The sequence below is a fragment of the Oceanicaulis sp. genome, from assembly GCF_051859625.1.
Lineage (GTDB): Bacteria > Pseudomonadota > Alphaproteobacteria > Caulobacterales > Maricaulaceae > Oceanicaulis.
In genome coordinates this window covers 331152-386093 of the sequence record NZ_JBHYFH010000003.1, presented here as the reverse complement: position 1 = coordinate 386093, position 54942 = coordinate 331152, and the positions used below count along the sequence as shown (strand labels likewise).

At 61.9% G+C, this 54942-nt stretch carries 56 protein-coding genes (2 of these 56 running past the window's edge); 25 read left to right on the top strand and 31 right to left on the bottom strand.

From position 1 onward, the window contains the following. From fliF to ACTIGF_RS15065, 5 genes are all read right to left on the bottom strand, one after another. Positions 1–693, bottom strand: partial view of a flagellar basal-body MS-ring/collar protein FliF gene (gene fliF, locus ACTIGF_RS15085; RefSeq protein ID WP_439637652.1) — the 5' portion only. Its footprint begins 948 nt before the window's first position; the window shows 693 of its 1641 coding nt (coding positions 1–693); it begins with the start codon at positions 691–693; the stop codon falls past the left edge of the window. Positions 694–877: 184 nt separating this feature from the next. Continuing rightward, positions 878–1150 carry a CtrA inhibitor SciP gene (gene sciP, locus ACTIGF_RS15080; protein ID WP_022701524.1) on the bottom strand — a complete coding sequence of 91 codons (273 nt, stop codon included), beginning with the start codon at positions 1148–1150 and terminating at the stop codon, positions 878–880. Positions 1151–1332: 182 nt separating this feature from the next. Then, complete coding sequence (locus ACTIGF_RS15075) at positions 1333–2733, bottom strand: flagellar hook protein FlgE (RefSeq protein ID WP_439637651.1); 1401 nt, start codon at positions 2731–2733, stop codon at positions 1333–1335. A gap of 101 nt (positions 2734–2834) precedes the next feature. Continuing rightward, positions 2835–3572 (bottom strand): flagellar hook assembly protein FlgD, encoded by a 738-nt coding sequence (locus ACTIGF_RS15070; protein ID WP_439637650.1) that lies wholly within the window; start codon positions 3570–3572, stop codon positions 2835–2837. Between the two features lie 16 nt (positions 3573–3588). Beyond that, the gene (locus ACTIGF_RS15065; RefSeq protein ID WP_439637649.1) at positions 3589–5532 is read right to left on the bottom strand and encodes a flagellar hook-length control protein FliK; all 1944 of its coding nucleotides are present in this window, start codon (positions 5530–5532) and stop codon (positions 3589–3591) included. A gap of 446 nt (positions 5533–5978) precedes the next feature. Between ACTIGF_RS15065 and flgK the strand changes: the two genes are divergently transcribed. Continuing rightward, positions 5979–8105 carry a flagellar hook-associated protein FlgK gene (gene flgK, locus ACTIGF_RS15060; protein WP_439637648.1) on the top strand — a complete coding sequence of 709 codons (2127 nt, stop codon included), beginning with the start codon at positions 5979–5981 and terminating at the stop codon, positions 8103–8105. A 19-nt stretch (positions 8106–8124) separates the two neighbouring features. Beyond that, complete coding sequence (locus ACTIGF_RS15055) at positions 8125–9036, top strand: flagellin (RefSeq protein ID WP_439637647.1); 912 nt, start codon at positions 8125–8127, stop codon at positions 9034–9036. A 130-nt stretch (positions 9037–9166) separates the two neighbouring features. Here the strand turns inward: ACTIGF_RS15055 and proC are convergent, their stop codons facing one another. From proC to ACTIGF_RS15040, 3 genes are all read right to left on the bottom strand, one after another. Continuing rightward, positions 9167–10015: a pyrroline-5-carboxylate reductase gene (gene proC, locus ACTIGF_RS15050; protein WP_439637646.1), complete on the bottom strand. Its 849-nt coding sequence runs from the start codon at positions 10013–10015 to the stop codon at positions 9167–9169. An 18-nt stretch (positions 10016–10033) separates the two neighbouring features. Continuing rightward, positions 10034–10531 carry a YbjN domain-containing protein gene (locus ACTIGF_RS15045; RefSeq protein ID WP_107711418.1) on the bottom strand — a complete coding sequence of 166 codons (498 nt, stop codon included), beginning with the start codon at positions 10529–10531 and terminating at the stop codon, positions 10034–10036. Positions 10532–10646: 115 nt separating this feature from the next. Next, positions 10647–10952, bottom strand: a complete 306-nt coding sequence (locus ACTIGF_RS15040) for an accessory factor UbiK family protein (protein WP_439637645.1) — start codon at positions 10950–10952, stop codon at positions 10647–10649. 128 nt (positions 10953–11080) lie between these two features. Here ACTIGF_RS15040 and lgt point away from each other — a divergent pair, with 128 nt between their 5' ends. Both lgt and ACTIGF_RS15030 read left to right on the top strand, forming a co-directional pair. Further along, positions 11081–11962, top strand: a complete 882-nt coding sequence (gene lgt, locus ACTIGF_RS15035) for a prolipoprotein diacylglyceryl transferase (RefSeq protein ID WP_439637644.1) — start codon at positions 11081–11083, stop codon at positions 11960–11962. Between the two features lie 22 nt (positions 11963–11984). Further along, positions 11985–13115: a class I SAM-dependent methyltransferase gene (locus tag ACTIGF_RS15030; RefSeq protein WP_439637643.1), complete on the top strand. Its 1131-nt coding sequence runs from the start codon at positions 11985–11987 to the stop codon at positions 13113–13115. Here ACTIGF_RS15030 and ACTIGF_RS15025 read toward each other — a convergent pair. Next, on the bottom strand, positions 13112–13498 hold the full coding sequence (locus tag ACTIGF_RS15025) for a response regulator (protein WP_439637642.1): 387 nt from the start codon (positions 13496–13498) through the stop codon (positions 13112–13114). The two genes, ACTIGF_RS15030 and ACTIGF_RS15025, sit on opposite strands and share 4 nt — an antisense overlap. Next, on the bottom strand, positions 13479–14651 hold the full coding sequence (locus ACTIGF_RS15020) for a sensor histidine kinase (RefSeq protein ID WP_439637641.1): 1173 nt from the start codon (positions 14649–14651) through the stop codon (positions 13479–13481). The genes ACTIGF_RS15025 and ACTIGF_RS15020 overlap by 20 nt, the downstream gene beginning before the upstream one ends. A gap of 213 nt (positions 14652–14864) precedes the next feature. On the opposite strand from ACTIGF_RS15020, the gene ACTIGF_RS15015 reads away from it, so the two are divergent. The 4 genes from ACTIGF_RS15015 to ACTIGF_RS15000 all read left to right on the top strand — a co-directional run bounded on the left by ACTIGF_RS15015 (position 14865) and on the right by ACTIGF_RS15000 (position 17719). Continuing rightward, positions 14865–15797 (top strand): ribose-phosphate pyrophosphokinase, encoded by a 933-nt coding sequence (locus ACTIGF_RS15015; RefSeq protein ID WP_439637640.1) that lies wholly within the window; start codon positions 14865–14867, stop codon positions 15795–15797. Positions 15798–15970: 173 nt separating this feature from the next. Continuing rightward, positions 15971–16606: a 50S ribosomal protein L25/general stress protein Ctc gene (locus tag ACTIGF_RS15010; protein WP_439637639.1), complete on the top strand. Its 636-nt coding sequence runs from the start codon at positions 15971–15973 to the stop codon at positions 16604–16606. Positions 16607–16691: 85 nt separating this feature from the next. Then, positions 16692–17276, top strand: a complete 585-nt coding sequence (gene pth / locus ACTIGF_RS15005) for an aminoacyl-tRNA hydrolase (RefSeq protein ID WP_439637638.1) — start codon at positions 16692–16694, stop codon at positions 17274–17276. 182 nt (positions 17277–17458) lie between these two features. Beyond that, positions 17459–17719, top strand: coding sequence for a hypothetical protein (locus ACTIGF_RS15000; protein WP_439637637.1), 261 nt, complete (start codon positions 17459–17461; stop codon positions 17717–17719). 295 nt (positions 17720–18014) lie between these two features. On the opposite strand, the gene ACTIGF_RS14995 is transcribed toward ACTIGF_RS15000, so the two are convergent. Then, positions 18015–19019 carry a calcium/sodium antiporter gene (locus ACTIGF_RS14995; RefSeq protein WP_439637636.1) on the bottom strand — a complete coding sequence of 335 codons (1005 nt, stop codon included), beginning with the start codon at positions 19017–19019 and terminating at the stop codon, positions 18015–18017. A gap of 292 nt (positions 19020–19311) precedes the next feature. Between ACTIGF_RS14995 and ACTIGF_RS14990 the strand changes: the two genes are divergently transcribed. The 6 genes from ACTIGF_RS14990 (at position 19312) to ACTIGF_RS14965 (ending at position 25894) form a co-directional block, all read left to right on the top strand. After that, on the top strand, positions 19312–22659 hold the full coding sequence (locus tag ACTIGF_RS14990; RefSeq protein ID WP_439637635.1) for a PAS domain-containing protein: 3348 nt from the start codon (positions 19312–19314) through the stop codon (positions 22657–22659). 60 nt (positions 22660–22719) lie between these two features. Further along, positions 22720–22851, top strand: coding sequence for a hypothetical protein (locus ACTIGF_RS14985; protein ID WP_439637634.1), 132 nt, complete (start codon positions 22720–22722; stop codon positions 22849–22851). A gap of 143 nt (positions 22852–22994) precedes the next feature. After that, positions 22995–23375, top strand: a complete 381-nt coding sequence (locus ACTIGF_RS14980) for a hypothetical protein (protein WP_439637633.1) — start codon at positions 22995–22997, stop codon at positions 23373–23375. 123 nt (positions 23376–23498) lie between these two features. Next, positions 23499–23801, top strand: coding sequence for a hypothetical protein (locus ACTIGF_RS14975; protein WP_439637632.1), 303 nt, complete (start codon positions 23499–23501; stop codon positions 23799–23801). Positions 23802–23864: 63 nt separating this feature from the next. Beyond that, the gene (locus ACTIGF_RS14970) at positions 23865–24575 is read left to right on the top strand and encodes a response regulator (RefSeq protein WP_439637631.1); all 711 of its coding nucleotides are present in this window, start codon (positions 23865–23867) and stop codon (positions 24573–24575) included. A 5-nt stretch (positions 24576–24580) separates the two neighbouring features. Beyond that, positions 24581–25894 (top strand): ATP-binding protein, encoded by a 1314-nt coding sequence (locus ACTIGF_RS14965; protein WP_439637630.1) that lies wholly within the window; start codon positions 24581–24583, stop codon positions 25892–25894. 142 nt (positions 25895–26036) lie between these two features. Here ACTIGF_RS14965 and ACTIGF_RS14960 read toward each other — a convergent pair whose 3' ends face one another. Both ACTIGF_RS14960 and ACTIGF_RS14955 read right to left on the bottom strand, forming a co-directional pair. Continuing rightward, complete coding sequence (locus ACTIGF_RS14960; protein ID WP_439637629.1) at positions 26037–26384, bottom strand: GIY-YIG nuclease family protein; 348 nt, start codon at positions 26382–26384, stop codon at positions 26037–26039. 178 nt (positions 26385–26562) lie between these two features. Then, on the bottom strand, positions 26563–27210 hold the full coding sequence (locus tag ACTIGF_RS14955; RefSeq protein ID WP_439637628.1) for a hypothetical protein: 648 nt from the start codon (positions 27208–27210) through the stop codon (positions 26563–26565). Between the two features lie 196 nt (positions 27211–27406). On the opposite strand from ACTIGF_RS14955, the gene ACTIGF_RS14950 reads away from it, so the two are divergent. Next, entirely contained in the window at positions 27407–28378 is a 972-nt protein-coding gene (locus tag ACTIGF_RS14950; protein WP_439637627.1) for a hypothetical protein, read from the top strand. 511 nt (positions 28379–28889) lie between these two features. Next, positions 28890–29495, top strand: a complete 606-nt coding sequence (locus ACTIGF_RS14945) for a sce7726 family protein (RefSeq protein WP_439637626.1) — start codon at positions 28890–28892, stop codon at positions 29493–29495. Here the strand turns inward: ACTIGF_RS14945 and ACTIGF_RS14940 are convergent. The 4 genes from ACTIGF_RS14940 to uvrB are packed head-to-tail and all read right to left on the bottom strand — an operon-like array spanning position 29452 to position 33977. Next, positions 29452–30600, bottom strand: coding sequence for a beta family protein (locus ACTIGF_RS14940; RefSeq protein ID WP_439637625.1), 1149 nt, complete (start codon positions 30598–30600; stop codon positions 29452–29454). The two genes, ACTIGF_RS14945 and ACTIGF_RS14940, sit on opposite strands and share 44 nt — an antisense overlap. Next, positions 30600–31121: an ImmA/IrrE family metallo-endopeptidase gene (locus ACTIGF_RS14935; protein ID WP_439637624.1), complete on the bottom strand. Its 522-nt coding sequence runs from the start codon at positions 31119–31121 to the stop codon at positions 30600–30602. The genes ACTIGF_RS14940 and ACTIGF_RS14935 overlap by 1 nt, the downstream gene beginning before the upstream one ends. Continuing rightward, a complete protein-coding gene (locus tag ACTIGF_RS14930) occupies positions 31114–31788 on the bottom strand; it encodes a hypothetical protein (protein WP_439637623.1) in 675 nt (224 codons plus the stop codon). The genes ACTIGF_RS14935 and ACTIGF_RS14930 overlap by 8 nt, the downstream gene beginning before the upstream one ends. Positions 31789–31793: 5 nt before the next feature. Further along, entirely contained in the window at positions 31794–33977 is a 2184-nt protein-coding gene (gene uvrB / locus ACTIGF_RS14925) for an excinuclease ABC subunit UvrB (RefSeq protein ID WP_439637622.1), read from the bottom strand. A 122-nt stretch (positions 33978–34099) separates the two neighbouring features. Here uvrB and ACTIGF_RS14920 point away from each other — a divergent pair, with 122 nt between their 5' ends. The 3 genes from ACTIGF_RS14920 (at position 34100) to ACTIGF_RS14910 (ending at position 35462) form a co-directional block, all read left to right on the top strand. Then, complete coding sequence (locus ACTIGF_RS14920) at positions 34100–34609, top strand: response regulator (protein ID WP_022701553.1); 510 nt, start codon at positions 34100–34102, stop codon at positions 34607–34609. Between the two features lie 92 nt (positions 34610–34701). Next, positions 34702–34989 carry a hypothetical protein gene (locus ACTIGF_RS14915; RefSeq protein ID WP_439637621.1) on the top strand — a complete coding sequence of 96 codons (288 nt, stop codon included), beginning with the start codon at positions 34702–34704 and terminating at the stop codon, positions 34987–34989. A gap of 182 nt (positions 34990–35171) precedes the next feature. Continuing rightward, a complete protein-coding gene (locus ACTIGF_RS14910; protein WP_439637620.1) occupies positions 35172–35462 on the top strand; it encodes a hypothetical protein in 291 nt (96 codons plus the stop codon). 75 nt (positions 35463–35537) lie between these two features. Here ACTIGF_RS14910 and ACTIGF_RS14905 read toward each other — a convergent pair whose 3' ends face one another. Genes ACTIGF_RS14905 through ACTIGF_RS14895 form a run of 3 tightly spaced genes read right to left on the bottom strand, consistent with a single transcriptional unit; the run spans position 35538 to position 38347 of the window. Further along, on the bottom strand, positions 35538–36578 hold the full coding sequence (locus ACTIGF_RS14905; protein ID WP_439637619.1) for a threonine aldolase family protein: 1041 nt from the start codon (positions 36576–36578) through the stop codon (positions 35538–35540). A gap of 33 nt (positions 36579–36611) precedes the next feature. Then, entirely contained in the window at positions 36612–37196 is a 585-nt protein-coding gene (locus tag ACTIGF_RS14900; protein ID WP_439637618.1) for a hypothetical protein, read from the bottom strand. A 5-nt stretch (positions 37197–37201) separates the two neighbouring features. After that, positions 37202–38347, bottom strand: coding sequence for a DUF418 domain-containing protein (locus ACTIGF_RS14895; RefSeq protein WP_439637617.1), 1146 nt, complete (start codon positions 38345–38347; stop codon positions 37202–37204). Between the two features lie 66 nt (positions 38348–38413). Here ACTIGF_RS14895 and ACTIGF_RS14890 point away from each other — a divergent pair, with 66 nt between their 5' ends. Further along, positions 38414–39004: a TetR family transcriptional regulator C-terminal domain-containing protein gene (locus ACTIGF_RS14890; RefSeq protein ID WP_439637616.1), complete on the top strand. Its 591-nt coding sequence runs from the start codon at positions 38414–38416 to the stop codon at positions 39002–39004. 6 nt (positions 39005–39010) lie between these two features. Here ACTIGF_RS14890 and ACTIGF_RS14885 read toward each other — a convergent pair whose 3' ends face one another. From ACTIGF_RS14885 to ACTIGF_RS14875, 3 genes are all read right to left on the bottom strand, one after another. After that, entirely contained in the window at positions 39011–41350 is a 2340-nt protein-coding gene (locus ACTIGF_RS14885; protein ID WP_439637615.1) for a methyl-accepting chemotaxis protein, read from the bottom strand. 91 nt (positions 41351–41441) lie between these two features. Then, positions 41442–42365 carry a hypothetical protein gene (locus tag ACTIGF_RS14880; RefSeq protein WP_439637614.1) on the bottom strand — a complete coding sequence of 308 codons (924 nt, stop codon included), beginning with the start codon at positions 42363–42365 and terminating at the stop codon, positions 41442–41444. An 88-nt stretch (positions 42366–42453) separates the two neighbouring features. Continuing rightward, a complete protein-coding gene (locus ACTIGF_RS14875; RefSeq protein WP_439637613.1) occupies positions 42454–42621 on the bottom strand; it encodes a hypothetical protein in 168 nt (55 codons plus the stop codon). Positions 42622–42813: 192 nt separating this feature from the next. Between ACTIGF_RS14875 and ACTIGF_RS14870 the strand changes: the two genes are divergently transcribed. The 3 genes from ACTIGF_RS14870 to ACTIGF_RS14860 all read left to right on the top strand — a co-directional run bounded on the left by ACTIGF_RS14870 (position 42814) and on the right by ACTIGF_RS14860 (position 45192). Further along, a complete protein-coding gene (locus tag ACTIGF_RS14870) occupies positions 42814–43353 on the top strand; it encodes a prephenate dehydratase domain-containing protein (protein WP_439637612.1) in 540 nt (179 codons plus the stop codon). Positions 43354–43390: 37 nt separating this feature from the next. After that, positions 43391–44629 carry a pyridoxal phosphate-dependent aminotransferase gene (locus ACTIGF_RS14865; RefSeq protein ID WP_439637611.1) on the top strand — a complete coding sequence of 413 codons (1239 nt, stop codon included), beginning with the start codon at positions 43391–43393 and terminating at the stop codon, positions 44627–44629. A 95-nt stretch (positions 44630–44724) separates the two neighbouring features. After that, entirely contained in the window at positions 44725–45192 is a 468-nt protein-coding gene (locus ACTIGF_RS14860) for a Dps family protein (protein ID WP_439637610.1), read from the top strand. Positions 45193–45580: 388 nt separating this feature from the next. On the opposite strand, the gene ACTIGF_RS14855 is transcribed toward ACTIGF_RS14860, so the two are convergent. The 6 genes from ACTIGF_RS14855 to ACTIGF_RS14830 form a co-directional block, all read right to left on the bottom strand. Further along, positions 45581–46474 carry a LysR family transcriptional regulator gene (locus ACTIGF_RS14855; protein ID WP_439637609.1) on the bottom strand — a complete coding sequence of 298 codons (894 nt, stop codon included), beginning with the start codon at positions 46472–46474 and terminating at the stop codon, positions 45581–45583. 13 nt (positions 46475–46487) lie between these two features. Beyond that, entirely contained in the window at positions 46488–47747 is a 1260-nt protein-coding gene (locus tag ACTIGF_RS14850) for an ABC transporter permease (RefSeq protein WP_439637733.1), read from the bottom strand. Then, positions 47747–48469, bottom strand: coding sequence for an ABC transporter ATP-binding protein (locus tag ACTIGF_RS14845; protein WP_439637608.1), 723 nt, complete (start codon positions 48467–48469; stop codon positions 47747–47749). Before ACTIGF_RS14845 ends, ACTIGF_RS14850 begins: the two co-directional genes overlap by 1 nt. Positions 48470–48509: 40 nt before the next feature. Then, positions 48510–49796, bottom strand: a complete 1287-nt coding sequence (locus ACTIGF_RS14840; RefSeq protein ID WP_439637607.1) for a DUF547 domain-containing protein — start codon at positions 49794–49796, stop codon at positions 48510–48512. 156 nt (positions 49797–49952) lie between these two features. Further along, positions 49953–50930 carry a thioredoxin-disulfide reductase gene (gene trxB / locus ACTIGF_RS14835; RefSeq protein WP_439637606.1) on the bottom strand — a complete coding sequence of 326 codons (978 nt, stop codon included), beginning with the start codon at positions 50928–50930 and terminating at the stop codon, positions 49953–49955. A gap of 93 nt (positions 50931–51023) precedes the next feature. Continuing rightward, positions 51024–51926 carry a mitochondrial fission ELM1 family protein gene (locus ACTIGF_RS14830; protein WP_439637605.1) on the bottom strand — a complete coding sequence of 301 codons (903 nt, stop codon included), beginning with the start codon at positions 51924–51926 and terminating at the stop codon, positions 51024–51026. A gap of 118 nt (positions 51927–52044) precedes the next feature. Here ACTIGF_RS14830 and ACTIGF_RS14825 point away from each other — a divergent pair, with 118 nt between their 5' ends. Next, positions 52045–52440 (top strand): BlaI/MecI/CopY family transcriptional regulator, encoded by a 396-nt coding sequence (locus ACTIGF_RS14825; protein WP_439637604.1) that lies wholly within the window; start codon positions 52045–52047, stop codon positions 52438–52440. Further along, entirely contained in the window at positions 52437–53861 is a 1425-nt protein-coding gene (locus ACTIGF_RS14820) for a M56 family metallopeptidase (protein WP_439637603.1), read from the top strand. Before ACTIGF_RS14825 ends, ACTIGF_RS14820 begins: the two co-directional genes overlap by 4 nt. 115 nt (positions 53862–53976) lie before the next feature. Here ACTIGF_RS14820 and greA read toward each other — a convergent pair whose 3' ends face one another. Both greA and carB read right to left on the bottom strand, forming a co-directional pair. Then, entirely contained in the window at positions 53977–54450 is a 474-nt protein-coding gene (gene greA / locus ACTIGF_RS14815) for a transcription elongation factor GreA (protein WP_022701568.1), read from the bottom strand. 47 nt (positions 54451–54497) lie between these two features. Then, a protein-coding gene (gene carB, locus ACTIGF_RS14810; RefSeq protein ID WP_439637602.1) for a carbamoyl-phosphate synthase large subunit crosses the window boundary here: on the bottom strand, positions 54498–54942 show its 3' end. 2816 nt of this gene lie beyond the right edge of the window; only the last 445 of its 3261 coding nucleotides appear in the window; its start codon lies off the right edge, out of view; the stop codon is at positions 54498–54500.

The following is a 54942-nucleotide window of genomic DNA, read 5'->3' as shown; positions in this document are numbered from 1 at the left end:
GGCGGTCTGGCGATCATCGAGCATGGCGCCGATCATGTCGCCGTCGGCGTCGCTGGGGGCGGCCAGAAGCCTGCCCTGATCGTCGGCCAGGGTGATGCGGTTGACCTGAAGGCCCGGCACGGCGGTGGCGACCAGATTGCGGATGGTGGCGATTTGTGTGCCTGACATCTCCCCGCGCACGGAGACCACGACCGATGCGGAAGGTTGCTGCTCGTCGCGTGAGAACAGGCGGCGTTCGGGCAGCACCAGATGGACGCGGGTTCCGGTGACGGAGTTCAGCGTGTTGATGGAGCGCGCCAGCTCGCCTTCCAGCGCACGCTTGGCGTTGACGTTCTGCACAAAGCTGGTGGTGCCCAGCGCGTCGGTCTCGTCAAAGATCTCATAGCCAACCGAGCCAAAGCTCAGCGCGCCGCCGGAGGCGACGCGCATGCGCGCTTCGTCGACCTGGCTGGTGCTGACATAGACCGCCGAGCCGCCCTCTTGCAGTTCATAGGAAATGCCGGCCTGGTCCAGGCGCTCGCTGACGGCGGCGGCGTCCGACGGCGCCAGCCCCGAGAACAACAGCGCCTGGCCATTGGAGTTCATGCTCATGGTGAAAAACACCAGAGCCGCCGCCGCGCCGGCCGTGAGGCCGAACATGGCGATCAATCGGCCAACACCGAATCGGGAAAGCTGTTCCAGTAACGCGTTCACGCCGGGCCGCCCTTGCTCATTTTCCGAATCAGAAAACGCCGCTCCCTGAAGCGGCTAGGCAAGTTTTTCCCACTATCCGCGTAAACGGGGTGTTAACGCGTTGAATCAAAAAACACGATCAGCGCGGCGAGCAGAGGCTCGCCGCGCTGGATTTCGGCCAGAAAAAGAGAGGGGGGCGTACCGCCTACTGGCGGTAATGCTGTATGCGCGTGGTGCGCAAACCGGCCAGTCCATGCCGGTCAATTGAGCGCTGCCAGGAGAGAAACTCCTCCACGGTCAGCCGGTATCTGTCACAGGCTTCATCCAGGCTCAGAAGTCCGCCGCGAACCGCTGCGACCACTTCCGCCTTCCGGCGAATAACCCACCGCTTGGTGTCCGGGCTCGGCAAATCGGCCACGGTTAGCGGGCTGCCATCGGGACCGATGACATAGTTTTCCTTCTTCGCTCGACGTTCCATCCGACCCATCCTTGTTAGAAAGCACGTCTTACGCGCGCCCTTAGTGAGGAGGGTTATACGGGATGGCCTCTTAAGGTGAGCCTAAAGCTCAAGGTAAAAGTACGGTAAATCAAATGTTTAGAAAAAATTCACCCCAGCGCCGAAGCGCCGGGGTGTCAGTCGGCCGGTGGGACGGCGGTGGTTTAACGCTTCATCTGGATCGCTTCGGCGAGCATTTCGTCCGCCGTGGTGATGATCCGGGAGCTGGCTGAATAGGCCCGCTGGGTGATGATGAGGTTGGCGAATTCGGTGGCGATATCCACGTTGGAGTTCTCCACCGTCTGCGCGGCGATGGTGCCTGACGCGCCCGATCCGGGGGCGTTCAGGGTGAAGGCGCCGGAGTCTTCGGTGATCTGGAAGCTCGCGCCGCCGACTGACGCCAGGCCGTTGGCGTTGAACACGGTGGCGACCGGCATCTGGTAGACCTTGCGGACCACGCCGTTGGTGAAGCGGGCCGACAGGAAGCCGTCCTCGCTCACTTCCACGCCGGCGAAGGCGCCGAAGATCGCGCCGTCCACCACGGTGGAATCAAGGTTTGAGGGCGAGTTGAACTGGGTGATGCCGCCCGGCGCGCCCGCCGTGCCCAGATCGAGCGCCAGGGTTTGCGCACCGACGCCGGTGGAGGCCGCCCAGCGCACGGCGCCGGCGCCGACGGCGCCCGCCGTGTCCGAGCTTTCAAAAGCGATCGAGGTCGGCAGGGTGGTGGGGGCGGTGGAGAGGATTTCACCATTGGTGTCGAACGCCACGATGCCCGTGGCGATCTGCCCGTCCACCAGAGGGGCGCCCGTGGTCACGTCCGACGCCGGCTGCACATGCATTTCCACATGCCATTGGTTGGCGTTGGTGGCGTGCTTGAGGAAGGACATGGTGATCGAGCGCACGCCGCCCTGGGTGTCGTAGATCTGGATGGTGCGTTCAAAGTCCGGCGTCACATTGCCTGACGCCATATTGTTCGCTGAAGTGCCGGCCGCATACGTCGCCGCCGCCGCGGAGGGCGTGGTGCTGGCCTGCAGGTTGGCGTTGATGCGGACATTGGAGGTGGCGTTGGCGGTGCCGCCGATATTGGACAGGTTCACCGCTTCAAGCTGGTCGAGATTGGACGGGTTCTGGTTCACAGAGCCGTCCGCCTGAACCGGCCAGGCGTACAGATACTGGCCCGCATCATTGCGCAGATAGCCCGCGGAATCCGTCTGGAAGCCGCCAGAGCGGGTGAACAGCACCGCGTCAGAACCGGTGCCGGAATTGTTCGGGGTCGGACGCACGACGAAAAAGCCGTCGCCGTCGATGGCCATGTCAGTGGCCGACACGCCCGGCGTCAGAAGGCCCGACGAGTTCACGTCCAGGCGCGAGTTCGAGCTCACGCCCGAAGAGGCGTAGCGGCTCGCGCCGCCGCCGCCGATTTTGTAGTTCGGCGTGAAGATCGTATCGACGCGCTTGTAGCCGATCGTGTTCACGTTCGCGATATTGTCCGAAATCGCCGCCAACGCCGAAGAGTTGGCGATCAGTCCGGACGCGCCGGCGGCCATGGCCGAGTTGATACTCATATCGTGCTTCCCATCGTTTGTGCCCGGGCTCCCGGTCCTTCTGGTCGGGAGCCTCGATTTTGTTGCGGAGCGGTTCGGGCTCCGGGTTTCCCCATACGGGGTTAGGCTGCGGCCTGAGACTCGTCTTCGGTCTCATCGCCAGTGTCTGTGTTGTTCGGCGGCGGGGTCTGGCCCTGCGATTCCCGGACGCTGGTCACCAGGCTGGCCGGCAGCACCAGTCCGCCATTGGCGAAGCTGACTTGCGCCTGGCCGCCGCTCATCTCAACGCCGGTCACCCGATGGGTGACGCGCACGGCGTAATCCAGGATGACGTCGTCAGCGTCCTTGGCGACCACTTCCAGTCGGTAGACGCCATCAGGCAGGGTGTTGCCAGCTTCATCCTTACCGTCCCAGACCACGTCATGAACGCCTTCAGACGTATCGCCATCCAGACGACGGACCTGCTTGCCGTTTTCATCGGTGATGAGCAGCTCAACGCTCTGCGCTTCCTGCGGCAGGCCGTATTCCCATTTCGCCTCGCCATTCTCCAGCAAGGTGAAGGTGGTGTTGACGGTGGCGTCCTTGCCGATGAACTGAAGCGCGGTAAGCTGGGCGTCGGTCTGTTGCAGCGCCAGCAGGGCTTCCAGCGATTCATTGGAGGCGATCTGTTGCTCCACTGAGGAGAACTGGACCAGCTGCTGGACGAATTGCTCGGATTTGAGCGGGTCCAGCGGATCCTGGTTCTTCAGCTGTTCGGTCAACAGCGTCAGGAAGGTGTCAAAATTGTTCGCCAGATCAGCGGTGGCCAGTTTGGTCTGGCTTTGCTGTTGCGTGTTTTGGGCGGCAGATACTTCTGTCATGAACTCGCTCTTCTTCTCAGGCGATCAGGTTGACGCCGGCGCGCTGGCTGACGGCGAAGCCGTAGAGCGCGTCAGCCAAGGGGGCTCCGGGCAGGTCGGCTTCGACCTCCGCGGTGAACCGGTTGCGGGCGGCGAAATCGTTGGCGGACGCGCCAGCGTCATCGTCGAAATTGGTGAAGGCGCCGCCATCCTCGCTCAGCGAGAAGGACAAGCCGTCCTCGCCCAGCTCCAGACCGGCGTCGGTCAGCGCTTTTTCAAGGTCGCGGGCCGAGCGTTGCAGTTCTGACAGGGTGTCAGCGCGTTCCGCGCTCAGCACGGCTGAGACCTTGTTGTTGGGGCCCAGCTCCAGACGCACCTCGACGCGGCCCAGTTCGGGCGGGTCCAAACGAATGTCGAACACCCGCGCGCCGTCATTGAACTTGCGCGCGATCTGGGCGGCCAGCGTATGGGTGGTGGTGGGCGCGAAACGGGCGGCGGTATGCGCCTGGGCCTGTCCCGGACGCTGCGCCTCGGTGCGCGCATCCTGACGGGCCATGCCCATGTCGAGATCGGGATCGACCGTGTCCGTATTGGTGTCCACGGGCGTCTCGCTGGACAACGCCGTATCCTGAAGCAGGAAGGTCAGCGGGTCTGTATAGGCGGTCGCCGCGGGTGCGGGCGTTCCAGCAGGCTTGGCGGCGGATGCGGCCGGCTCGGCGCCGGACGCTCCGGCGCTGGCTGCGGCGCTGCTCTGGGCGGTGTTGGCGGATGACTTGGCCGCTGACGACGCGCTGGTGTCAGACTGGCGCGCTTTATTCTGGGCGCCGGGGGCGCGGTCTGAGTCCGCGCGGTGCGTCTGCGCAGCGTCGTCTTGCTGGGCGGCCTGAGCCTGAGCTTGAGCCTGGGCCTGAGCCTGGGCCTGGGATTGCCCCTGAGTCTGGGCCGCCGCGTCAGACTGGGCGGCGGTCGATGGCGCAGGCTTGGCGGCGTCAGCTTTCACGGCGTCAGGCGCCGGAGCGGCGGCGCTCTGCTGGGCTTTGTCGTTCTGGCTTTTGGCGGAGGCGTCAGTCTGCGCCGCTGCGGCCGGGCCTGAGTCCTTGGACGCGGCGGCGTCAGAGCGTGTCTCAGACTTCGCCGTGTCGGCTGTGCGGGGCTGCGCCGCAGTGTCTGCGTCGCCTTCGGCTTCGGCGTCGGTCACGCTCGCAGAGTCAGAGGCGGCGGCGTCCTTGGCCTGTGCGCTGGCGTCATCGGCCACGTCCGCCGCGCCAGTGGGGGTGGCGCGGCCATCAACAGGTTGAGCGCTTTTGCCGGACGGCGTCGCGGCGTCAGGCCCGGAAGCGGCGCCGGTCGGCTGGGCTTTATCGCCTGAAACAGGTTTGGCCGGGTCCGGGCGCGGCGTTTCGGCGCCGTCATCAGTGCTTCCGGCAGGCGCGGCGCCCGCCGCAGCCGTCGCGGCGGCGGGGTCAGCTTGCGCCGGCTTGCCCGATTGTGCGGCGTCAGCCGGGGAAGACTTGGCGTCGGCGCCGGGTTTGATCGCCGCATCGGGCGCATCCTCGGAACCTTCAGCCGCGCCCGCCTGCGCCGTCACACCCGTTTCGGACCCCTCGCCGTCTTGAGGAGTCGAGGCGTTGACCTCAGGCATTTCATTGAGGCTGACCACATTGGCGGCGGTCTCGCCTTGAGTTGTTTGCTGGGCGTCGGTCGTCATCTCGGCCTGGGCGTCCCGCGCCTCATTGGCGGCGTCACGCTGAGACTTTTCGGCCTGGGATTTTTCGGTCCGCGCCTGATCGGCCTGCGCCTTGTCGCGCGCGGCGGCGGCGTTGCGTTCGGCCCGGTCTGACGAGGCCGGTGCGGATGTCGGCTTGCGATCCTGGGATTCAGGCAGGGCGAACGCCTGTCCGCCCGTCTCCGACGCGCGGGAGGCGCGTTGGGTGGACGGGGCGGTCGGCGCCGGGGCCGGAGGCAAGCGGTCGAGCGGCATGAGCGTAAGGCTCCGCAATCATCAAGCTGATGCGCCGCGTTTTGCTGCGTCTGAGGTGTCGAGCCTTTTGCCCGATTTGGCGTCATGAGGTCTTTCAAGGGGCGTGCCACTTTCGCCGTCCTGAAAAATCCAAATATATCAACGAATAAACCTGTTGTTAGGGTTTGAAATCGGCGCCGGTCGGCAGATTCTCCCTGCTCTTGGATGACGGATTTGCCGAGCTTGCCCGGCTGATCGCACTTGGCCCGGTGCTTGCGCTGTCTGTCCTTGTCAGTATCGGAGCGCGCGTGAGCGCAAAACCGGCGAAGTCACAATAAGCCTCTGAAAAGTAGGTTGTTCTAAGGATTTCTCGCCAGGTTTTTATTGTCTGAGTATGCGCGCTGACTGGGAAAAATTTGCCGCTCGATGGGTAAAATCACCCGCACGGGCGAATGTTGGAGGCGCACATGGCGCTCAATTCTGTGATCGGCAACGCCCTGTCCGGGCTGCAGGCGTCTCAGCTCGGCTTGCGCACGGCGTCCAACAATGTCGCGAACGTCAACACGCCCGGCTATGCGCGCACCGAGCTTGCGATCACCTCGCGCAATGTGGCCGGTCAGGGCATGGGCGTTCAGGTGCGCGGGGTCGAGCGCATCACCGACGAGTATTTGCTGGCCGCATCGGTGCGCGCCCAGTCTGATTACTCTGCTGCAACAGCGCGCAATGGCGCGCTAGACCGGCTGCAGGCCCAGTTTGGCGGCACCGATGACGAGGCGTCGCTGTTTGGCCGCTTGAACGCCGCGTTCAGCTCGCTCAGCGCCGCGGCGGCGGACAGTGCGGAAACCGTGTCTCGTCTCAGCGCTGCGTCTGAATTGCAGAGCTTTTTTGACGAGACCCAGCGCCTGTCCGTTGAGATGCGCACCTTGCGCAATGAGGCGGATGCCCGGATCGGCGCCGGGGTCGGACGGATCAACGAGATTCTCCAGGAGATGCAGGATCTCAACATTCAGGCGCAATCGCTGAACGCCAGCGCGTCCGACACCAGCGGCGCCGCGAACCGCCAGGTTGAATTGCTGGACGAGTTGTCGAGCCTGATTGATGTGCGCACCCAGCGCCAGCCTGACGGACGGGTTTTTGTCTCCACCGCCGATGGCGTGGCGCTGCTTGATAATTCGCGCCTCAATCTGGAATACACCCCGTCCGGAACGGGCAGCTATGGGCTGGACTATGGCGAGATCACGGCTGTGGTCTCCGCGTCCGGCGCACGGGTCAGCCTGACCCACAACATCACCTCGGGTGAGATCCGCGGCCTGATTGATCTGCGCGATCAGGATCTGCCGCAGCTTGCGGCGGCCCTGGGCGAGTTCACCGCGGGCGCGGCGGACGCGCTGAACGCGGCGCATAACGATTCCACCGCCTATCCGCCGCCCAACACATTGACCGGGCGCGACACCAGCCTTGTGGGCGGGGATGTGCTGCAAGGCTCCGGCGCGGCGACGCTGGCGATCGTCAATAATGACGGAACGCTGGTCCAGCAGGTGGCCATTACGGTCACCGGTTCCGGCTTCACGGTGGACGGCAACGCCGCGAACTCGATCACCGATCTGGTCAACGAGCTGAACACGGCGCTGGGCGCCAACGGTACGGCCAGCTTCACCAATGGCCGGTTGAGCATTGACGCGACCAACGCCAATCACGGCGTCGCGACAGTGCAGGACGAGACCACGCCGTCCTCCATCGGCGGGCGCGGCTTCGCGCACTTCTTCGGCCTCAACGATATCGTGGATTCCGACCGTCCGGGCTTCTTCGAGACGGGCCTGACTGCAACCAGCGCCCACGGTCTGGCGGCAGGCGGGGTGATGAGCTTCAAGGTGCTCGGACCCAGCGGCGCCCGCACGGCCGATATCGACGTGACGGTGGCAGGCGCGACCATCCAGGATCAGCTGAACGCCCTGAACGCGGCGGGCACGGGGCTTGGCGCCTACGGCTCGTTCGGCATGGACGCGAACGGCGAGATCAGTTTCACGCCCAGCGCCGGTTACGAGCAGTATGAGGTCGTGGTCACCGGCGACACCAGCATTCGCACCGGCACAGGCAAATCCTTCACCACGATTTTCGGTTTGTCCGAGAATTCGCGGATGAGCCGGTCTGAAGCCTTTGAAGTGCGACCAGCGATCCGGTCGGACTCCATGCTGCTCGCCATGGCCAAGCTTGATGTGACGGGCGCGTCCGTGCCAGGCGATCTGGTGGTCAGCTCGGGCGATAATCGCGGGGGCCAGGAATTGGCCGCGGCCGGGCAGGTCAAACGCACCTTTGATGATGCGGGCGATATGCGCGGCGGGCAGTCCACCTTGATCGAATATGGCTCGCGGGTCGCCGGCAAGGTCGGCTCGGTCGCCGCCGCCGCCGAGCGTCAGGAAACCGCCTCCGCGGCGGTCAAGGAAGCCGCCGATATCAAGCGCTCGGACGTTGAAGGGGTGAGTCTCGATGAAGAGCTCGCCCGGATGATCCAGTTCCAGCAATCGTATAACGCCGCGGCGCGCCTTCTGCAGGCCGCGCGCGAGATGTCCGATACGTTGCTGCGTATCGTTTAGGTCGGGAAGGGAGCTTAGAATGAGAATTTCCACCCAAGCCGCATCCCAGGCGGCGCTTATGGACCTCATGCGCGCCCAGCGCGAAGCCTATGACGCGCGCGACCAGCTCGCCAGCGGCAAGAAGGCGCCGGACCTCAAGGGCTACGCCAACACCGCCGAGACGATCATCTCGGCGCGCGCCGCCCAGCAGCGCAGCGAATCCTTCGCCAGCGCCAACAGCCGGATCATGAACCGCCTGGAGATCCAGGATCTGGCGTATCAGGAATTGTCTGAAGCGGCGACGGACCTGCGGACGGCGCTGACCACCAATGACGGCTCCTTCATGATGGACAAGGTGCAAGAGGTGTTCGATCAGGCCTCGGCGGCGCTCAACATGCGCTTTAACGGCTCTTACGTCTTCGGCGGCGTGCGCACGGACGCCTTGCCCTTCACCGCAGACACCATCGCCGACCTTCAAGCGGCGGCGCCGGACGTCTCGGCCATGTTTGACAACGCTGCGCGGCGCCAGACCACGATGATCGAAGAGACGATCACCATTGATGTGAATTCGACCGCCTCTGAAGTCGGTACGGATCTGATGGCGTCCATCGAGCGCATCGCCGATTTCAACGCCGGCCCGGACGGTCCGTTTGATGGCCAGATCACCGAGAACCAGCAAGCGTTTCTGGAAACCGAGCTGGCCAATATCATCGCCGCTTTTGACACCATCAACGTGGCGATGGCGGAGAATGGCTCACGCCAGAAACAGGTTGAAAACGCCATCACCGGTCATGAAAAGCGGTCCGATTATCTCACCATCATGGTGGCGGGGATCGAGGATGCGGACATGGCCGAGGCCGCAACCCGCTTCCAGCAGGCGCAAACCGCCGTGCAGGTGTCCGCCCAGACCTTCTCCACGCTCAGCCAGATCAGCCTGCTGAATTTTCTCTAGAGCCTTTTCAGCGAAAGTGGGGTCCGGTTTCGCGGTTCGAAAAGGCGACCAGCAAAAGCGGAGCCTTTTCAGCGAGAGCGGGAACCGGTTTCGCGGTTGGGCATTGCGTCCGGCAAAATCCGGCCTGGGTCTAGTCGCCCGCGCTCTGGCTGCCCATCTTGCGGCCCCGGCGTTCGGCGGCGGCGACGGCGTTGCGCACAAGCCCCGGCAGCCCGCCCCCATTCATCAAGGCGTCAAGGCCGGCCTGGGTGGCGCCGCCGGGACTGGTCACAGCGCGGCGCAGCTCATCGGGTTCGCCCTGGCCCGCTTTCATCAATGCGCCGGCGCCGGCGACGGTCTGTTTGGCGAGGGTGAGGGCGAGCGCACGCGGCAGGCCTTCCGCTTCCGCCGCAGCGGCCAGCGCTTCGGTGAACAAGAACACATAGGCGGGACCTGAGCCCGAGACCGCCGTCACCGCGTCCATCAGCCGTTCATCGGAAATCCACTCCACCAGCCCGGCGGGCTTGAGCAGTCTTTCCACGCGTTTTTCAAACGCCTTGGTGTCGGCGATCGGATTGGACACGCACACGCTCATGCCTTCGCCGATGGCGGCGGGCGTATTGGGCATGGCGCGCACGATCGGACGATCGGGCAGGGCGTTCGACAAGGTGCGCAAGGGCACGCCCGCAGCGATCGAGATCACCAGCGCGTCCAGCGGCAGGTCGTCATTGAGGGCGCTGAGCACCGGGCGCACCTGATCGGGCTTGATCGCCACCACCAGCGTGCCGAGCGTGCGCGCCAGTTCGGGCGTCAGGGCGTCCGCCTGCGCCACGCCGTGTTTCTCGATCAGCGCCTGAGCGCCGACGCCGGGCCGGGGGTCGATCAGAATAATCTCATCGGCGCTGACGCCGCCGCGCGCTTTGCGCAGCCAGCCTTGTGCCAGTGCGGAGCCCATTCGACCCGCGCCCAGCAGGCCGATCCGGCCCTCATTCTCTGACATGTGTGCGTACGGGTCCTTCTAGGCCTCTCCGGCCGTGTCGAACATGGCGGCGGCCACGGCTTCGAGCGGGGTTTTACCGCTCCACAGCAGATAGTGGAACGCCGGATACAGCCTTTCACCCGCTTCTTTCGCCGCTTCGATCAGCGTGGCCCCTTGCGCGACGGAGACGTTTTCCGCTTCCGGCAGGGTCAGCGCATGGCGAAAGACGACGGAGCCGTCTTCGTGCCAGATCTCGAAATGACCGATCCAGAGCCGCTCGTTCAGCCGCGCCACCAGCTCGCAGACATCCTTGTAGCGGCTGTCAGGCGCCTTCAGGTCGAGCGCGGAAAAGACGTGAATCACATCCAGATCGGGGCGATAGGCGAACCAGACCTGATGGTCGCGCCAGGACCCCGGCACCGCCATATGCAGTTCCAGATCATCGCGCTCATAGGCGTACTGCGCCGTCAGGACGGCTTGTTCAATGCTTTCCAGCGGATCCATCGCGATGATGGTTTCCTGGGTGGTGAGATCCATGATGGTCCTCTAGCCCCTCGCTGCGCCTGGCGACTCAGTTCGCCGCCCATATGGAACGGTATGCGCCCCGATCCCCGGGGTGCAAGCGCTCAGCGTTAGGGAAATTGTAAGTGGTTTATTCAGCGGATTTTTTTGCTGTGGATGTCTTGGCGGCCGGTTTCGCCCGGCTCGGCTTCTTCGCCGATTGGGCTTCCAGGTCCGCAAGACGGGCCTCCAGCGATTGAAGCCGGGCGGCGCTGGCGTCCGCTTCGGCGCGCAGAGCTTCAAACTCGTCGCGGGTGACAAGATCAAGTTCGGACGCCATGCGTTCGGCCTGGGCGCGGAACACCGCGCGCGCTTCGTCGCCCGCCGCTTGCGCAGCGCTGAAAGCGTCGGTCATCAGATCGGCCAGATCTGCGAACATTGGGTTGCGGGACTGCATGACATCACCGTGTGCTCTGCTATGAAGACCCATATAGGCGTCAGCGGCCCCGCTAGGCAATGCGGTGTCGCGCCGTCTAACAGTTAACAATCGGTCTTTACGGCCGAATTATTTTTCTGGAGCCGTCCATGATAGGCGCATGCCCCGCCAGCTTCGACCTGATCGACCCGGTATTGTTCTCGATTCCCGAAATCGCCGGCCTCGGCCCGTTTCCGATCCGCTGGTACGCGCTCGCCTATATCGCCGGGCTGTTCATCGGCCTGTACTGGGTGTTGCGGCTGGTGTCCCAGGGGCGGCTCTGGGGGCTGACGCCCAAAACCCAGACCGCGCCGTACAGCCGCGCCTTTGTGGACGATCTGGTGCTGTGGATCATGATCGGCATCATCGGCGGCGGACGGCTGGGTTATGTGCTCTTCTACAACACCTCGATGATCTGGGAGGAGCCGGTGCGCGTGGTCACCGGCATCACCGACGGCGGCATGAGTTTTCATGGCGGGCTCTTGGGCGTGACGCTGGCGATGGTGTTCACCGCGCGCGCTTACAAAGCGCCCTTGCTGCGGGTGTCGGACGCGGTGGCCGCCGCGACGCCCATCGGTTTGTTCTTCGGACGGCTGGCCAATTTCATCAATGGCGAGCTGTGGGGGCGTCCGGCGCCGGACCTGCCCTGGGCGATGCGCTTTTCCGCCGACCCGACCTGCCAGCTGCGCCATCCCAGCCAGCTGTATGAAGCGGCGCTTGAGGGCGTGGTGCTGTTCGTGATCCTGACGGTGTTGATCTACCGCTTCAGGGCGCTCAGCCGTCCGGGGCTTCTGACCGGCGCTTTCCTGGCGGGGTATGGCGTGTTCCGCGCCTTCGTCGAGGTGTTCCGCGAACCGGACCGGCAGATGCCCGAAGCGCTGCAGGGGTATGTGACCATGGGCATGGTGTTGTGCATTCCCATGATCGCCGCAGGCGCCTATCTGGTCTGGCGAGCGCGCAAGAACACGGCTGTGGGCGCGCGCAAAGCCTGACCCGTAACGAGGACGCCTTGCCATGAGCGATGATGAGTTTCGCCCCGCCCAGATGATCAAAGCGCGTCTGCAGGACCGTTTGCGCAGTGAAGGCTCATTGTCGGTCGCCGCCTTCATGGCGGAAGCGCTGTTTCATCCCATGGCGGGATTTTACGCTACGAAAGATCCGCTGGGCGCGGCGAACGACTTCATCACCGCGCCTGAGATCAGCCAGATGTTCGGCGAACTTCTGGGCCTGTGGGCGGCGGAATGCTGGATGCAGATGGGCGCGCCGTCGCGGTTCGAGCTGATTGAGCTGGGGCCGGGCACGGGCCGGATGATGAGCGACATGCTGCGGGCGGGCCGCGCGGCGCCGGGCTTTCTGGAGGCGGTCCACGTGACCTTGATCGAGGCGTCTCCCGCTTTGAAAATGGTGCAGGGCCAGACGCTGGCGAACGCGTCGGTTCCGATCCGCTGGGCGAAGGATTTCGAGAAGGCGCCGTCCGGTCCCGCCGTGGTGATCGGCAATGAGTTTCTGGACTGCCTGCCGATTCGCCAGGCTGTGCGCCATCAGGGCCAGTGGCGCGAACGGGTGGTGACGCTGCATCCTGAGGACGAGGCGCAGTTCGTCTTCGGCCTGGGCCCGGTGCTGAGCGAGGCGGATATCGGCTATATCGCTCCGCCCCTGCGCAAGGCGGAGGACGGCGTGCTGGTGGAGCTGCGTCCCGGCGACCAGCAACAGGTGGAGCAATTGGCGGGTCGCTTCAAACGCGATCCGGGCTACGCTTTGTTTGTGGATTACGGCTCGTCAAAGCCGGAGACCGGCGACACGTTGCAAGCGATCCGCGCCCATCAAAAGGTGGACCCGCTGGAGGCGCCCGGCACGGCGGATCTGACGGCCTGGGTGGATTTTGACCGCTTGTTGCGGCTGGGGCTCGATGCAGGGCTGACAGCGTTCGGTCCCATGACCCAGGGCGAGTTCCTGACCGAGCTGGGGATCGAGCAACGCGCGGCGGTGCTGGCGAAATCGGTGGATGAAGCGGGCCAGGCCCGGCTCAAGCGCCAGATGCACCGCCTCGTCTCGGCGGAGGATATGGGAGAGCTGTTCAAGCTGGCGGCGTTCAGCTCAGACGGTCTGCCGCCCGCGCCGGGAATCGCGCCGTTCAAGCGTTAGTTCGCCGTAAGATGCGCCTCGATGATGCGGGCGATGACGCGCTCATACTCGTCGACGTCTGAGGGTTTGACGAAATAGCCGTCGGCCCCCGCCGCGAGCGCGATGCGGATTTCATCTTTCAGATTGGAGGTGGACAGGCTGATGCACGGCACGCCCGCCATCTTCTGGCAGGCCTTGACCAGCTTGATGAAATCCGTCCCGGACATGCCCGGCAGGCGACTGTCCACCAGGCAGAAATCGGGTCTGGCGGCGTCGCTGCGGATATACGCCAGCGCATCTTCTGCGCGCTCGAAAACCTGAAGGTCGTCAAACCCCTGCGCCGTCAGCGCGTCCGTGATCAAGGTCGCGTCGATCAGGCTGTCTTCAATGATCAGGCTTGTCATCTGCAAACTCCTCAAACGGGGGGAAACTGAGAATGAACCGCGCTCCGGCGTCATAATCGGCGTCGACACGGATAGCGCCGTCATGCGCCTCCATGATCCGGGCGCAGAAGGCCAGGCCGACGCCGGATCCGGGCACGTCGCTGCGATAGCGCTGCATCATCTTGAACACGCCTTCGGCCTGACTGGCGGGAATGCCGGGGCCGTTGTCGGCGAACCGGACCACAAGCCCGTTCGGTGTTTCATGACTGTCCACGGTGAGGATGACCCTGGGCGTGTCGGCGTATTTGACAGCGTTGTCGACCAGATTGCGAAACAGGTGCGCCAGCAAGGTCTCGTCGCCCTGAACGGTCGGTTCGCCTGTGACGTTCAGTGTGATCGGGGCGTTCGGATAGTATTCACGCAGCAAGGTCTCCAGCAGCGGTTTGAGCGCGGTGGCGTTTGACGCCGCCTTGGTCTCCACCAGGTCTGAATAGCTCAGCAGCGTGTCGATCAGCATCAGCATGTCGCGGGATTTGGACTTCACATCATGCAGATACCCTCTGGCCTTGAGGCTTGCGGTGTCGCCAAGCTCGCGCTGAGCGAGGTCGGCCAGCAGTGAAATCTGCCGAGCAGGCGCCTTGAGATCATGGGACGCGCCGGCGGCGAAATCGCGCAGGGTGCCGTTTGAGCGCTCGAGCTCGGAAGTGCGGCGTTGCACCTGACGTTCCAGCGTATTGGTGAGTTGTGTGAGCTTGTGCTCGGCGCCGGTGCGCAGAAGCACTTCTTCTTGAAGGCTTTTATTGCTCTGCGCCAACTGGGCGCTGCTGGGCATGGCCAGCGCTTTGGGCAATAGCGGCCAGAGCGCGACAGCGGTGGCGACTGAAATCACGGCGGTGGCGAGTTTGAGCCCGCCTTCCATGAAATAGGCCGGCGTCCAGATCGTGTAGATCGAGAACAAATGCGTGACGCCGCAGAAGATGATGAAAAGAATGAACAGATACGCGACCGGCCGAAACAGGATGTCAGGCCGTTTGACCGAGATCCACCAGATCACCACGGGAATCGACAGATAGGACAGGCCGATCAGCACATCCGCCAGGACGTGCATGATCAGAATGTCCAGGCGCCACAGATAACACATTCCATGGGGCATGAAGCCGTGGAGCGATTGCATATAGCCCTCTCTCAAACGCGAGTTTCGCCGCGATTCTTGGGTCGGCTCCCTTAAGACAATGTTCCAGTAAAAGGCGAGTGATGCCCCTGAGAGGAGAATTTCATCCGTTTGCGTCCTGACAGCCATGGCAGCAGACAGGGCGCCCCGCCGCTTTGCCACGCGCACTTATCCTGCTATGAGCGCCGCGACCCAGAACACCGGAGAGGGCAGATCATGAAACTGATGTGCGGCAACGCCAACCGACCTTTGGCCAAGGCCATCGCCGATTATCTTGACGCCCCTCTGTCGGACGTGGAGATCGAGCGCTTCGCAGACGGCGAATTGTTCGTGCGCATTGATGAAAACATGCGCGGCCAGGATGTCTTCATCATCCAGCCCACCTCCGAACCGGCCAATGACCATCTGATGGAATTGCTGATCTGCATGGACGCGCTGGCGCGCGCCAGCGCCAACCGGATCACCGCCGTCATTCCCTATTTCGGTTATGCCCGGCAGGATCGCAAAACCGGCGGCCGCACCCCGATCACCGCCAAGCTGGTGGCCAATCTGGTCGCCGAAGCGGGCGCGCACCGGGTTCTGACCATTGATCTGCATGCGGGCCAGATCCAGGGCTTTTTCGATATTCCGACCGACAATCTCTTCGCCACCCCGGTGATCGAGGAGGATATCCGCCGTCATTACGACGTGGAGGATCTGCTGATCGTGTCGCCGGATGTGGGCGGGGTGGTGCGCGCGCGCTCGCTGGCCGGGCGTCTGGGCGCGGACATCGCCATTGTCGACAAGCGCCGGCCCAAGGCGGGCGTGTCTGAAGTGATGAACATTATCGGCGATGTCGAAGGTCGCCGCTGCATCATCTTTGACGACATCATCGATTCGGGCGGCACGCTGTGCAACGCGGCTGCGGCGCTGAAAGATCAAGGCGCCAAGGAAGTCTCCGCCTACATCACCCATGGCGTCTTGTCAGGCAAGGCGGTGGAGCGCATCTCCAACTCGGTTCTCAAAGAGCTGGTGGTGACGGATTCCATCGACGTGACCGCCAAGGTCAAGGCGGGCAAGAACATCCGCTCGCTGTCCGTGGCGCCGCTTCTGGGCGAGGCGATCCGCCGGATCGCCAATGACGAGTCCGTCTCCAAGCTGTTTGACTAACCTTTTCGCCTCGCGCCGCGGCGAAGAGTCAGCGGATCGCTTGCGCTCATCGCAAGCATCCGCTATACGCCGCGGCTCGAAAGTTCTTACTCAGTCACTGATGGCTGAACGAAGCGCGCGCCGCCAAAACCGGCGGCGCTTGCGTTTAAACCGATTTCGTATGGGACCGGATCATGAGCGATATTGTTCTCTCCGTCGAAGTGCGCGAGCGCACGGGTACTGGCGGCTCGCGTGAGACCCGCCGCAACGGCCTTGTGCCGGGCGTTCTCTATGGCGGTGACAAAGGTCCCGTCGCGATCGCGCTGAAAAACAACGAAGTGGTCAAGGCGATCAATTCGGGTCACTTCCTGGCCTCGATGATCACCATTGATCACAAGGGTGAAAAGCAGACCGTGCTGACGCGCGACGTGCAATTCCACCCGGTGCGTGACGAGCCGGTGCACATCGACTTCCAGCGCGTTGACGAAACCACCGTCATCACCGTCGAAGTGGCCGTTCAATACCACAACGAAGAAAAGTCTCCGGGCCTGAAGCGCGGCGGCATCCTCAACGTTGTGCGTCACGCTGTTGAAGTGAACGTGCCGGCTGGCTCGATCCCTGATCAGATCGACGTTGACCTGTCTGGCTATGACATCGGCGATTCCATTCACATCTCCGCAGTGACCCTGCCGGAAGGCGTGAAGCCGGCGATCACCGATCGTGACTTCACCATCGCCACCATCCAGAACTCGCGCGCTGCACGTGACAGCGACGAGGCCGAGGCTGAAGGCGACGAAGCCGAGACCGAGGCCGAGGGCGGCGAGGAGTAATCCTCTTCCCTTCGCCGGAAACGGACTTAAAAGGCGGCTGGCGGACTTTGGGTCCCGGCCGCCTTTTTCATTTGTGGAGCGCGCCATGCATTTGATCGTGGGCCTGGGTAATCCGGGCGGCCAATACGCCGGCAACCGTCACAATGTCGGTTTCATGGCGCTTGACGCCATCGCCGAGGACTGGCGGCTGGGGCCGTGGAAGAAACGCTTCCAGGGCCAGACCGCCGAAGGGATGGTGGAGACCGCCAAAGGCCCGCGCAAGGTGCTCCTGCTCAAGCCTGAGACCTATTACAACGAAGCGGGGCGCGCGGTGGCCGAGGCGGCGCGGTTCTACAAGATCGAGCCTGAGAACATCCTTGTCTTCCATGACGAGCTGGATCTGGCGCCGGGCAAGTTCCGCCTCAAGACGGGCGGCGGCCATGCCGGCAATAACGGTTTGCGGTCCACCAAGGCGCATATCCAGGGCGACTTCAAACGCGGGCGCATCGGCATCGGCCATCCCGGCGACAAGAACCAGGTGACCAACTGGGTGCTGGGCGACTTCTCCAAGGCGGAGGGTGTGTGGCTGGGGCCGTTGCTGGACGCCATAGCGCGCGCCTTTCCACTGATCGTGGAAGATAATGACGACGCCTTTCAGACCAAGGTGACCCACCTCGCGCCGGCGCCCTGAATGAACAGACGTTCACATTTCCGCCTGCTTGCGGGCGGGAATACGCCGTCAAATCCACTCCAGAATATCATTGTTTCGGCCATCTGCGGCCACATGCGCCCATCAATCTCGATCCTGCCAGACGACGGGGCGACCCTCAGACGCCGCGTCAGAGTCTGGCTCTAGAGCAAGGAGAGAGACTGATGAAACGCCAAGTTCTGATTACGACCATCGCCGCCGCCGCCTTTGCGGGGACCGCTTTCGCTGAAGCGCCGATGTTTGACACGGTCGATGTCGATGGCGACGGCCTTGTCACCCTGTCTGAAGCGCAAGCTGTCGCGCCTGAGCTGACCGAAGGCGAGTTCGCTGCGTTTGACGTGAACGCGGATGGCGGCCTGGACGAGGGCGAGTTTGACGCCTGGGCGGCGACTCTGCCGACCGACGACCACGGCGACCACCAGTAAACGCCACGCTTCACACCCTCGCACGTTCCCCAGCGTGCACGGCCAGGGCCGGTTGCGACAGCAACCGGCCCTGTGTCGTTGCGGCCTTGAAGTCGGATGTGCAGATGAACGCGCTGTCAGGCTTGCGGCGAAGCGGCCTTAATGACGCCCCGAGCTTTCCTTGATGCAGCCCTTAAGAGGTCACAGCGCGGGATGAGAGTGACAGTGCTCCTCCCCGAGCACCCGCCGAAAGGCGGACGAACCTTCCCATCTGGCCGGCTGCTTCGTGCAGCCGGTCATTTTTTTGCACGCCCGCTTAGACCGGCAGGCTGGGCGGGTTCATGAGTAGCAGGACCGCGAGATAACCGACATACGCCAGCGTCAATGCAACGCCGGAGACGCGCCCGATCGGACGGCGCAGGACGGCGTAGGTCACAATGGCCAGCGCCGCGGCCGCCATCACCCAGAAATCGAGCTGCAGGAATTCCGCCTCGACCGGCGCCGGCGCGCCGGTCACGGCGCCCGCTGCAATCCCGGTGATGCCGCCGACGGCGCAGATATTGAAGATGTTGGAGCCGACCACATTGCCGATGGCCATGCCGCCCTGTTTGCGCATGGCGGCGACGAAGGCGGTGGCCAGTTCCGGCAAGGACGTGCCGAACGCCAGAATGGTCAGGCCGATGACGGCGTCCGACACATTGAACAGCTCGGCGATCCCGACGCCGCCGTCCACGATCAGCTTCGCCCCCACAGGCAGCATGACCAGACCGCCCAGCAGGAACAGCGCCACCATCGGCGCTTTGCGGGGCAGCCCTTCCATCTGGTCGATGTCGGTGAGTTCGGCGATCATGGGATCGTCGCGATGGGTTCTCGCGGTCAGCGCCAGAAACCCGATATATCCGATAATGCCGGCCGTCAGGATCGCGCCGTCCGTCAGGCCCAGCCCGCCATCCCAGCACAACGCAATGAACAGCGCGGTGAAGGCGAGGGCGATCAGGGCGTTGCGGCGGATGCCGGTCGCGGTGGAGGCGATGGGCGCCAGGATCGCCGGCAGGCCCAGCACCAACAGCACGTTGGCGATATTGGAGCCGACGATATTGCCGATGGCGAGGCCGGGCGCGCCTTCCACGGCGGCGGCGGCGCTGACCATCATTTCAGGGGCGCTGGTGCCGAAGGCGACGATGGTCAGCCCCACCAGAAGCGGCGGCACGCCCATCTTGCTGGCGAGCGCGGTGGCGCCGCGCACCAGGATGTCGCCGCCCGTCAAAAGGACGACGATGCCGCCAAGCACCATCAGGCTGAACAGGAACATATCAGGCATGGATGTATCCGGCGCGGGCGGGATCTGCTCCCGCCGGCGACCTTAATCCAGGCGCTTGTTGTCGATCAGGTTGAGGATCGCAAAAATGCCGAAAGCGAGGCCAAGGGCGACAAGAGCTGCCATGAAACCGGTCCTTCTGATGAGTCGGGTTTGCGCGTTGCGCAGGTTCACCCGCGCATATAGCGCGCCGCAGCGATGAGAGGAAGACGTTCCGCTCGAAGTTCACCAGTCATTGACACCGGTCAGCGATGATACGCTTGTATATGATGCAACCCGTGCGGGGAGATCGTTCATGGCGAACGATACCACATCAGAGTCCAAGAGCCGCCGTCTTCTGGAAGCCATCTCCGAGGTCCAGGCGATCTATATTGGCGGCGATGAGGACGCGCACGCGTTTTTCCAGCGCTTGCTGGATATTCTGCTCGATATCACGGATTCCGAGTACGGTTTCGTCGGCGAGGTCGTCGGTACGGGCGACGGGGTGAATCCGTGGCTTCACACCTGGGCGATGACCGATATCAGCTGGGACGAGGACTCCCGGGCGAGGTACGGCGCATCCGGTTTCATGGAGTTCACCAGCACTGAACTGTTGTTCGCTTCGATCCTGAAAGACAATCAGGCGGTGATCGCCAACGCCGGGCCGGGCGAGACCCTGAATGTCCGACTGCCTCGCGGCCACCCGTCCATGTCCTCATTTCTCGGCCTGCCCATGATGAGCGGCGACGAATTGCTGGGCGTGGCCGGCGTCGCCAACCGGGACGGCGGATACGACGCAGATTTTCCCGATTTCCTGAAGACGCTGACCAACACGATGGGCGCGTTCATCAAGGCGCGCCGGTCCGAGGACGCCGCCCGGAGCGCCCAGCGGAGGCTGGAGCATTCAGAAACCCGCTACGCGCTCGCTATCCGGGGGACGGGTGCGGGGGTCTGGGAATGGAATGCCGACGATCAGACCCAGTACTGGTCGCCCCGGCTGAAGTCGATTCTCGGCTTTGCTCCTGACTACAAGCCGCCGACATCCAGGCTTGGAGAGGATTTCGTCCATCCTGAGGATTTGACGCGATATCGTGAAACGCTCCGGACTCATATGGTCAGCGGCGAACCGTTCCAGCTGCGGGTCCGCTTGCGGCGCGCAGATGGCGTCTGGATCACCGTCAATTGTCACGGCCAGGCGGAGCGGGACGGGGAAGGCGCGCTTCGGCGCATGGTCGGCACCATGGTCGATGTCAGCGACCTGGCGGATGCGCAGGACACTGCGCTGAAGGCGCGGTTGACGGCGGAGGTGGCGATATCAAGCGCGAATATGGGGCGCTGGTGGTATTCCGTCGATGACGAAAGAATCCATCTGGATACCCGGTGCGCTGCGCTGCTTGGGCGTCCTGAACTGGACGGCAAGTCATTTTCAATGTCTGAAATGTTGTCCCTGACGGTGCCGGAGGATCGCGACAGAGTGGTGTCCGGCGTCGCCTCGGCGCTTGATTCTCCCAGCGGACGGCTGAGCCTGTCGCATCGCATCATTCGCGCGGACGGCGATATGGTGTGGCTGCAGGTGGATGGCGCCGTCATTCGCCGGGACAAGCATGGCAGGCCCCGGGAAATGACGGGAATCGCCGCCGATCATACCCCTTTGCGCAAGGCGGAAGACGAAGCCAACGAATTGCGTCGCCTCTACGAGCTTGCGATTGCAGGGTCCGATCAAGCCGTCTTCGACATTGACTTCAAGGCGGACCAGGTTTTCGCCTCGCCGGGGTATTACGAGATGCTAGGCCATCCGCAACCCACCTCATGGCGGCGCATCACCGATTTGCTTGAAGCGGTGCATCCCGATGATCTGCCAGACGTGCAGCGTGTGATGCGGGAGCCTGATCTGGACGAGAGCGGAGAGGGCCCCCACAAACAGCATCTCGTGTTCCGGTTGCGCCGGGCCGACGGCGGGTATCTGTGGATTGAGGGCGCCGGCGAAGTGGTCTGCGACAGCGAAGGGCGCCCCGAACGCATGTCCGGCACCTTGCGCGATATCACCGAGCGTCGGCGGATCGAGCAACAAGCGCGTGAAGCCGGCTTGCGGGCGCAGATGGCGTTGCGGGTGGCGGGGCTGGGCGTCTGGGAGCTCGATGTGGCCCAGAACACCGTCCGTGTGGATGCGACGCTGGCTCGGATTTTGTGCGTCCCCGCCTTGGCGGACGGGCTGAGAGAGCCTGAAGAGCTTTTCAACTTCGCGCATCCCGATGATGTCGAGCACGCCCAGGCGCAGTTTGGCGCCTTGCTGACCGCAGAGCTCGATCAATTGGTCATGGAACACCGGATCATCACCCATTCGGGTGCGGTCGTGTGGATCAAGGTGCATATCCGGGTCACGGACCGTGACGCGCTCGGAGCCCCTTCGCGAATTGTCGGCATTGTCGAGGATCTCTCTCAGCAGAAAGCGGCGGAGGATACGCTGAGAAGCGCCCTGGCGCGCGCCGAGGCGGCGAGCGACGCCAAATCCCTGTTCCTCGCCAATATGAGCCATGAAATCCGAACGCCGCTGAACGGGGTTCTGGGGATCGCGCAATTGCTGGCGCTGACCGATCTGAGCGAGCGGCAGAAAGAGTTCGTGCAGACCATCCGCTCATCAGGCCGGGCGCTGCTGTCGATCATCGAGGACATTCTGGATCTGTCCAAGATCGAGGCCGGCAAGCTCAATCTGGTCAAGCGCCCGAGCCGACCGTCCGACATCATTTCTGAAACCTGTCAGGCGCACACGCCCGAAGCGGCGCGCAAATCGTTGGCCTTGACCCTGAACCTGTCGCCGGAGCTGTCCGGCATCTCGATGATTGACGCCAATCGCTTGCGTCAGGTGCTCAGCAATCTTTTGAGCAACGCCGTGAAATTCACAGACGCCGGCTCGGTTCACGTGGAGGCGATGCGGTGTGATGACGAGATCTTGCGCGTGGAGGTGCGGGATACGGGTCCGGGGTTGAGCGAGTCCGTGCAGAGCCGCGTTTTTGGTCGTTTCGAACAAGCCGACATGTCCCATAGCCGCAGCCATGAAGGGTCCGGCCTGGGGCTGGCCATCGCCCGCGAACTGGTGGTGCTGATGGACGGACGGATCGGGGTGAACTCCCGTGTCGGCGAAGGGGCGTGCTTCTGGTTTGAGATTCCGGCCCCGTCCGCCAGCGCGGATGACGCTCCGGTGGAGACGATGGCGTCTGACCGCATGATCCGTCCGCCGGGCGCTGACGATGACATGCACATGCGTGTGCTGGTGGTGGATGACCAGCCCGTCAATCTTGATGTGACAGCCGAAATGGTGCGCCAGGGCGGCTGTCATCCCGTCGTCGCCGCCAGCGGACGCGAAGCGCTTGATTTGTTGCAGGCGGAACGGTTTGACGCGGTGCTGATGGATTTGCACATGCCCGGCATGGGCGGAGAAGAGGCCATCCGGCGGATTCGCGCAGGCGAGGCGGGGGCGGCCGGCGTGCCGGTCTATGTGGTCAGCGCAGACGCCACCCTGGAGACTCGCACCCGTGTCGGGGCGCTGGATGTGGATGGATATTTCACAAAGCCCGTCGAGATGCAGGCGCTGGTCGAAGCGCTGAATGGATTGAAGGGGCGTCCTCTGTCACAGGCGCCCAACTCGGCCGATTCCTCCCCCTGAACTTGAGACAGGACCATTTCATCCTATGTGATGTATATCAAAAATCATAAAGGAGATGATATGGCTGCGCGTCTCGAAAAGAACGAAGCACGTCAAGCTGAACGTAAGGGTTGGCAGGAAAAGGTCTTGTATGCCTCCTTGGCTGGATCTGCTCTTGTTTTGGCTATTGCGGCGATAAGTTTTATCGCCTGAATTTTTATTCAAATTTCCGGCTTGGATTTTTAAAGCCTTGGTGATGTGGCGAAGCCCGGACCGCCTATCCCGACGCGAATTCGAGCTAAGCTCTTGCCCCCATGGCGTGTGTGGCGTTTTATAGCGCCCATGGGGGATGAGGGATGACACTGTCTTTCACGATGATCAGACAGAGCGGTCGCGTGTGCGCGGGGGCGTTGCTTCTGGCGTGTCTGATGCTCGCAAGCGGCGCGGCTCAGGCGCAGATGACAGGGCCGGAAGGACGCGTTTATGACGTTCGGACGGAGCGGGAGAGCTATACGGCGCGGTTTCAACCCGGCGGCGCGTATCAGGACGACAGGCCACGGACCGGGCGCTGGCATTTTGACGGGCGCACCTTGTGCATGCTGATCGCCGCCGCAGGTCCGCAGGCGCCAGAGTATGAAGTCTGCACGCCCTGGCGCGATATCGAGATCGGTGAAAGCTATGACAGCCGGTACTGGACGGCGCACGGCGCGCCGGCCCGCATCACCCGCATTCAATAGGGCCGTCGCCGCCAGGCGGGGTTAAAGCCGTCTTAATAAAAGCTGCGTTCTGGCCGCAAGCAATGCTAGGGTCGGCTCGTGTCACCCGTGGGGAGGTGGCGCCATGGTTTGAGGGAGGCCGAAATGGGGCTGATCTTCGCGCGCGCGACCAATGCGACATTCACGATTTTTCTGTCATTCGTCCTGTCCTACATCATGTTGATCGCCATGGGCATTTTGTGGCCCGAAGGGCTCGACTGGCTGGTGCAGCGCGCCAAGGATGTCGAGGCGATGATCGTGCGTCCCGGCATTCCGGTCCGCTACAAGGTCTGGCTGGACCTGTTGATTGAAGAGGGCGCGATCCTGTTGCTGTTCTTCACCATGGTGGCGCGTATTCTGGTGGCGATCGTGGGCACCGCGCTGAGCTCTCCGTTCAAGAAGCATTAGCGGGCGTTTCAGGCGCAGAAACGCAACTGGTCAATCGCGACGGATTTGGGCAGTCTCGCCCTTATGACGGACATGCGCCCCGCCCATATTCTGGTTGTCGATGATGATGACCGCATTCGCGACCTTCTGACGAAGTTCCTGCGCGCGCGCGGTTTGCGCGTCACGGCGGCGCGTGACGGGGCGAAAGCGCTGTCCTTGCTGGCGCAGATGCGCTTTGACCTGATCATTCTGGACGTGATGATGCCCGGCGCAGACGGGTTTGAGGTGACTGAAACCGTGCGCCGCACCGACGCGACCCCGATCCTGCTGCTGACCGCGCGCGGCGAGCCCGAGGACCGCATCAAGGGGCTCAGCCTGGGGGCGGACGATTACCTCGCCAAACCGTTCGAGCCTGAAGAGCTGGTGCTGCGCGTGCAGGCGATCCTGCGCCGCGCCCTGCCGCAGATGCGCGGGCCGTCGGCGGTGGCGTTCGGCCCGTGGCGGTTCGAGATCGAGGCCGGGCAGCTGAGCCAGGACGGCGCGTCGGTGCGTTTGACTGGCGGGGAGACGGCGCTGCTGGCGGCGCTCGCGCGGTCCAATGGCGAGGCGGTGTCGCGCCAAGCGCTGTCTGAACAGGCCGCCAATGGCGCAGGCGAACGGGCGGTGGACGTGCAGATCACTCGCCTGAGGCGCAAGATCGAAACCGATCCCAAATCCCCGCTCTATATCCAGACCGTGCGCGGCTCGGGCTACAAGCTGGTCGCCGACCCGGTCTATGACGGCGCCGAGCCCTAGGCCCGATGCGCTTTTCCCTCAAACCCTATCTGCCCAAGGGCCTGTTTGAGCGCTCGCTCCTGATCATCGTGCTGCCCGTCGCGCTGATGCAGGGGGCGGTGACCTGGGCCTTTTTCGATCAGCACTGGCAGACCACCACGGCGCGCCTCTCTGAGAGCGTCGCCGGCGAGGTGTCGCTGGTGGTCAGGCTGTTTGAGCGTGACGGTCCTGAACAGTTTGACGCGCTGGCCAATCTCGCCTTCGCCACGACTGATCTCAGCGTCGAGTATCGCGAGGGCGACACCTTGCCCACCACGCGCCGCACGGCCTTCTTCCGGGCGCTCGACCGCACGCTGCGCAGCGCGCTGGGGGCGGAGCTCGATCACGCCTTCTGGTTCGACACCACGCGCTATCCCTCTTACGTGGACATCCGGGTGCAGGTGGATGGCGGCGTGCTGCGCTTCATCGCCGTGCGCGACCGGGTGTTCGCCACCACCGGGCATATCTTCCTGATCTGGCTGTTTATCGCCACGGGGCTCCTGCTGACCGTCGCCATCCTGTTCATCCGCAATCAGGTCAAACCCATCCGCCAGCTGGCGGAGGCCGCTGAAGCGTTCGGCAGAGGTCAGGATGTGGAGCGGTTCAAGCCCGCCGGCGCCCGCGAAGTGCGCCGCGCCAGCGCGGCCTTTCTCGACATGCGCGCGCGCCTGAAACGCCATATCGAACAGCGCACGCAATTGCTGGCGGGTGTCAGTCATGACCTGCGCACCCCGCTGACCCGTTTGCGCCTGCAGCTCGCCCTGATGCCGCAAAGCGAGGAGCGCGACGCCGCCCGCCGCGATCTCGCGGACATGGAGGCGGCGCTGGAGGAATATCTCGCCTTCGCCCGCGGTCAGGCGGGGGAGGAGGCGGACGCGCTCGACCTCACCGCCCTGTGCGAAACCCTGGCCGATGACGCGGCGCGCGAGGGCGTCGATCTGGAGCTGGAGCTGGAAGACGGGCTGACCGCGCCGGCGCGCGAAAGCGCGCTCAAGCGCGCCCTCGCCAATCTGGTGTCCAACGCCTCAGCCCATGCGCGACATGTGCGCCTGAGCGCGCGCCGCAACGGTTCGCGCATTGAAATCCTGATTGATGATGACGGCCCCGGCATTCCCGGCGATCAGCGCGAGGAGGCGTTCAAACCCTTCTCCCGCCTCGATGAAAGCCGCAACGCCAACCGCAAGGGCGTGGGCCTCGGCCTCGCCATCGCCCGCGACACCCTGCGCGCCCATGGCGGCGAACTGCGCCTTGAGGACTCCCCGCTCGGCGGCCTGCGCGCACGGGTCAGCCTGCCGGCGTAGGGGCGCGCCCTGTCCACTCCGGCCCTCGCCCTTCACACCCATCGTCAAGGCAAGACCCCGATCTTGCCATCTGAGATCCCAAGAACGGGGTCTTGGGATGACGCTGGAGGGTAGGGGGAGGGGAGCGGGAGGCGGAGAAGGCTCACCACACATCGTCATGGCAAGACGTGTTCTTGCCCTCTCCCATCTCACCCGCCGCCTGAGAAATCACCGGCCAGAGATCGCACCAGTCGGGATTGTCCGTCTCGATCAGGTTCACCTTCCAGGCGCGCGGCCAGCCTTTGATCGTCTTTTCCTGCCCGATGGCGGCCCCCGGAATTTCATGGCCTGCGAACCAGACCAGCCACCTCACCTTGTAGCGCGTCGTGAAGACGCCCCCGCGCGCTGAGCGGTGCTCGTGGACCCGGCGCACCAGGTCATTGGTGACGCCGCAATAGAGCACGCCGTGCGGGCGATTGCAGAGTATATAAGTGTAGAAAACACGCGCCATACACGAAGTGTGCGTTCCCTGCCTTCGTCATGGCAAGACGTGTTCTTGCCATCTGAGATCCCATGAACGGGGTCTTGGGATGACGCTGGAGGGTAGGGGGAGGGGAGCGGGAGACGAAGAAGGCTAACCACACATCGTCATGGCAAGACCCCGATCTTGCCATCTCCCTCTCCCCGCGTCACCCGCCATACTCGGGCGGCAGGGGCGGGATGCCCAGGGCGGCGCGGTGGGCGTCGGTGAAGTCCTCGCCCTCTTTCAGCCCGGCCTTCTCGCGCAAGTGCTCGTGCAGCCGGGTCAGCTTGGCTTCCAGCAGGGCGTGATAATCCACGCCGTCATCCTTTGCCGGCGCCGGCGCGGCGCTGGCCTGCATCCGCTCATAGCGTTCGGCCAGCCGCAGCGCCTGCTCGGCCTGGCGCAGGCGCCCGGCCTCGGTCAGGCGCACAGCGCGCTGTTTCAACCCCCGCGCCATCGCCGCCCATTGCGCCGCCGTGATCTCGGCGTCGTCGGTCTCTTCACTCTCTTTCCCAGCCTGAAACCCCGGACTTGATCCGGGGCCTCCCGCCGCGTGAGGCGCTCCCTCTCCCTCTGTCATCCCCCGCCCTGTGCGGGGGATCCATTCCGGTTGAGTGGAGGACAGGTCACGGCATGGATTCCCCGGATAAACCGGCGAATGACAAAGAGAGGGCGCGTCACCCCGCCCCGACGCGGCCCAGGCCGCGGCCTCCAGATCGGCGACGCGAAAGCCATGGGCCTCGGCCCAGCGATAGATGGTGCTCACCCCCACGCCGCAGACGCGCGCGATCTCGGCGGTCTCCGCCCCCGCCACCCGCATCGTCCTTGCCCGGGCGATCCTCGGATCTGTGATGTCAGGTGTCTCAGCGCTCATGGCGGTGAGGATAGGGGGTGAGGGCGGGGTGGGGGATAGGCGCGCCTCCCTTGAAACGCGAAATCCCGGTCAGGTTCAGCTTGAACGCGTGTCGCGGTCTGAATTAGGCTCTGCCTGGGGAATGAGGGGGACAATCATGGTAGACCGTATCCCGACGGGGCACAGCGAATTTGCGCCCGGAACCAGAGAGGCGACTTTTGAAAAGAACGCCTACGACGTCTTCACCAGCGCGACGATTCAGCTTGAGCCCGCGGATGTCGGACGCAGCCTTCACATCTCGAAAATTCAGCGCGGTTCAACGGTCACGGAAATCCTGCTGGGACTGGTCTCGGTCACCAGCTGGTTCGGTGTCGCGGGCGGCGTTCTGGCCCTGCTGTCCCAAGGCCTGTCTGCGGTATCGATAGAGATTGATCCAACCCTTGCCGAGGGCAGCTTTGTTTGCCCTGGCGAGACCTGCGTTATCACAGCGGGCCTGTCGGTGCTGACCGCCATGGAATGGATTGTCGCCACGGTCGGGTTTGCGATCGGCTTTCTCGGCCAGCTGGGCGTCCATGTCGTTCGCAGCCGCCGTGTCCGCGCCTGGTCGGAAGTGATTGAGACCGAACGGCGTGACTCTGAAACGGATCGTTATCTCGTCACGGGGCTGGGGCAAGCCACATTCAAGATTGGCCAGAAAGGGATCCTGATAACCGGCGATGAGCGCACCTTTGTCATCAACTGGGATGCCGTCGATGTACAGCGCTTGTATTTCCCGATGGGCCAGTCCCACGATCCGCTCTTCCCCCATGTGCATGTCGAGGAGCGGCCAGAAGACCTGCGCTCTTTCGCCAAAGAGCGCATTTACACGGAACCCTTTCGCAAATTGCACACTGCATTGACCGAATGGGGTGTCATTAACCGCGTTCCGAGGGCCTTTATCGATCTGCCCGTGAAAAATCCGCGAGCGGGCGACGCGCGCATCCGGGAATGGCTCCGGCTCCCGAGCCGCGCCTTCACCGATGAAAGGTCGAACCTTGGATGGATTGGCCTGCTGGCCGTGATCTGGCTTTGCGCAGAAAACGAATTCGACCCCGATCATGTGGGATATCCAGAGAAGACCGAAAGCTAGACCGGATTTTCGCGTCACACAGGGAGGGGTACGACCCTCTCCCCCTCGGTCCTCGGGCTTGCCCCGGGGACCCAGTCGAGCCGCCGCATGGGCCTCCCCCGGATCAAGTCCGGGGCAAGCTCGTCCGAAGGCCGAGAGGTTGGGCGCATTCTCCCAATCTCCCCACCCGTCATCCAGGACTTGATCCGGGATCTGGTGCAGGCGTCTCTGTGATCAGAACAGAGTGTGTCCGGCAGATGCCGGCTCGCTGCGCGTCCGGGATGACAGAGTTGTTGGTCAGGTGGGCCGCTGGCGGCTCACCCCCACGCCGCAGGCGCGCGCGATCTCGGCGGTCTCCGCCCCCGCCTGCCGCATCGCCCGCGCCCGGGCGATCCTCGGATCTGTGATGTCAGGGCTCTCAGCGCTCATGCCGCAAGGATAGGGGGTGAGGGCGGGGTGGGGATAGGGGAGAGCTACCCTTACGGTCAAACAAGGGTTTATCTTAATCCGTTCAACAGCTAGTCAATCGGGCATGGAAATTACAGAATCCACTGAGGCGAACTTGAGAGAGGCGGCGATTGCTAGTTGGCGACGCCGCAGTAAAGATATTGATGGAATTAGAGTGGATGAATTCCGTTTCTTTAATGGTCTATGCCGAGCTGACAGCGCAATATTCAGGAATCGCAGTGTAGTTGCATTTGAGGTTAAGTCTAAATCTGACAGCTTAAAAAAGCTATCGAATCAAATAGATATCTACAATAATCATTTTGATAAAGTGATAATTTGCTTAGATTTATGCTTTAGGAAAAGATTTGATTCTTCTAAATATGGTGAAAGAGTTGAGGTGTTATATTTCGATAAAGGAAAAGTGATCGTTGAAAGGCGTGGCAAAACGGTTCCTCATGACAATGTCCGTTCATATGCTGCCCTTCTAAACTCATCAGAATTGGTTGGTCTGATAGCAAAGTGTCATAAAATCACGCGACGAGAAGCTGAGTCAAATTTTGAAGATCTGATCGACAAGACGCCACGATCAGAATTTATCCGTGCTATTTATTGCCGGGCGCAGAATATCAATAAAATTCGTTATTTCTCTAAAACTCTTCCCAATCCTCTTCTGGATCAGGAAGCAGTTTAGATCCATAGTTGGCTTGCTGAAATAAATGGATATTGATCCTAGCTGCAGTTGCTCGTGCCGGAGAATAAATACCAGTTTCTGCTTCATTGAAGGTATCTAAAATCAGTTGCCGCCCCCAAACGTTGGGTACATTCAGCCAGTGTTCGGAATCAATCGCACGGCGGGCTGCTCTGATATATGCTTCTTTTTTGTGTCTTTTGCGCTCTTCGGGGCTGAGCACGACAGGCAGTCCACGCCGGTCTTTTGGGTAGTCGGGCCTCTCCCGAAAGAAATACCAGTGATGCTCTAATGCCAAATCTATCCTTGGTAGCGGGGCGCCAAGAGGAATATCAAGGCTTTCGGCACGCGCGCTACCTCTGTCTCCATATACTAATCGAAGCTCTGGATGTAGCTGCTGAAGTTGCTGAAACATTCCACGCTCATAGACAGATTGAGCTGGTATATTATCATCGAATTCCAATGGAAAAGTTGTTGAGGAAACAACTGCGTTTGAAATGGGAAACTTATCCTTTGCGGCACTCAACAATTTATGTGCAATAGCAGCTTGATACTCCCAGCCTTGGGCGCGTTGCCCGAAGTCCGCAATAAGTAAGAACTTCTCAGGCTTCACGACCCCGTTGAGAATATCCAGTATATCAAGCGACTGTGTCACATTGTTTGTCGCCTCAATATTTGAGTGCAAACGAATTCGCATAACAATGCCACGCCCAAGCTCTGAAAATGCGCTTGCTTGCTGCTTAATTTGTTCAACAGTTCCGGTCTGGATCAAGGTTGGGGTGAAGGGCTCATGCTTGTTAATGAAATTAACCCAGTTACGGTGCCCGTCATCTGGGCTAGTCAAAGCTCTAAGCTCGGCGAAAACCGACCGCTCCCCCTCTTCTTCGGTTAGGTCTAGGGAGGGATCTAACTCGATAATACATGGGCTGTCATAAGCCTCCAAAATAACCTTAATTGAAGATTCAAGATATTCAGAGCCCACCCAAGGTCGAAGTAGTATATGAGGCGATAAAAGGAATTTTGTTGGGCCGGGAAGGTTCTTTAGTCCGGCCATCTCAGCAGGTTTAACTGAAAGTGTAGGTATATATGGGGAAATATTCTCGAACATTATTTCCACCCAAGTTGTATGCGCATGGCGTCTTCGGAAACCATAAAATCTTCAGCAAGAAATTTTACAATAGATGGGCGCTCATCAAGCGTTAGTTTTCTTTTATCACTTGTATAATTTCTAAGTTTTGAAAACAGAAGTGATTTAGGCATTAGAAGATCGGCTGCAATTTTGTTTGCTTCGGTCTCTTTTTTATTGCTGAGGCCAGATCTGTACAAAACATTATCCGTCAGACCAGCTCCGATCAATTCTCGATGCAGAAGAAAGTGACCAAGTTCATGTCCCACAGTAAAACGTTGTCTTTTTTTGGATTCATGCCGATTTACACGAATAATGAATTCGTTCGCTCCGGGATTAACAGGCCTGATTTCACCAGATACGCCAGCAGGTAATGACGCGCCCCGGACGCGTATTCCTAGAGCTTCCGCTATTTTATTCATTGAGACCGGTGTTGAAGTGAGGAATGGCTCAATTACTGAGATATCATCGCTTCGTACTTTTGACCAAAGCGCATTATCCATCACTATCCCTCTCGGGGTTTGATACTTCTGCTTCTGAATTTGTGCCTGTTTCCCGAGTTCGTCTTATATTCTCAGGATCATCTCCAGATGGCGTATCCGGGAATGTGTTAAGAGCATCATCTAAATCAACATTATAAGATCGTCGTTCAAGTTCAGCTTTGACTTTTGCCTCAACCAACGCATCTAAATGCTTAGCTGGAGTTTGTGAGAGAAGTCGTTCAACAATCTTATTTACTCGATCGCTGATGTGTTTTCTAATGAACCCATTAGACTCAATTTCACGCCGCAAAAAACTTTCAACATAAAGTGGAACTTTAGCCTCCGCAGCTTTTCGGGCTTCAGATTCTGCGGTCTCAGTTGCAGCGCTTATTGATTGTGAAACTGATTGCTCGACCGCTGCACTTATAGCAGATCGACGAACCTGCCGGAAACCAAAGAAAGTTACGACGGCAACTGTTACTGCTGTTCCTGCTAAAACTACGGTCGCAGCACCGAAAAGCGCTGAAATTAAAAGAGTAAACGAAGGACCTGAAAGGATATTTGGTCCGTTGGTGTCCGCCATTGCCATGAGTACGGTGAAAAACCATCCCATAATCGCAATCAATGCGAGCAATACAATCCAAATGATAAAGTGTGAGGAGCTATCATTGTCGTTGCTTGCTGCCATTAGTTTTAGCTTTCACTCAAGCGCTTAATTTCATCTCTTAAGCGTGCTGCTTCCTCAAATTCAAGATTTGCAGCAGCTTCTCGCATACGCTTTTCAAGGTCAGCGACTGTAGCCTTCAAGTTATTGGGTTCAAAGGAAGCTTGCTCCTCTGCAACCGTCAAGCGTTTTTTGTCCCGCTTTTTCCCGCGGCCTTTGGCGGTTTGCTCCATCACGCCTTGCAGAATGTCGCTGACGCCGCGGACCACCGTGCGCGGGGTGATGCCGTGCTCGAGATTGTGGGCGATCTGTTTTTCGCGGCGGCGCTCGGTCTCCTCCATCGCCCGCTCCATGGAGCCGGTGATGCGGTCGGCGTAGAGGATCACCTTGGCGTCGGCGTTCCTTGCCGCGCGGCCAATGGTCTGAACGAGCGAGGTTTCAGAGCGCAGGAAGCCTTCCTTGTCCGCATCGAGAATGCCCACAAGGCCGCATTCGGGGATGTCGAGGCCCTCGCGCAGCAAGTTGATGCCGACAAGGACGTCGTATTCGCCCAGGCGCAGATCGCGGATCAGCTCGATCCGCTCCACGGTGTCGATGTCCGAGTGCATGTAGCGGACCTTCAGCCCCTGCTCATGCATGTATTCGGTGAGGTCCTCGGCCATTTTCTTGGTGAGGGTGGTGATGAGGGTGCGAAAGCCCTTCTCGGCGGCCTTGCGGGCCTCCTCGATGATGTCGTCGACCTGGCTGGAGGTGTCTGTCTGCACCGGGCGCACTTCCACGGGCGGGTCGATCAGGCCGGTGGGGCGGATGACCTGTTCGGTGAAGACGCCGCCGGTCTGGTTCAGCTCCCATTTGCCCGGAGTCGCGGAGACGTGCAGGGTTTGCGGGCGCATGGCCTCCCATTCCTCGAATTTGAGGGGGCGGTTATCCAGGCATGAGGGCAGGCGGAAGCCGTGCTCGGCCAGGGTGCGCTTGCGGCTGAAGTCGCCTTTGTACATCGCGCCCAGCTGGGGCACGGTGACATGGCTTTCGTCGATGAAGACCAGCGCGTTGTCGGGCATGTATTCAAACATGGTGGGGGGCGGCTCGCCGGGCTTGCGGCCGGTGAGATAGCGCGAATAGTTCTCGATCCCCATGCACGAGCCTGTGGCCTCGAGCATTTCAAGGTCGAACTCGGTGCGCTGTTGCAGGCGCTGGGCCTCCAAGAGCTTGCCGTTGGCCTCCATCCATTCAAGGCGCTCCTGGAGTTCCTTCTTGATGCTGACAATGGCCTGGTTCAGCGTCGGGCGCGGGGTGACATAGTGCGAGTTCGCGTAGACGCGGACCTTCTCAAGCGTGCTGATCGGATGGCCGGTCAGGGCGTCGAACTCGGTGATGGATTCGATCTCGTCGCCGAAAAAGCTGATGCGCCAGGCGCGGGCGTCATAGTGGGCGGGGAAGATCTCCAGCACGTCGCCGCGCAAGCGGAACGTGCCGCGCTGGAAGGCGGCGTCGTTTCTTGTGTACTGCAGCGAGACGAGGTCGCGCATGACCTGGCGGGGGTCTTTCTCCGCCCCCACCTCCAGATCGAATACCATGGCGGTATAGGTCTCAACCGAGCCGATGCCGTAAATGCAAGACACCGAGGCGACGATGATGACGTCGTCGCGCTCCAGGATCGCGCGGGTGGCGGCGTGGCGCATCCGGTCGATGGCCTCGTTGATGGTGGACTCCTTCTCGATGAAGGTGTCCGTGCGCGGCACATAGGCTTCGGGCTGGTAGTAGTCGTAGTAGGAGACGAAATACTCCACCGCATTATGGGGAAAATACGCCTTGAACTCGCCGTACAACTGCGCCGCCAGGGTTTTGTTCGGCGCCAGGATCAAAGCGGGACGCTGAACGTTTTCAATCACTTTCGCCATGGTGAACGTCTTGCCGGAGCCGGTGACTCCGAGGAGAACCTGGTCCTTCTCCGACTGATTGACCCCCTCCACCAGCTCCGCGATCGCATGGGGCTGGTCGCCGGCGGGTTCATAGTCGGACACCATCTGGAATTTCTGACCGCCTTCCGATTTGTCCGGGCGGTCGGGACGGTGCGGGGTCCAGTTCGCGGGCAGGCTCAGCGGATCCTTGATGGATCCGGACACGGCCTGGTCCTGAACAAAATCGGCCTGGGCCATGTCCTCGACGCCTTGCGGGGCGAGGGCGCTATCATCACGGGTCAGCTTGGGCATGGGGGCAATATGGGGGCGCTGCAACGGCTTGAACAGGGGGTGCGGAGCTGCAAGTCTTGTTTAACCGTTTGTGAGGCAAGGTGCGGGTCACGGACGTCAATCAGCAGGGTCGCTAAAGCGCCATGTCTCAAGGCAGTTTTGAACGAATTCGGGTGCTCATCGTTGAGGATAACGCCCACATGTCCTCGATCCTGCGCACGATTCTGCAGGGCTTCGGGGTGCGCTCGGTGATCGAGACCCGCGATGCGGCGGACGCTTTCGAGCTGATGCGCAACGCCAATCCGGATCTGGCGCTGGTCGATTACATGCTCGGCGATGTGGACGGGCTGGAATTCACCCGGCTGATCCGAACCGCGTCCGACAGCCCGAACAAATATCTGCCGATCGTCATGGTGTCAGGCCATACCGACCGCTCGAAAGTCTTTGAGGCGATAAATGCGGGCGTGAACGAATATCTCGCCAAGCCGGTCCGGCCGGTGGATCTGTATAATCGCCTGGTGACGCTGATCGAAAAGCCGCGTCGCTTTGTGAAGACGCCGGGCTATTTCGGACCTGACCGCCGTCGCCGCCAGGACCCGCGCTATGCCGGTCCCTTCCGCCGTATCGGCGATAAGGAAGAAGGCAAGGGCTAACCCCTGCTGGTTGAAAAATTCGCGTTTAAGGGATTGTATTTCCCGTAATCCGTGTCACGGTTCCCTTCTTGATTGAATAGGGAGTGACCGACATGCTTACGCTCATCACTGTCTCCATGGCGCTGTCCTTCAGCGCGCCGGACGCCGATTTCAAGGATAAAGTCCCGGTGCAGCCCGCACAGGCCGAGCAGACCGTGGACTTGTCCAAGCGATTGAGTTCGGCGGAGCTGACGCGCCTGATCCCCGGCCAGCTGCCATCGTATTGCGAAGCTTATTCCGGCCTGGAGCCGGTTACAGGCGACCAGCAGTGCGACTATGTCATCTGCCGCCCGCCGGGCGGTGTCTGGTCCCTACATGAATGCTGGGAGTTCGGACTCTAGCGGTTCTCGGGTCGGGGACGCGGAGACCGCCGTCCCCGACACGGACCGCTTGGTTTCGGTTGTGTCTTTTTATCAGTGGCTTGGATGGGCGTCTGTAAGGTTGTTTGATCGCTTGCGGACTCTTGTGAGCCTTGAAAGCTCCGTTTCTGAGTCGTGTCTTTTTGACCCGAGAGGAGTGTCTCATGCTTTCAGTATTCGCCGTTTCATTGGCTTTGGCGCTAGGCGCATTGGGTTCTGACGGGGCTGACAAGGTCGAGAACCAGCCCATCCAGAGCGAGCAGAGTAGTTCAGTGTCCAAACGCTTGAGCTCGGATGAGATCGCTCGTATTCGTACAGGAAGCGGTGTGCCCAGTAACTGTGAAGTCTTCTGGCTGCCCGATCCCATCACAGGTGAATTGAGTTGCGGAGCAGTGGTTTGCCGCGATAGCAGCGGCATACCCGAGATCTTCGATTGTTCTGAGTTTGGCCTTTAAGCCATCCGCTGAGGCAGAGGCGGTCTTGTGAGCCGCTTCTGCCTTAGAGGCTATGATTACGGTTAGCGATACGCGCTATGAATGCGCAGCTTCCAGCAAGGCGCTGATGTCTGCGTCCGTCGTACACCAGCTCGTCACGAAGCGGGCTGAGCCGTCCGGCCAGCTGTAGAAGCCTGCGCCCGCCTCGCGCAGGCGAGCCGCGAGCGCGTCCTCCAGGCGAATAAAGACTTCATTGCCGTTGGTGGGATGCACCAGCGCGGCGCCGTCTACGGCCGCCAGCCCGTCTGACAGACGCTTCGCCGCGGCGTTGGCCCGTCGCGCCAGCTCTAGCCAGAGATCCTTCTCCAGCCAGGCGCCCATCTGGGCGGACACATAGCGCATCTTGGGCAGCATCAGACCGGCGCGCTTCTGATTGGCGAGAAGGTGTGGCAGGCGATCCTGCACTGAAGGAAACAAGATAATCGCTTCGCTGGCCATGACGCCGTTCTTGGTGGCGCCGAGGCTCAGCGCGTCCACGCCGCGTTTCCAGGTCATCTCGGCGGGCGTACAGCTCAGCGAGACCAGCGCGTTGGAAAAGCGCGCACCGTCCATGTGCACGAACAGATCGCGCGCTTTCGCCTGGCCGATCAAGGCGTCGAGTTCGCCCAGCGTGTACGCGCATCCGGACTCGTTGAGCTGGGACAGGCTGAGCACGGCGGGCGGCGTGGCGTGGACGAAATCACTGGGCCATTGTTTCAGCGCATCGGCCAGCGCCTGAGGATGGATTTTGGCGTGCTCGCCCGCCAGCGGCAGCACTTTGGCGCCGCGCGTGAAAAACTCAGGCGCGCCGCGTTCATCACGATGGATGTGCGCTTCGTCATGACACAGCACCATGGCGTCCGGCGGAGACAACACCGACAGGGCCAGTGCATTGGAGGCCGTTCCCGAGACGGTGAAGACCACCTCAAGCTCTGTCTCGAACAGCTCGCAGAGTTGGCGCTTCACAGTCTGGCTGACCGGGTCGGCTCCGTAGCTGGGGACGAAGCCCTCGTTCGCGCGGGCGAGCGCGTCCAGCAGGGCGGGATGGGCGGGTGCGGTGGTGTCGGACAGGAAGTTCATGGCCGCAATGAGCCGCAATCCTCCTGTCGCGTCAATGGCCTAAAACCGGCCTCAGGGCGTGCAGATAAGATTGGCGGGCGGCGTGTCCCGATGCCAGTGCTGTGACTGGCTCAACGCGTCGCGGCCTATGGCGGCGCGCACGGAATAATAGGTGAGGTCAAAGGGATCTGGCGGGCTGCCCAGTAGGGTGGAGACCGCCATGGAGACGCCTTCATCAAGGTCCGCGCCTTCAAACAACAGAACCTCAAGCGTGTCTTCGCCCGTCTGGGTCAGTTCGGCGTCCAGTATCTGCCCATCGGCGCGCCAATATACGTGACCGCGCCAGACGCCCGCTTCGGCGTCCAGCGTCGCGGATTGAACCACAGCAGCGCCGCAGAGCCGTTCGCCCCAGGACCAGAAGTCGGGATGGTTGAAGTCGCGGGCTTCAGGGTCGCCGTCAAAGCCGGTCAGGACGCCGCACAGCTGGTCCGGGGTCTCAGGACACGGGCCAAGATCGACCCAACCTTGTTCATTCGGCAGACGCCAGACGCCGGACATGCGCTCTATATGCTCTGACCGATCCGGAGGAGGGGAGGGGGTGGCGCAACCGCAGAGGATGGCGCAAGTGGCGACGAGCCCCGGGAACACACGCTTCATGACAGTCACGCCTTTGCCGAGCTGGACTCACCGGCGTCGTAAGTGACGCGTCGAAGCACGAACTCCAGCGGACCTCGACCTGTGAGCCTGGCGCACAGGCCTACGAGCATCATGGAGACCAGCGCCAGAGCGATGCTGATCGGCAGCAGCCAGGCTTGTCCGAACTGTCCGAACAGGCCCAGCCCATAGCCGCCGAAGACCAGTCCGGCCAGCACGCCCTGAAGCACATAGCTGGAGAGAGAGTTGCGCCCAGCCAGGACCAGAAGGGCGGGGAGCTTCAGATGATCGCCCGCCAGCCGGATGATGCAGATATAGGCGAGGGTCAGAACCGGTCCGCCGACCGCGATCGACAGGAAGCCGGCGAGGTCGGCCAGGCCTCCCCAGCCCAACCCAGGTCCGCTGGCGACCAAGCCATAGGCGATATTCAAGGGCAGTCCGATGGCGAGTAGGACGGGAAGGGCGAACGCGCAGCGTCTGCCCCAGCGCGTAGCTTGAGGGTCCAGCACATCCAGCTTTGCAGCGGCGAGTCCTGCGGCGAAAGCACCGGCGGCCAACGGGCCCTGAAACAGTATCAGGAAGACCAGGGTTTCCGGCCAGGCGATGAGGCGCGCCAATACGGTCTCGATATAGCCGCCCGCCAGGCCGGAGCCAGCGTCTGCCAGTATGGGCGGGGAGACCGCCAGGGCGGCGCTGATGGCCATAAGACAGACAAGGCTGAGCGCAATCATGACCAGAGCGAAGCGTATCAGCTTGCCGGGAGAGGCGCGCCGCAAGGGCCAGATCAGGCTGCCGACCAGGCTGTAGAGTAAGAGAATATCTCCAGAGAATACGAAAACGGCGTGTAACACGCCGATCATCGCCAGCATGACCATGCGCCGCCAATGACGCCGACCTGGGTCAGCTCCCGCGCGTTCTGCGGCGCGGTGCTGGATGTCCATGCCCCACCCGAACAGGAAAGAGAACAGGATGAAGAACTTGGCTTCAAAGAAGACGGATGTGACCATTGCGGCGATCTGGTCAGGTTCGGCTTGCGCAACAGAGAGTGTCTGCGCCTCGGGCAGCGCCATATAGGGCAGGTTCACGACGCAGATGCCGATCAGCGCGGCGGTGCGTAAGGTGTCAACGATGGCGTTGCGATCCGGCGTGGTCATGAAGAACTCCAATTGAGCGGCTGCTCAACGTTATTGAGCGGTCGCTCAATGGTCAATGAGGTTTGAATGAACGATACGAAATCTTCACGCGGCGGAGGCCGGGACCGGATTTTCCAGGCAGCCGCCGAAGTCATCTACGAAAAGGGTCTGGCCGAGGCGCAGACGCGCATGGTTACGGACCGCGCCAAGGTCGGAACGGGACTTCTCAACCATTATTTCAAATGGCCGGACTTGCGGGCTGCAGCCTGGGAAATGATCTTCCAGGCCGTTGTGCAAGACCTCTGGCGAACAGGGGAAACGCCGCGAGGCGCCATGGACCGGTTTCTGGACGAGGCGTTCGCCTCAGAAGCGCGGTTGTTCTGGAAGCTGTGGCTGGAGGCGGAGCGTCTGGCGCCGGGGGACGCTCCTATCGCGGAGGCGCTGGGGCGTATTCGCGTCCAGATGCGCGACAGGGTGACGGCGTTATTGCAAGAGGGAATGGTTGAGCAAGCCTGGTTCCTGCGCGACGCAGCCGCAACCGCCGTGCGGCTGGAAGCCATGCGCGATGGTCTGGCCGGCCTTATTCTCAGCGCAGATCCAGACATGAGTGTGTCTCAAGCAACCGAGCATCTCAAACGCCTGTTCGAACTGGAAGTACAAGGCTCGAAGCCGGGGTGAGACAGATCAGGCCGCCATTTCCGCTCCTGCATCCAGCAGCGCCTGCAGGGCGTCTGCGGTGACCGGGGTGATGAATTTGAGGCCGGCTTCGCCGTCCTTGACCCAGGCGACCGTGGCGGATTCGGTCACGACCGGGCTGGTCAGCTTGACGGTCTGCCCCTTGCGGATGTCCTTGCAGATGACCCGCATGCCGTTGGTTGAGGCGTTCAGGATGCAGATATCCTGTTCTTCGTTGTCGATCAGAAGGGTCGCATTGTAATTGGTCGGAATGCGGTCTTCCTTACGGTTTTCCGCCGCTTTGACCGAATCCCGGACAATCTTGGGAATACTGGTGTTGGCCTCTTCAGCGCGGTGGGAGACCGTGCCGACCAGCTTGGCCATTTCCTCGGCGTCCTTGCTGGATTGATTGCTCATTTCCACCAGCTGAGCGATATGTTCGCTGACGCGGGTCATGGCTTGGCTGTTCTGTTCCACGAACTGGGACAGGGAGCCGGTCGAGGCGGATTGCTCCTCCATGGCTGCGGCGACTGAAGCGGTCACTTCACCAATGGTCTCGATCGAGCTGGTAATCGCGTTCATGGCCTCCACCGTGGACTGGGTGCGGCTCTGGATATGGGCGACCCGCTCGGCAATCTGGGTGGTGGACTGGTTGGTTTGCGCCGCCAGGGCCTTCACCTCGCTGGCGACCACCGCAAAGCCCTTGCCGGCATCACCGGCGCGAGCGGCTTCAATGGTGGCGTTCAGCGCCAGCAGGTTGGTCTGCTCGGCGATATCGGTGATCAGACCGATGAAATCGCTGATCTGCTGGGCGGCTTCATTCAGTTCCTCAACGCTCTGGCGCGAGCGTTCCGCTTCGCCGATGGCGTCACGCGCCATCTGGTCGCCGCGTGTGATCTGCTGGGTCACTTCCCCGATGGCGGAGGTCAGCTCTGACGCCAGCTCGGAAGCGCGGCCGGAATGCTTGACGTTCTGTTCGGTGGCCTGGGTGACCTGGTCAGCCGTCTGGCCGGCATTGGCGAGGGTGGTGCGGATTGTTTCGCTGCTGGTCGCCAGGGACTGGGCGGTCTGAGCCACCGATCCCACGGATTCCAAAGTGGCGGCCTCCACCTTTTTCGCCATTTCGCTCAGGACACGCCGACGTTCCTGCATGGCGGCCTGTTCCAGGCGGGTCTGTTCGCGCACCGCCTCTTCACGGGCCGCTGTCGCCTGCTGGAAGGACACGGCGGTGCGAGCCAGCACCCCGATTTCGTCCTTGCGGCGGGCGCCTTCGATCTCGACATCATTTTCCCCGGCGGCGAGTTGGCTCAGGGATTCGGTGATCTTGCCCAGGGGGACGACCACCGAGCTCATCAGCACGCTGGTCCCCGCAATGGTCAGGACAAGGACCAATATCGTCAGCGCCATTTCAAACAGGGCATTGTTGCGCGCCCGGTCCTGGGTGATTCTGGCGAAGGTGATGATGTCCTGGGCCAGCGCCTCTTCCACATCCATCAGCATTTCAATGCGTTCGGTGGTCAGTGCGAACCATTCGCTGCCGGCCATGTCGGCCAGCGGCGCGCCATAGCCCGCTGCGATCAGGTTTTCCCGGGCGTCGGCAACGGCGATGGATTCGGGCCGGGCGAGGACATCATCCAGACGCTGGGACCATTCCCGGCCCAGAAGCTCCCGGAATTCCAGGAAAAACGCCTCCTGGTTCGAGATCAGCCGCAGGGCGCGCTGGTGCAGGGCGGGATTGATCTGGCCGGAGGCATAGATGTTGGAGCCCACCGCGCGTTCGATGCCGGCGTTCTCCTTGGCGTTCATGATGTTCAGCAGACCGACCATGCGCGTGGACAGCTCGCCTGACCCCGAAGCATGGGCCAGTTCCGCTACGGTTTCGAGCATGTTGGAAATGGTCTGGGTGTAGGGCCGCACCGTATCGCCCAGTCCGAAGGACAGCGTATTGACCTGGCTCCGGTGCGCATCGAGTTCAGAGAGCTGGGCATCGATTTCCTGCAGTTTCGATTGCAGGACCGGGTCGGTCAGGGTGTCTGTCACCTCGCGGCGCGCCGCCATATAGGCTGCCAATGCGGTATCCGTGGCGTCGCGCTGTTCGTCCATCAAACGGCGATAGGTGGTTTCGCCCCCGCTGCCCACAAACCCGGCGGAGCGGCCGCGTTCGCGTTGCAGTTCATGCACCAGCTGGCTGATGTCGCGGGTGAACGCCGTCGCTTCCTCAGCGACCTTCATCTGCTCGGCCAGGCGCCAGTCCTTGAGCACGAGGCTCGAGGCGAAAAACAGCAAGGCCAGGATCGGCAAAAGAACCGACGCGATCATGCGCCAAGTGATCGGAAAGTTAGACAGCATTGGGACACCCTCCAGGAACGCTACTTGGAAGCCTTCACCGTTCGGGTTGCCGGGCGCTTAATCACTCGCGTGAACGGCGTCTGGCCGAGGATCAATCCGGATCGGGGATCAGATTGCCCAGATTGTCGGTTCTGCTGTCAGCATCGCGCTGCATGGCCCGGGTGACGCCGGGGGTTGCGATGGCGTCACGGCGCGCCTCGCTCAGCGCCAGCATGATCCGTTCGACTTGGGAGGGGTTTGCGCCCAGCTGCCGCAGCTGGAACGCCATACGATCCATGTCCTCGATAAATTCCGGCGACGCCTCGCCCAGGGCCTGCAATCCAAAGCGCGCCAGCTCGGCGGATCGCGCATTGGGGCCGTCCGGACACGCTCCCGCTTCAAGATTGGCTTGCGATGAGGACAGGCAGAAGCTCTCACGCACAGTTCCAGCAACGCCGTTCAGAGACAGGGCGACCTGAAAATCGGCCGGGTCCAGACGGGTTTCCGTCCGCGCCAGAATATCGGCGAAGCTGGGTCTTCGGGCGCCGGCTCGCGGTGGCGGCGGGGTGATCTGGGTAGTGGCTACGGGACCATTTGCAGAGGGTGAGGGTGGCGAAGCAATCTGACCTGAACCCGGAGTGCGCGAACCGGCCCGAGTCGCGGGGCTGTCATCTGTAACGGCTGCGTCCGGGGCCGGACCGGCTGCGGTTTCGTCAAGCGGCGGCGTCTCTTCCACCGGAGAGTCATTGTCATCGCCCTCTGGGGTAGCGGGCTCGGGGGCAGCGACCTCGTTTACAGGCGCTGGTTCAGACGCCGCCGGGTCCGGTTCAACGTCCGCCAGGGGCGGCTCAACCAGACGGGCGTCGCTTTCTGCGTCCGGTGCGCTGACCGTATAAAAGCGCACATCCAGGCCTTCGATGACGCTTGTGACCCGCAAGAGTTCCGCCGGAGGGGTGCGGATCAGGATCGCCAACATCGCGACGTGCAGTGTGATCGCCAGCCCGAGCGGCAGGCTGCGCCGGATCGCGTCGCGCAACCGGTCAGGGCTGAGGGCGGGGAGCGGGGAAGCGGAGAGACTCACAGCGCAACAGATGAGGCCATTGCGCCGGGGTTTCAATCTCGTATCAGTCGCTGAGGGCGCCGAGAACTGTCGTTTGATGCGCCTCATTGGCGATAAACAGGGAGTCTGCGCCGCTGGCCGATCCGGCGTACAGCGTCCAGGCGGCGGCGACGAGGCACAGCGCGGAGAGGCTGAGGCCCAGAAGGCCCATGCTGGATGTGTTCTGCTTCATCGTCTCGCCCTCCCTTGGTCTGCCTAGTGTGCGGCTTATGAACCGGACATGAATCAGCCTCAGCCTGTCACGAGGCGGCTCCGGGGCTGAAATCGGGCGAAGGCGAGGTCAAATGTGTTGATTTCTGGGCGGGGCGGTTGTGCGCGATGACCTGGGGGCTAGGCTGGCGATGGATCACGGGAGTATGTCGCCATGTTGACCGCGTTTCTGGGGCCTGAGGGCAGTTTCACCCATCAGGCCGCCGAGCAGCTGGTCCCGCAAACCAGCCTGCTGGATCCTCATGACACGCTTGAGTCGGTGCTGGACGCCTTGCGCGGCGGCGCCGCGCGATATGCGGTCGCCGCGATCGACAGCGCCGCCGGACCGATCGCCGAAACGGTCGCAGCGGTAGAAGAGGGATGGGCGCAGGTGCTGGCCGAGCACGCCATCGAGATCCGGTTTGATCTGTATCGCCGCATTGTGGACGAGACCCCGCTGATCGGGATTGTGGGTCATGAAAAAGCGCTGGCTCAGCTGGCGCCGTATATCGACAACAAGCGCTTGCGTACGCGCGCTTTTGCTTCAAATACTGCCGGCCTGGCGGCGATCAGCGCTGAGTCCGAGCCCGGATGGGGCGCTGTGGGGCCGTCGGGCCTGGCCCGGGCCTATGGGTTGAGGGTGGCCGAGCGCGCCATTGAGGCGCCGGCGCGGCTGGTGACCCGCTTTGTTTTGTTGCAGCGTGCACCTGATTGATGCGCTGCAGCGAAATTTATTCTTGAGGAGTATGTCCATGACCGAAGATGCATCCGCCGCGCAGGATTTGCTGCGTGCTTCCAAGGCGCTGTCCCGCGTCAAGCCGTCGGCCACCATTGCGGTCAGCCAGAAGGCGCGCCAGCTCAAGGCGGAAGGCAAGGATGTCATTGGTCTGGGCGCGGGCGAGCCTGATTTTGATACGCCTGACCACATCAAGGAAGCCGCGATCAACGCCATTCGGTCCGGCCAGACCAAATACACCAATGTGGACGGCCTGCCGGAGCTGAAAGAGGCGATTTGCGCCAAGTTCAAGCGTGATAACGGTCTTGAGTACACGCCGGCTCAGGTGAACGTGTCGCCGGGCGGCAAGCCGGTCATCTACAACGCCTTCCTGGCGACGCTGAACCCGGGAGACGAGGTGGTGATCCCCGCGCCTTACTGGGTCAGCTATCCCGAAATGGCGCTGTTGTGCGGCGCGGAGCCGGTGTTCGCGTCCGCCGGCGTGGAAGACGGGTTCAAGCTGACGCCTGAAACCCTGGAGGCGGCGATCACGCCCCGGACGCGCTGGGTGATCCTCAACTCGCCCTCCAACCCGACCGGCGTCGCCTATACGGCTGAAGACCTCAAGGGCCTCGCCGCGGTGCTGGAGCGTCATCCCCAGGTGCTCATCCTGACCGACGACATGTATGAGCACCTCGTCTATGACGATTTTGAATTCGCCACCATCGCCCAGGTCGCGCCCAATCTTTATGACCGCACACTGACCATGAACGGCGTGTCCAAGGCCTACGCCATGACGGGCTGGCGGATCGGCTACGCCGCCGGGCCGGAAAAGCTGATCAAGGCCATGGCCAAGGTGATGAGCCAGACCACCTCCAACCCCTGTTCGATCAGCCAGTGGGCGTCGGTCGCGGCGCTCAACGGCGATCACGGCTTCCTCAAGCCGCGCAACGCCGCGTTCAAGGCGCGCCGGGATTCCATGCTCGACAAGCTCAAGGATGCGCCGGGCCTGATCGCGCCCACGCCGGAGGGCGCGTTCTATATTTTCGCCGATTGCGGCGGGTTGATCGGCAAGACCTCCCAGGGCGGCCAGTTCCTGAAGACCGATCTGGACGTGTGCGAAGCCTTGCTCACTGAAGAAGGCGTGGCGGTGGTGCCGGGCACGGCGTTCGGCGCGTCTGCGGGCTTCCGCCTGTCTTACGCCACCGATGACGCCGCGCTGGAGGAGGCGGGCAAACGTATTGTCCGTTTCTGTCAGGCAGCCGCTGAGGGATAGAGAAACTCTATAGGTTTCTATCAAAAACTCAGTTGGCGTTCGCGCGCGTTCATCCCCACATTGTGGGTATGGAATTCACCGCAAAGGAGGCGGCAATGGACATCAATATGGGCCTGAGCAAAGAGCAGCGCGAAACCATGGCCAAGGCGGTCACGGCGCTCCTGGCGGACACGTATGCGCTCTATTTCAAGACGCACGCCTATCACTGGAACGTCACCGGACCGCGGTTTCACGATCTGCACACGATGTTTGAAGAGCAATACACAGAATTGTGGACGGCCACTGACGACATCGCCGAACGCATCCGGGCGCTGGGCGTGCTCGCCCCGATCTCATACGAAGAGATGGGCGCGTCCGCGAAGATCAAGCACGACAGCTCCACGCCGGACGCCAACACCATGGTCGCCAATCTCGTGGCCGGTCATGAACAGGTCGTGCGCACCGCGCGGGACGCTCTGAAGCTGGCTGAAGAGCATGGCGATGAGGCGACGTCCGATCTGATCGCCCCGCGCATCACCCTGCATGAGAAAACAGCCTGGATGCTGCGCGCGACGCTGGGCTAGGACTTCAAGCTCCGCCGACCATGAAAAACCCCGCCAGCGATGACGCTGGCGGGGTTTTCTGTACGTGCGCTCGAGGGGGAGGGTGCGCACGTCCATGACGTTCATGGCGGCTGACTAAGCCTTATATAATAAGAAAAGAGCCGGCCCCGCATCTGCGGTGACCGGCTCAGTTTAGCATACCTAATCGGGGAGGAGACGGTATGCGCTCAAAGGGGAAAGCAGATGAACACCTGCTGTCGGGGGGTATATGCCTCTCACCCGCTTGCGAGACAACAGCCCGTTCGCCATAGCCGTTATGCGTTTTTGCGGGGCTGCAACAATTGTGTCAGGCCCCCGCCGCAATCGTGTCGCAATTGGCGTAAAAGCGTCCTCTAACGGGACAAAATCGCTACTCGCGCCAGAGTTTGACTTCTTCCATGATGAAATCCCGGAAGGCTTTCACCCGGCGCGACGCGCGCAATTCCTCAGGGAAAATCAGATAGACCTCGAACGGCGGTCCTTCTATGGCGTCAAACAGGCGTTTGAGCCTGTCATTTTCACGCGCCACATAATCGGGCAGGCCGACCAGACCCAGACCGGCTTCGGCCAGCCGCATCATGCCGTGAATGGTGCTGGCCTCGGCCAGCGCTTCGCGCGGTTTTTCACCGGGCTCCCGGCCAAGATCGAGATGCCAGTTCAGATTGGGGATCGGCGCGAGATTGCGCGGCCCGTATCCGACGAAGTCATGGCGGTCGAGATCGTCAAAGCTCTCCACCGCGCCCTTGCGCTGCAGATAGGCCTCTGACGCATACAAATGCTGGTCCACAACCATCAGCTTGCGCTGGATCAAGTCGTTCTGGGTCGCCGCCCAGGGGCGCAGCGCCACATCCGCCTCGAGGTTTGCAATATCGAGTTCATGATCGACCAGCAGCAAGCGCACCCGAATTTGCGGATAGAGCGCATTAAAGCGCGCCAGTCGCGGCGCCAGCCAGGTGGCGCCCATGGCGGTCGGCGCGGTGACCCGCAGCAATCCGCTGGGTTCATCGCGGCAGTCGAGCACATTGGCTTCGGCGAGCGCGATCTTGCCCGCCACATCCTTGCTGGCTTCAAACAGAACGCGTCCCGGCTCGGTCAGCAACAGGCCGCGCGTATGGCGATGAAACAGCTTCACCCCCAGCTCGCCTTCAAGCGCCGAAATCTGGCGGCTGACGGCCGATTGCGACAGCGCCAGAGCTTCCGCAGCGCCGGTCAGCGATCCCACTTCGGCGGCTGCGTGGAAGGTTTTGAGCTTGTCCCAATCCATGAGGGGAGCGCCTTTACAATTTGATCGTCATGCCGTCAGCGAGGGAGTTGCGATAGGCGCGCCAGGCCGGAAACAGGCCCAGTATGGCTGCGGCCCCAGTAACGGCGCCGACAATGGCCAAATCGTAAAGGCCAGGCCGCAATCCCGGCAATACGATGCCAAACCGCGCTTCCAGAAACGGGGAGAGCAGGTTCAGCGCGCCATAGGTCGCCAGTGCGCCCAGAATGGCGCCGGCGAATGCGACCAGAGTCGCTTCAGCGACCAGCAGGACAAAGACATGGCCGGGGCGTGCGCCCAGGGCGCGCAGGATCGCCATTTCCCGTCGCCGCTCGTTCAGGCTGGTCAGGATGGCGGTCAGAATGGACACCAGACCGGTCAGCACCACAAAGGCCGCGACAGCGGCGAGGGTGCGTTCCGCCACGCCCACAATGCTCCATAGCTGCGAAAGGGCGACACCGGGGATCACCGCTTGGAGCGGCTCTTCGGGATAGGTGTTGATGGCGCGCTGCAGCCGCAGCGCCGCCACCGGGCTGTCCAGACCCACGAAAAAGGCGGTCAGCTGGTCCGGGGTCAGGTCCATGGCGCGCAATTCATCCGCGGAGACTGTGGCGCCGGATCCGGTGGCGCCGCCCAGATGGATGGCTTCGATGGCTTCCAGAGTGACCATGACGGACTGGTCCAGCGGCGTGCCGGTCGGCGCCAGGACGCCCACCACGGTGAACGGATTGTTGTCATGCTCAATAAAGCCGACTTCGCCCATGCCATGGGCGACAATGATCTCGTCCCCGGTCTGATAGCCCAGCTCGCGCGCGACGGCGGCGCCGATCACGGCTTCAAACAGGCTGTCGAAAGACTGACCGCTGGCGAACTCCAGATGGCGGCCGCGGCCATACTGGTAGTGCTCAAACAAGGTCGGCGTCGTCCCGATGACCCGATATCCGCGATGGGAATCGCCCAGGCTGATCGGCACGGTCCAGGCCACGCCCGGCGCGCTCGCCACCGTCTCATAGCTGTCCCAGGTGATGTTGTTGGTGGCGTCGCCGATATGGAACACTGAATACAACAGCAGGTTCACAGGGCTGGAGCGCGCGCCGACGATCAGGTCCACTCCTGAGATGGTGTTCTCAAAGCTCTCACGCGCGCCATGGCGCACCTTTTCCACGCCCAGAAACAGCATCACCGAAATGGCGACGGTCAGGACGGTCAGGATGGCGGTGGCGCGGCGGTTGGCGATGGAGCGCAAGGCGAGGTTCAGGACAGGCAGACGCGCCATCATGCGGTCTCCTTCGCACTGGCGGTGTTGATTTCACTCAGGTCCATGGCGCGGTCAAATTGCGCGGCGAGCCCGCCATCATGACTGACGAACACCAAGGCGGCGCCTGATGCGGTGCACTCCTCCTTGAGCAATGCGATGAAGGCGTCGCGGCTGTCCGCATCCAGCGCGGAGGTCGGCTCGTCCGCCAGGATCAGTCCCGGCTTGCCGATCAGGGCGCGAGCGGCGGCGACGCGCTGTTGCTGGCCGACGCTGAGATTGGAGGCGCGCTGGGACCAGACCGCTTTGGCGTCAAGACCCAGGCGTTCCAGCAGCCGATGCGCTTCGACCTGTTCGCCGCCGGCGGCTTCCGCCTGGCGCGCACGCTCGGATGAGAACCGGCAGGGCAGCATGACGTTTTCCCCCACCGGCAAATAGGGCAGCAGGTTGAACATCTGGAAGATCACGCCCAGATGCGCCGCACGGAACGCGTCGCGCTCCGCCGGGGACAGGGTCTGCATCGGCTGGCCCAGGATGTTCAAATCGCCTGATCGCGGCGTCAGAATGCCAGAGATCAGCCCCAGAAGAGTGGACTTGCCCGACCCGCTGGCGCCGCGCAGGAAAATCCGCTCCCCCGCCTGAACGTCAAACCCTTGGATGCTTAAGACCGTTGAATTGGCGGTGTATCCGAACGTCAGATTCTGGATCGACAGAACGGTCTGCTTGCTGGGGGAAGAAGGCATTTTACCCTACATGGGTCTAGGAATGACTGAGTGTGTATCCTTAGCGCCCTTCGGGTTGATTGTCGTCCCTGTCAACAAGTTGGCCCTGAGCGCCGCCGCTTCGAGAGTGATCTGAATCCTCTGTTGCGATATCCGTCACGATGACGCGTCCCAATTGACCGCTGCGCAGCAAGCGCAAACGGCGTTCTTGAATATCCACGATGAAGTCACGCGTGACGGGCGGGACGGGATTGCATCCGCCCAGAGAGGCGGCCGCGCCTGCTGAACCGCTGGATGTGCCAGCCACTTCTTGAACATTTCTGCGAACGCCGCCGCCGCAAGGGCCTGCCCCGTTGGTCAAGTCGGCAACATTCCAATCATATTGGTTTCTGACGACCCGGTCTGCATCATCAAGAAGTTCAGCGACATCATCATCGGCGAAGCTGTCCAGATGGGCGATCAGGTCCTGCGGCCAGTTCGGGAACATGTGTTGGGCTTCAAAATACATCGGGGACACGCGCAAGGGCGGCGCGGTGTTTTCCACCCCACGCAGCGCGTTCACATATTCCTCGGCGTTACGGTTCAGCAAACGCATCACATTCGTACCGGTATAGGCGCGCGCCTGAAGACTGGGGCTGCTGACTGCGCCGGAGAAGAACCCGTACAAGACAACAGGGTTATCCCAATACCGGGCCACGATATTTAACCGGATATCGTTCAGGCTGAGCGGGACGCCCTGAATGGTGGTGACATGGCCTTCGTACAGGGAGCCGCCGTCATCAAGTCGAATTCTGTCTACATTGCGTAAGGGATAGCGCTTGGCGATTTCGTCAATGACGATGACGTTGTGCAAGTTGATCCAGTAGGCGAGTTGTTCGTTCCGCCCCAGATTTGAAAGCGGCATGTTGTCTGGCAGGGCTTCCAGATCCTGTCGATATGAACTGATCGCTTCTTTGTGAAAGTCTTCGAGCAAGTGAAAAATGACTCGATTGCTCTCAGTGCGATAACGAGAGGTGCTTTGCCCGGTAATCCGGCTGCCTGTTTCAATAATCCGGCCTCTTGGAACGTACCGGTCGCTCATGCCCACATCAAATGTGATGGCTCCGAGCATTTCACTCCAGACCTGGTAATCGATCCTTGTTTCGCTATCAGCAGTATAGGCCGCGAATGTTTCAAATGAGGGGGGCTGATTCTGGGCGCTCGCCATGGCTGCACTGCTTAGAAACCAAGCCATGATTGCAACAATCATTTGTTTCCACGCTTTGCTCATGATCTCACGCCCCCGTGTGTAAAATGCAAAATTCAAAGTGGTTGTGACCGCACGCATTTCAAGTGAAATTCGTGTCATGTCGCGGTTTTCCCGGCCCACCAGAAAGGCCGCCTGCACATTGCAAGGCGGCCAAAATCATCCGTGCAGGATGGGCAGGGCGCGGGGCGCTGTCGTCGATCTCACACACGCTCGTGCATCATCGAAGCCGCGCCCCGCAAATTGAAACCGGGGTGGCTAGGCTGCGTCAGACGCCTTGTCGCGCGCCGCGTCGAGGGCGGCGAGATAGCGTTCCGCTTCCAGCGCCGCCATGCAGCCCATGCCCGCCGCCGTGATGGCCTGGCGGTATTTGTCGTCGGTCACGTCGCCTGCGGCGAAGACGCCGGGGATCGTTGTGGAGGTGGAATCGGGCGCGGTGACCAGATAGCCGCCTTCCTTGGTTTCCAGCTGACCGGTGAACAACTCGGTCGCCGGGGCGTGGCCGATGGCGATGAAGACGCCGTCAGCGGGGCGGTCCTCGATCTCGCCGGTCTTGACGTTTTTCAGCCGGACGCCGGTGACGGATTTGACGGGCTTGTCTTCGCCGGTGACCTCTTCAAGCTGGCTGTCCCAGACCACTTCCACCTTGGGGTGGTTGAACAGGCGTTCCTGCATGATCTTTTCCGCGCGCAGGGAATCGCGGCGGTGCACCAGCGTCACTTTCGAAGCGAAATTGGTCAGAAACAGCGCTTCTTCCACAGCGGTGTTGCCGCCGCCGACCACGAAGACTTCCTTGTCGCGATAAAAGAAGCCGTCGCATGTGGCGCAGGCCGAGACGCCATAGCCCTGATACGCCTGCTCGCTTTCAAGGCCGAGCCATTTGGCGCTGGCGCCGGTGGCGATGACCACGGCGTCGGCGGTGTAGACCACGCCGCTATCGCCGGTCAGCTTGAACGGGCGGGCGCTGAGATCGGCGTCGACGATCAGGTCATCAGCGAAGGCCGTGCCCATGTTTTCCGCCTGCGCCTTCATCTGCTCCATCAGCCACGGACCCTGGATGGGGTCGGCGAAGCCGGGATAGTTCTCGACATCGGTGGTGATGGTCAGCTGACCGCCCGGCTGCATGCCTGCGATCAGCAGAGGCTCCAGCATGGCGCGAGCGGCGTAGATCGCGGCGGTATAGCCGGCGGAACCGGAACCGATGATGACAAGCTTGGCGTGACGGGTCTCGGCCATGGCCGACTCCTTCATGATCATGAGCCGCGCATCAGCCCCTTAAGGCGGGCCGTGCGCAGGCGGAACGGGTTTGATGGCCCTGATGTCGCCTTCCTAGGCCAGAATTTCAAGCACGGCGTGCGCCGCCCTGTCGGTTTCGTGAAGCGGATCATAGCTCCAGCTTTCCAGGCGGCCCAGATAGGGGCGCACCGCGCCGACGCCTTCAAGCCCGGCGTAAAGCAGACGGAACTTGCCCGGATCGCCGTCCACGCCCAGCCGGTAGACTGGCGCGCCAGTGGCGGCGGCCTCGCACAGCATGTTGGTTGAGTCCTCGGTGACGCAGATCCAGTCCGCCGCCGCGAGAAAGGCGAAATAGGGATTGGGGCCTTCGCCATCATGAAACCAGACCCGTTCGGCCTGGCCATAGCGACTGCGCAGCGCCTCGGTCAGGGCGTGCGGCGTGCGACGCGACACGGTGATCATCAGCGATCCCGACTGACGCCGTATTGAATCCGCCTCGTGCAGAAGGTTCGCGCAGGCGGCGTCGGTGAAGCGGTGATGTTTGCTGTCGCCGCCAACCAGCAAGGCGGCGTGCGGGCCGGGCAGGGTTTCCAGCCGATCCGCGAAGGCGCTGGCGCCTTCGTTCAAACGCTGCGGCGTGATGCGGTTGGGCGATCCCAGAATATTGAGCACGTTCGGTCCGTGCATCCGGTCATGGCGCGGCGCGATGATGAGGTCAAAGAGGTCGGCCTGGCTGCGCGGCTTTTGCACATAGACAAAGCGCGTGCGCCGCCAGCGCCGGCGATGCAGCGCCGCCGCGCGCACCGCCGCCCGGCCGCAGCCGATCCATAGATCCGGCTCGATCATGCTCGGCTCCGGCAAGCGTCCAGTGCGAGGCGCCTGGATGGGAAGAATCTGGAGCGGGGTCAGCCGCCCAAGCGCTTCGGCCAGGCCAAGCGCCTGATTTTCAATGCCCCGACGCCCGTCAGAGACCACAATGCATGAGCGTGTGTCCATGCCCGACATCGTCGCCGGAATGCCTTTTGGGTCAAGCGGGAAGGGCGGTTCGGTCGATTTTGAGTTGACGTCTGTCAGAATCATGTGACAGATGTAGCGTAAACAAGCGAGGTGTCACATGGCAGCCGAACCCAATCCCAGCGAGCTCGCAGTGCTCAAGGCGCTCTGGTCCCATGACCGGCTTAGCGCTCGTGAAGTCCATGACCAGATCGGCGAAGCGCAGGGCTGGTCCTATTCCACTACCCGAACCGTCATCCAGCGCATGGTCGACAAAGGGCTGGTGAACAAGGACAGCGTGCACGGCCTCGCCGTGTTCGCGGCGGCCGATCGCAAGGTCGATCTGATCAGCCGCTTGGTGAGTGACTTCACCAAGCGTGTGTTGGAAGTCGATGGTGTTCTGCCGGTGTCGGCCTTCACGGGGAGTGCGTTGTTGAACTCCGAAGAGCTAGAGGAACTTGAGCAAATTCTGGAGGTGACGGCTTCACCCCCATCTGAGAAGCGATCAGACTCATGAAGGCGTTATGGAGTGAAGTCTTGATCGGTTTGCTGCTCAGCCTGCCACTGGGGCTGATCTGTTATAGACTGGCGGCCAGTCTTGAAGGAGCTGCAGGCTCCCGAGCAGACCGGATCTGGACCCTGGCCCTTCTGATCACGCTGGCGCCTCTCCCTTTAGCGGTCGTGACGAATTTCGTGGGGGAGCATTGGGAGCCACCGCAGATCTGGCCGACTTTTAGTGGCATGCCAGTGTTCTCTTCAGAACTGGAAGAGCCCGTTGGTCTGGAGCCTCTGGGCCGGATGGCGGAGTCTTACACGCTGGCAGGTGTGCTGACACTGATCTGGGTGTTGGGAGCAAGCGCGCGCTTTGTGATTGAACTGATCCGGTCCTGGCGCTTGCACAAGACCATAAGGCGCACATCTCTTGCGTCTGCCGATTTGATTCAGGCGATCTTGCCACGTGCGACTCATCAAGGCGTGGCGCTGGATATTCGCCAATCTGAGCAGTCAGGCTCGCCATTTCTATGCGGGGTGTTTCGGCCCTGCCTGGTTTTGCCGCCGTATTATTCTGTCTCCCAATCAAACCTCGACATTGTCGATCATGAGCTCGCGCATGCGCGTCGGAGAGATGTCCTGACAGCTCTGCTGATGAGAGTGCTCGGGCTTGTGTTCTGGTTCAATCCGGCTTGGTGGGCGTGTGAACAGCGTCGTCAGCTCGCTGTTGAGATGGCGTGCGACGCGGACGTTCTGCGTCGCAAAGATACCGAAAGGGTCCGTTCTTACGCCCGGGCGCTTTTGGACACAGTGCGTACGGATTCGGGGTCCGCACCTGCTGTTGGTTTCGGCGTAACCTACAAAGAGGCGCTCAAAATGCGACTGATCTCAATTCTATCTCCCGCACCATCCCCGAAATGGCGGCGGCTCATACTTGGCGGGCTAGGGGCTGTCAGCCTCCTTGTTGGCGCCGCAGGCCTGCAATTGGCCCAGGCGTCCGGTCGAGCCATCAATGCGCCGGTGTTCTCGCATGTCGTGCTGGAAGGGCGGTTCACGTCTGGGTACGGCCTTCGCACCATACCCTCGGGACTACCGGAGTCAGCGCGCAATCATGGCGGTGTGGACGTCGCCGCTCCGCTCGGCTCTCCCGTGTATTCACCTGCACCCGGTCACGTCTTTTACGTCGGCGACAATTACCAGGGCTCACCAGCTTGGGGACATGTCATCGGGATTGATCATGGCGCTGGCTGGACCACTCTGTACGCCCATTTGGGCGACATGCATGTTGCGGTCGGGGACCAGGTCACAGCTGGGTTCGTCATTGCGGACGTGGGCCAGACAGGGCTGTCGACAGGCCCGCATGTGCATGTGGAAGTGCATCAGAATGGCGACCGGGTCGACCCGGAAATGTATCTGCCGGGCCTTCATCCGATAGCTAGCCAATAGGGCCGCCCCGAACGGTCCTCAGTCAGACGGATCGGTCAGGACCGGTCCGCCTGACGCCAAAAAGCCGGCGGATCACTCCGCCGGCTTCTCTCTGTCGTCTGCAGTTCGGCCGAGCCTATTTCCACTCGACCTTGAGGATCTCGTAGCTTTTCACGCCGCCCGGCGCGTTGACCTCGACCACATCGCCTTCTTCCTTGTTGATCATGGAGCGGGCGATCGGGGAGGAGAGCGAGATCTTGCCCGATTTCACATCGGCCTCGTCATCGCCGACGATCTTGTAGGTGCTCTCCTGCTCGGTGTCCTCGTCCACCACGGTGACCGTGGCGCCGAACTTCACATGGCTGCCCGACATCTTGGAGATGTCGATGACCTGGGCGCGAGCGATCTTGTCCTCAAGCTCCTGCACGCGGCCTTCGATCCAGCCCTGCCGCTCCTTGGCGGCGTGGTATTCGGCGTTCTCGGACAGGTCGCCATGTTCGCGCGCTTCGGAAATCGCGGCGATCACGGCAGGCCGTTCCACGCTCTTGAGGTGTCTGAGTTCTTCGTCGAGCGCTTTGTGGCCCTCGGCGGTCATCGGAATTTTCTGCATGAATGTCCGGTCTCGTGATCAGTGCTCTGACGAACTGACAACTCTACTCAGCCGCCAGACGGCCTATTACGATAGGATTGCAATGAGCGCGGTTCAAGCTGGCCTGCATCAATCGCCGCAATTGACTTCACTGCGGCCCGTGAAGCCGACGCTGTCGTATAGCATGGAATCTTCATTTCCAGCGCAGTTCTGCGGATCGAATAGCTGTCGATCATGGAGCGCTGACCCTCGGTGGTGTTGAACACCAGCTGCACTTCGCCGTTCTTGATGGCGTCAACAATGTGAGGGCGTCCTTCAAAGACCTTGTTGATCGGCTGAACCGCGACGCCCGCCTCTTTCAAGGTCGCCGCCGTGCCCGAGGTCGCCAGCAGTTTGAAGCCCAGAGCGGTCAGACGATGACAGGATTCAATCATCATCGGCTTGTCTGATTCTTTCAGCGAGACGAACACCGTGCCCGATTTCGGCAGGTTTACGCCCGCGCCCAGCTCGGCT

Bases quoted from the DNA above. Each gene is read 5' to 3' on its own strand.
- ACTIGF_RS14950 (WP_439637627.1), top strand. From the start codon at position 27,407: ATGGTAGACCGTATCCCGACGGGGCACAGCGAATTTGCGCCCGGAACC.
- ACTIGF_RS15025 (WP_439637642.1), bottom strand. From the start codon at position 13,498: ATGACAAGCCTGATCATTGAAGACAGCCTGATCGACGCGACCTTGATC.
- ACTIGF_RS14865 (WP_439637611.1), top strand. From the start codon at position 43,391: ATGACCGAAGATGCATCCGCCGCGCAGGATTTGCTGCGTGCTTCCAAG.
- ACTIGF_RS14895 (WP_439637617.1), bottom strand. From the start codon at position 38,347: ATGACCACGCCGGATCGCAACGCCATCGTTGACACCTTACGCACCGCC.
- ACTIGF_RS15010 (WP_439637639.1), top strand. From the start codon at position 15,971: ATGAGCGATATTGTTCTCTCCGTCGAAGTGCGCGAGCGCACGGGTACT.
- ACTIGF_RS14965 (WP_439637630.1), top strand. From the start codon at position 24,581: ATGCGCTTTTCCCTCAAACCCTATCTGCCCAAGGGCCTGTTTGAGCGC.
- lgt (WP_439637644.1), top strand. From the start codon at position 11,081: ATGATAGGCGCATGCCCCGCCAGCTTCGACCTGATCGACCCGGTATTG.
- ACTIGF_RS14845 (WP_439637608.1), bottom strand. From the start codon at position 48,469: ATGCCTTCTTCCCCCAGCAAGCAGACCGTTCTGTCGATCCAGAATCTG.
- flgK (WP_439637648.1), top strand. From the start codon at position 5,979: ATGGCGCTCAATTCTGTGATCGGCAACGCCCTGTCCGGGCTGCAGGCG.
- sciP (WP_022701524.1), bottom strand. From the start codon at position 1,150: ATGGAACGTCGAGCGAAGAAGGAAAACTATGTCATCGGTCCCGATGGC.
- ACTIGF_RS14875 (WP_439637613.1), bottom strand. From the start codon at position 42,621: ATGAAGCAGAACACATCCAGCATGGGCCTTCTGGGCCTCAGCCTCTCC.
- ACTIGF_RS14850 (WP_439637733.1), bottom strand. From the start codon at position 47,747: ATGGCGCGTCTGCCTGTCCTGAACCTCGCCTTGCGCTCCATCGCCAAC.
- ACTIGF_RS14820 (WP_439637603.1), top strand. From the start codon at position 52,437: ATGAAGGCGTTATGGAGTGAAGTCTTGATCGGTTTGCTGCTCAGCCTG.
- ACTIGF_RS14855 (WP_439637609.1), bottom strand. From the start codon at position 46,474: ATGGATTGGGACAAGCTCAAAACCTTCCACGCAGCCGCCGAAGTGGGA.
- uvrB (WP_439637622.1), bottom strand. From the start codon at position 33,977: ATGCCCAAGCTGACCCGTGATGATAGCGCCCTCGCCCCGCAAGGCGTC.
- ACTIGF_RS15015 (WP_439637640.1), top strand. From the start codon at position 14,865: ATGAAACTGATGTGCGGCAACGCCAACCGACCTTTGGCCAAGGCCATC.
- trxB (WP_439637606.1), bottom strand. From the start codon at position 50,930: ATGGCCGAGACCCGTCACGCCAAGCTTGTCATCATCGGTTCCGGTTCC.
- greA (WP_022701568.1), bottom strand. From the start codon at position 54,450: ATGCAGAAAATTCCGATGACCGCCGAGGGCCACAAAGCGCTCGACGAA.
- ACTIGF_RS14940 (WP_439637625.1), bottom strand. From the start codon at position 30,600: ATGTTCGAGAATATTTCCCCATATATACCTACACTTTCAGTTAAACCT.
- ACTIGF_RS14960 (WP_439637629.1), bottom strand. From the start codon at position 26,384: ATGGCGCGTGTTTTCTACACTTATATACTCTGCAATCGCCCGCACGGC.
- ACTIGF_RS15065 (WP_439637649.1), bottom strand. From the start codon at position 5,532: ATGCCGCTCGACCGCTTGCCTCCGGCCCCGGCGCCGACCGCCCCGTCC.
- ACTIGF_RS14930 (WP_439637623.1), bottom strand. From the start codon at position 31,788: ATGGCAGCAAGCAACGACAATGATAGCTCCTCACACTTTATCATTTGG.
- ACTIGF_RS14870 (WP_439637612.1), top strand. From the start codon at position 42,814: ATGTTGACCGCGTTTCTGGGGCCTGAGGGCAGTTTCACCCATCAGGCC.
- ACTIGF_RS14975 (WP_439637632.1), top strand. From the start codon at position 23,499: ATGGGGCTGATCTTCGCGCGCGCGACCAATGCGACATTCACGATTTTT.
- ACTIGF_RS14990 (WP_439637635.1), top strand. From the start codon at position 19,312: ATGGCGAACGATACCACATCAGAGTCCAAGAGCCGCCGTCTTCTGGAA.
- ACTIGF_RS15030 (WP_439637643.1), top strand. From the start codon at position 11,985: ATGAGCGATGATGAGTTTCGCCCCGCCCAGATGATCAAAGCGCGTCTG.
- ACTIGF_RS14910 (WP_439637620.1), top strand. From the start codon at position 35,172: ATGCTTTCAGTATTCGCCGTTTCATTGGCTTTGGCGCTAGGCGCATTG.
- ACTIGF_RS15075 (WP_439637651.1), bottom strand. From the start codon at position 2,733: ATGAGTATCAACTCGGCCATGGCCGCCGGCGCGTCCGGACTGATCGCC.
- ACTIGF_RS15040 (WP_439637645.1), bottom strand. From the start codon at position 10,952: ATGCAGTCCCGCAACCCAATGTTCGCAGATCTGGCCGATCTGATGACC.
- ACTIGF_RS15055 (WP_439637647.1), top strand. From the start codon at position 8,125: ATGAGAATTTCCACCCAAGCCGCATCCCAGGCGGCGCTTATGGACCTC.
- ACTIGF_RS15045 (WP_107711418.1), bottom strand. From the start codon at position 10,531: ATGGATCTCACCACCCAGGAAACCATCATCGCGATGGATCCGCTGGAA.
- ACTIGF_RS14995 (WP_439637636.1), bottom strand. From the start codon at position 19,019: ATGCCTGATATGTTCCTGTTCAGCCTGATGGTGCTTGGCGGCATCGTC.
- ACTIGF_RS15070 (WP_439637650.1), bottom strand. From the start codon at position 3,572: ATGACAGAAGTATCTGCCGCCCAAAACACGCAACAGCAAAGCCAGACC.
- ACTIGF_RS14970 (WP_439637631.1), top strand. From the start codon at position 23,865: ATGACGGACATGCGCCCCGCCCATATTCTGGTTGTCGATGATGATGAC.
- ACTIGF_RS14915 (WP_439637621.1), top strand. From the start codon at position 34,702: ATGCTTACGCTCATCACTGTCTCCATGGCGCTGTCCTTCAGCGCGCCG.
- ACTIGF_RS15020 (WP_439637641.1), bottom strand. From the start codon at position 14,651: ATGCAATCGCTCCACGGCTTCATGCCCCATGGAATGTGTTATCTGTGG.
- pth (WP_439637638.1), top strand. From the start codon at position 16,692: ATGCATTTGATCGTGGGCCTGGGTAATCCGGGCGGCCAATACGCCGGC.
- ACTIGF_RS15000 (WP_439637637.1), top strand. From the start codon at position 17,459: ATGAAACGCCAAGTTCTGATTACGACCATCGCCGCCGCCGCCTTTGCG.
- ACTIGF_RS14890 (WP_439637616.1), top strand. From the start codon at position 38,414: ATGAACGATACGAAATCTTCACGCGGCGGAGGCCGGGACCGGATTTTC.
- ACTIGF_RS14980 (WP_439637633.1), top strand. From the start codon at position 22,995: ATGACACTGTCTTTCACGATGATCAGACAGAGCGGTCGCGTGTGCGCG.
- ACTIGF_RS14885 (WP_439637615.1), bottom strand. From the start codon at position 41,350: ATGCTGTCTAACTTTCCGATCACTTGGCGCATGATCGCGTCGGTTCTT.
- ACTIGF_RS14920 (WP_022701553.1), top strand. From the start codon at position 34,100: ATGTCTCAAGGCAGTTTTGAACGAATTCGGGTGCTCATCGTTGAGGAT.
- ACTIGF_RS14935 (WP_439637624.1), bottom strand. From the start codon at position 31,121: ATGGATAATGCGCTTTGGTCAAAAGTACGAAGCGATGATATCTCAGTA.
- ACTIGF_RS14825 (WP_439637604.1), top strand. From the start codon at position 52,045: ATGGCAGCCGAACCCAATCCCAGCGAGCTCGCAGTGCTCAAGGCGCTC.
- ACTIGF_RS14900 (WP_439637618.1), bottom strand. From the start codon at position 37,196: ATGAAGCGTGTGTTCCCGGGGCTCGTCGCCACTTGCGCCATCCTCTGC.
- ACTIGF_RS14830 (WP_439637605.1), bottom strand. From the start codon at position 51,926: ATGGACACACGCTCATGCATTGTGGTCTCTGACGGGCGTCGGGGCATT.
- ACTIGF_RS14840 (WP_439637607.1), bottom strand. From the start codon at position 49,796: ATGACACGAATTTCACTTGAAATGCGTGCGGTCACAACCACTTTGAAT.
- proC (WP_439637646.1), bottom strand. From the start codon at position 10,015: ATGTCAGAGAATGAGGGCCGGATCGGCCTGCTGGGCGCGGGTCGAATG.
- ACTIGF_RS14985 (WP_439637634.1), top strand. From the start codon at position 22,720: ATGGCTGCGCGTCTCGAAAAGAACGAAGCACGTCAAGCTGAACGTAAG.
- ACTIGF_RS14945 (WP_439637626.1), top strand. From the start codon at position 28,890: ATGGAAATTACAGAATCCACTGAGGCGAACTTGAGAGAGGCGGCGATT.
- ACTIGF_RS14860 (WP_439637610.1), top strand. From the start codon at position 44,725: ATGGACATCAATATGGGCCTGAGCAAAGAGCAGCGCGAAACCATGGCC.